55 protein-coding genes, 1 tRNA gene and 1 pseudogene (2 of these 57 cut by a window edge) are annotated in these 57,017 nt (G+C 52.8%); 31 read left to right on the top strand and 26 right to left on the bottom strand.

Annotation, left to right across the window (positions count from 1 at the left end; translation table 11 throughout):
* From FDW98_RS21840 to FDW98_RS21855, 4 genes are all read left to right on the top strand, one after another.
* On the top strand, positions 1-1,253 hold the 3' portion of the coding sequence (locus FDW98_RS21840) for a putative transporter (RefSeq protein WP_096759004.1). The gene continues 409 nt to the left of window position 1, outside the view; only the last 1,253 of its 1,662 coding nucleotides appear in the window; its start codon lies beyond the left edge, outside the window; the stop codon is at positions 1,251-1,253.
* Positions 1,254-1,438: 185 nt separating this feature from the next.
* Positions 1,439-1,786 carry a YidH family protein gene (locus tag FDW98_RS21845; RefSeq protein WP_096759005.1) on the top strand — a complete coding sequence of 116 codons (348 nt, stop codon included), beginning with the start codon at positions 1,439-1,441 and terminating at the stop codon, positions 1,784-1,786.
* Complete coding sequence (locus tag FDW98_RS21850) at positions 1,776-2,138, top strand: DUF202 domain-containing protein (RefSeq protein ID WP_096759006.1); 363 nt, start codon at positions 1,776-1,778, stop codon at positions 2,136-2,138. The genes FDW98_RS21845 and FDW98_RS21850 overlap by 11 nt, the downstream gene beginning before the upstream one ends.
* Positions 2,135-2,665, top strand: coding sequence for a radical SAM protein (locus tag FDW98_RS21855; RefSeq protein WP_096759007.1), 531 nt, complete (start codon positions 2,135-2,137; stop codon positions 2,663-2,665). The genes FDW98_RS21850 and FDW98_RS21855 overlap by 4 nt, the downstream gene beginning before the upstream one ends.
* Positions 2,666-2,677: 12 nt before the next feature.
* Here the strand turns inward: FDW98_RS21855 and dsdA are convergent, their stop codons facing one another.
* Both dsdA and dsdX read right to left on the bottom strand, forming a co-directional pair.
* Positions 2,678-4,000 carry a D-serine ammonia-lyase gene (gene dsdA / locus FDW98_RS21860; protein WP_096759008.1) on the bottom strand — a complete coding sequence of 441 codons (1,323 nt, stop codon included), beginning with the start codon at positions 3,998-4,000 and terminating at the stop codon, positions 2,678-2,680.
* A 17-nt stretch (positions 4,001-4,017) separates the two neighbouring features.
* Positions 4,018-5,355 carry a D-serine transporter DsdX gene (dsdX, locus tag FDW98_RS21865; protein ID WP_096759009.1) on the bottom strand — a complete coding sequence of 446 codons (1,338 nt, stop codon included), beginning with the start codon at positions 5,353-5,355 and terminating at the stop codon, positions 4,018-4,020.
* Between the two features lie 241 nt (positions 5,356-5,596).
* Between dsdX and dsdC the strand changes: the two genes are divergently transcribed.
* Together dsdC and FDW98_RS21875 are read left to right on the top strand one after the other, a co-directional pair.
* Positions 5,597-6,523 carry a DNA-binding transcriptional regulator DsdC gene (gene dsdC, locus FDW98_RS21870; RefSeq protein ID WP_096759010.1) on the top strand — a complete coding sequence of 309 codons (927 nt, stop codon included), beginning with the start codon at positions 5,597-5,599 and terminating at the stop codon, positions 6,521-6,523.
* Between the two features lie 81 nt (positions 6,524-6,604).
* The gene (locus FDW98_RS21875; protein WP_096759011.1) at positions 6,605-7,687 is read left to right on the top strand and encodes a cellulase family glycosylhydrolase; all 1,083 of its coding nucleotides are present in this window, start codon (positions 6,605-6,607) and stop codon (positions 7,685-7,687) included.
* On the opposite strand, the gene emrD is transcribed toward FDW98_RS21875, so the two are convergent.
* The 3 genes from emrD to tisB form a co-directional block, all read right to left on the bottom strand.
* Positions 7,614-8,798 (bottom strand): multidrug efflux MFS transporter EmrD, encoded by a 1,185-nt coding sequence (gene emrD / locus FDW98_RS21880; protein ID WP_096759012.1) that lies wholly within the window; start codon positions 8,796-8,798, stop codon positions 7,614-7,616. The two genes, FDW98_RS21875 and emrD, sit on opposite strands and share 74 nt — an antisense overlap.
* A gap of 186 nt (positions 8,799-8,984) precedes the next feature.
* Positions 8,985-9,845 carry a DMT family transporter gene (locus FDW98_RS21885; RefSeq protein ID WP_096759013.1) on the bottom strand — a complete coding sequence of 287 codons (861 nt, stop codon included), beginning with the start codon at positions 9,843-9,845 and terminating at the stop codon, positions 8,985-8,987.
* 92 nt (positions 9,846-9,937) lie between these two features.
* A complete protein-coding gene (gene tisB, locus FDW98_RS21890) occupies positions 9,938-10,027 on the bottom strand; it encodes a type I toxin-antitoxin system toxin TisB (protein WP_137398955.1) in 90 nt (29 codons plus the stop codon).
* Between the two features lie 274 nt (positions 10,028-10,301).
* On the opposite strand from tisB, the gene ivbL reads away from it, so the two are divergent.
* The 3 genes from ivbL to ilvN all read left to right on the top strand — a co-directional run bounded on the left by ivbL (position 10,302) and on the right by ilvN (position 12,488).
* Complete coding sequence (gene ivbL, locus FDW98_RS21895) at positions 10,302-10,400, top strand: ilvB operon leader peptide IvbL (RefSeq protein ID WP_096759014.1); 99 nt, start codon at positions 10,302-10,304, stop codon at positions 10,398-10,400.
* A 105-nt stretch (positions 10,401-10,505) separates the two neighbouring features.
* Positions 10,506-12,194 (top strand): acetolactate synthase large subunit, encoded by a 1,689-nt coding sequence (gene ilvB, locus FDW98_RS21900; RefSeq protein ID WP_096759015.1) that lies wholly within the window; start codon positions 10,506-10,508, stop codon positions 12,192-12,194.
* 3 nt (positions 12,195-12,197) lie between these two features.
* Positions 12,198-12,488: an acetolactate synthase small subunit gene (gene ilvN, locus FDW98_RS21905; protein ID WP_096759016.1), complete on the top strand. Its 291-nt coding sequence runs from the start codon at positions 12,198-12,200 to the stop codon at positions 12,486-12,488.
* Between the two features lie 48 nt (positions 12,489-12,536).
* Here ilvN and FDW98_RS23865 read toward each other — a convergent pair.
* Positions 12,537-12,620: pseudogene (locus FDW98_RS23865) on the bottom strand (hypothetical protein); the annotation flags it as partial.
* Between the two features lie 22 nt (positions 12,621-12,642).
* Between FDW98_RS23865 and uhpA the strand changes: the two are divergent.
* The 6 genes from uhpA (at position 12,643) to nepI (ending at position 19,523) form a co-directional block, all read left to right on the top strand.
* Positions 12,643-13,236, top strand: coding sequence for a transcriptional regulator UhpA (uhpA, locus tag FDW98_RS21910; protein WP_096759017.1), 594 nt, complete (start codon positions 12,643-12,645; stop codon positions 13,234-13,236).
* Positions 13,233-14,735 (top strand): signal transduction histidine-protein kinase/phosphatase UhpB, encoded by a 1,503-nt coding sequence (uhpB, locus tag FDW98_RS21915; RefSeq protein ID WP_096759018.1) that lies wholly within the window; start codon positions 13,233-13,235, stop codon positions 14,733-14,735. The genes uhpA and uhpB overlap by 4 nt, the downstream gene beginning before the upstream one ends.
* Positions 14,736-14,744: 9 nt before the next feature.
* Entirely contained in the window at positions 14,745-16,073 is a 1,329-nt protein-coding gene (locus FDW98_RS21920; RefSeq protein ID WP_096759019.1) for an MFS transporter, read from the top strand.
* Positions 16,074-16,215: 142 nt separating this feature from the next.
* Positions 16,216-17,607 carry a hexose-6-phosphate:phosphate antiporter gene (uhpT, locus tag FDW98_RS21925; protein WP_096759020.1) on the top strand — a complete coding sequence of 464 codons (1,392 nt, stop codon included), beginning with the start codon at positions 16,216-16,218 and terminating at the stop codon, positions 17,605-17,607.
* Between the two features lie 145 nt (positions 17,608-17,752).
* Entirely contained in the window at positions 17,753-18,205 is a 453-nt protein-coding gene (locus tag FDW98_RS21930) for a DUF1198 domain-containing protein (protein WP_096759021.1), read from the top strand.
* A 130-nt stretch (positions 18,206-18,335) separates the two neighbouring features.
* Positions 18,336-19,523, top strand: a complete 1,188-nt coding sequence (gene nepI, locus FDW98_RS21935) for a purine ribonucleoside efflux pump NepI (protein WP_096759022.1) — start codon at positions 18,336-18,338, stop codon at positions 19,521-19,523.
* 41 nt (positions 19,524-19,564) lie between these two features.
* Here the strand turns inward: nepI and FDW98_RS21940 are convergent, their stop codons facing one another.
* The 8 genes from FDW98_RS21940 to FDW98_RS21975 all read right to left on the bottom strand — a co-directional run bounded on the left by FDW98_RS21940 (position 19,565) and on the right by FDW98_RS21975 (position 29,032).
* Positions 19,565-20,881 carry an MFS transporter gene (locus tag FDW98_RS21940; protein WP_096759023.1) on the bottom strand — a complete coding sequence of 439 codons (1,317 nt, stop codon included), beginning with the start codon at positions 20,879-20,881 and terminating at the stop codon, positions 19,565-19,567.
* 51 nt (positions 20,882-20,932) lie between these two features.
* Positions 20,933-21,790, bottom strand: coding sequence for an arabinose operon transcriptional regulator AraC (araC, locus tag FDW98_RS21945; RefSeq protein WP_096759024.1), 858 nt, complete (start codon positions 21,788-21,790; stop codon positions 20,933-20,935).
* 17 nt (positions 21,791-21,807) lie between these two features.
* Positions 21,808-23,847, bottom strand: a complete 2,040-nt coding sequence (locus tag FDW98_RS21950) for a beta-galactosidase (RefSeq protein ID WP_096759025.1) — start codon at positions 23,845-23,847, stop codon at positions 21,808-21,810.
* A gap of 225 nt (positions 23,848-24,072) precedes the next feature.
* Positions 24,073-25,449 (bottom strand): carbohydrate porin, encoded by a 1,377-nt coding sequence (locus FDW98_RS21955; RefSeq protein ID WP_096759026.1) that lies wholly within the window; start codon positions 25,447-25,449, stop codon positions 24,073-24,075.
* Positions 25,450-25,655: 206 nt separating this feature from the next.
* The gene (locus tag FDW98_RS21960) at positions 25,656-25,958 is read right to left on the bottom strand and encodes a PTS lactose/cellobiose transporter subunit IIA (protein WP_008786514.1); all 303 of its coding nucleotides are present in this window, start codon (positions 25,956-25,958) and stop codon (positions 25,656-25,658) included.
* Positions 25,959-25,970: 12 nt separating this feature from the next.
* Positions 25,971-27,353 carry a glycoside hydrolase family 1 protein gene (locus tag FDW98_RS21965; protein WP_096759027.1) on the bottom strand — a complete coding sequence of 461 codons (1,383 nt, stop codon included), beginning with the start codon at positions 27,351-27,353 and terminating at the stop codon, positions 25,971-25,973.
* A 20-nt stretch (positions 27,354-27,373) separates the two neighbouring features.
* On the bottom strand, positions 27,374-28,705 hold the full coding sequence (locus FDW98_RS21970; protein ID WP_096759028.1) for a PTS sugar transporter subunit IIC: 1,332 nt from the start codon (positions 28,703-28,705) through the stop codon (positions 27,374-27,376).
* 12 nt (positions 28,706-28,717) lie between these two features.
* Positions 28,718-29,032: a PTS sugar transporter subunit IIB gene (locus FDW98_RS21975; RefSeq protein WP_096759495.1), complete on the bottom strand. Its 315-nt coding sequence runs from the start codon at positions 29,030-29,032 to the stop codon at positions 28,718-28,720.
* A gap of 292 nt (positions 29,033-29,324) precedes the next feature.
* Between FDW98_RS21975 and FDW98_RS21980 the strand changes: the two genes are divergently transcribed.
* A complete protein-coding gene (locus tag FDW98_RS21980; protein WP_096759029.1) occupies positions 29,325-30,272 on the top strand; it encodes a LacI family DNA-binding transcriptional regulator in 948 nt (315 codons plus the stop codon).
* A 36-nt stretch (positions 30,273-30,308) separates the two neighbouring features.
* Here the strand turns inward: FDW98_RS21980 and FDW98_RS21985 are convergent, their stop codons facing one another.
* Entirely contained in the window at positions 30,309-30,602 is a 294-nt protein-coding gene (locus FDW98_RS21985) for a YicS family protein (protein ID WP_096759030.1), read from the bottom strand.
* Between the two features lie 252 nt (positions 30,603-30,854).
* Between FDW98_RS21985 and dagR the strand changes: the two genes are divergently transcribed.
* The 9 genes from dagR to nlpA all read left to right on the top strand — a co-directional run bounded on the left by dagR (position 30,855) and on the right by nlpA (position 40,217).
* Entirely contained in the window at positions 30,855-33,653 is a 2,799-nt protein-coding gene (gene dagR, locus FDW98_RS21990; protein WP_096759031.1) for a transcriptional regulator DagR, read from the top strand.
* Between the two features lie 120 nt (positions 33,654-33,773).
* A complete protein-coding gene (locus tag FDW98_RS21995; protein WP_096759032.1) occupies positions 33,774-34,199 on the top strand; it encodes a PTS sugar transporter subunit IIA in 426 nt (141 codons plus the stop codon).
* A gap of 13 nt (positions 34,200-34,212) precedes the next feature.
* The gene (locus FDW98_RS22000; protein WP_096759033.1) at positions 34,213-34,698 is read left to right on the top strand and encodes a PTS system mannose/fructose/N-acetylgalactosamine-transporter subunit IIB; all 486 of its coding nucleotides are present in this window, start codon (positions 34,213-34,215) and stop codon (positions 34,696-34,698) included.
* A 23-nt stretch (positions 34,699-34,721) separates the two neighbouring features.
* Positions 34,722-35,471 (top strand): PTS sugar transporter subunit IIC, encoded by a 750-nt coding sequence (locus tag FDW98_RS22005; RefSeq protein WP_003023960.1) that lies wholly within the window; start codon positions 34,722-34,724, stop codon positions 35,469-35,471.
* Complete coding sequence (locus tag FDW98_RS22010; protein WP_170975230.1) at positions 35,468-36,328, top strand: PTS system mannose/fructose/sorbose family transporter subunit IID; 861 nt, start codon at positions 35,468-35,470, stop codon at positions 36,326-36,328. Before FDW98_RS22005 ends, FDW98_RS22010 begins: the two co-directional genes overlap by 4 nt.
* Positions 36,329-36,331: 3 nt before the next feature.
* Positions 36,332-37,441 carry a D-glucosaminate-6-phosphate ammonia lyase gene (gene dgaE, locus FDW98_RS22015; RefSeq protein ID WP_096759035.1) on the top strand — a complete coding sequence of 370 codons (1,110 nt, stop codon included), beginning with the start codon at positions 36,332-36,334 and terminating at the stop codon, positions 37,439-37,441.
* Positions 37,428-38,171: a 2-dehydro-3-deoxy-phosphogluconate aldolase gene (locus tag FDW98_RS22020; RefSeq protein ID WP_096759036.1), complete on the top strand. Its 744-nt coding sequence runs from the start codon at positions 37,428-37,430 to the stop codon at positions 38,169-38,171. Before dgaE ends, FDW98_RS22020 begins: the two co-directional genes overlap by 14 nt.
* 212 nt (positions 38,172-38,383) lie before the next feature.
* Entirely contained in the window at positions 38,384-39,274 is an 891-nt protein-coding gene (locus FDW98_RS22025) for an Rpn family recombination-promoting nuclease/putative transposase (protein ID WP_096759037.1), read from the top strand.
* Positions 39,275-39,398: 124 nt separating this feature from the next.
* Positions 39,399-40,217, top strand: coding sequence for a lipoprotein NlpA (gene nlpA / locus FDW98_RS22030; RefSeq protein ID WP_096759038.1), 819 nt, complete (start codon positions 39,399-39,401; stop codon positions 40,215-40,217).
* 28 nt (positions 40,218-40,245) lie between these two features.
* Here the strand turns inward: nlpA and FDW98_RS22035 are convergent, their stop codons facing one another.
* Complete coding sequence (locus FDW98_RS22035) at positions 40,246-41,148, bottom strand: carboxylate/amino acid/amine transporter (protein ID WP_096759039.1); 903 nt, start codon at positions 41,146-41,148, stop codon at positions 40,246-40,248.
* A 26-nt stretch (positions 41,149-41,174) separates the two neighbouring features.
* Positions 41,175-42,119, bottom strand: a complete 945-nt coding sequence (locus FDW98_RS22040; RefSeq protein WP_137398956.1) for a LysR substrate-binding domain-containing protein — start codon at positions 42,117-42,119, stop codon at positions 41,175-41,177.
* A 147-nt stretch (positions 42,120-42,266) separates the two neighbouring features.
* On the opposite strand from FDW98_RS22040, the gene FDW98_RS22045 reads away from it, so the two are divergent.
* Entirely contained in the window at positions 42,267-43,043 is a 777-nt protein-coding gene (locus FDW98_RS22045) for an SDR family NAD(P)-dependent oxidoreductase (RefSeq protein WP_096759040.1), read from the top strand.
* Positions 43,044-43,082: 39 nt separating this feature from the next.
* On the opposite strand, the gene FDW98_RS22050 is transcribed toward FDW98_RS22045, so the two are convergent.
* Both FDW98_RS22050 and FDW98_RS22055 read right to left on the bottom strand, forming a co-directional pair.
* Positions 43,083-43,388, bottom strand: coding sequence for a putative quinol monooxygenase (locus FDW98_RS22050; RefSeq protein WP_096759041.1), 306 nt, complete (start codon positions 43,386-43,388; stop codon positions 43,083-43,085).
* Between the two features lies 1 nt (position 43,389).
* Positions 43,390-44,397, bottom strand: coding sequence for a zinc-binding alcohol dehydrogenase family protein (locus FDW98_RS22055; RefSeq protein WP_096759042.1), 1,008 nt, complete (start codon positions 44,395-44,397; stop codon positions 43,390-43,392).
* Between the two features lie 236 nt (positions 44,398-44,633).
* On the opposite strand from FDW98_RS22055, the gene FDW98_RS22060 reads away from it, so the two are divergent.
* Both FDW98_RS22060 and FDW98_RS22065 read left to right on the top strand, forming a co-directional pair.
* A complete protein-coding gene (locus FDW98_RS22060; protein ID WP_096759043.1) occupies positions 44,634-45,551 on the top strand; it encodes a LysR family transcriptional regulator in 918 nt (305 codons plus the stop codon).
* A gap of 337 nt (positions 45,552-45,888) precedes the next feature.
* Positions 45,889-46,728, top strand: coding sequence for a helix-turn-helix domain-containing protein (locus FDW98_RS22065; protein ID WP_096759044.1), 840 nt, complete (start codon positions 45,889-45,891; stop codon positions 46,726-46,728).
* Positions 46,729-46,804: 76 nt separating this feature from the next.
* Here the strand turns inward: FDW98_RS22065 and FDW98_RS22070 are convergent, their stop codons facing one another.
* From FDW98_RS22070 to FDW98_RS22085, 4 genes are read right to left on the bottom strand one after another with little or no spacing between them, the layout of a single operon-like run.
* A complete protein-coding gene (locus FDW98_RS22070; protein WP_226794592.1) occupies positions 46,805-47,773 on the bottom strand; it encodes a fimbrial protein in 969 nt (322 codons plus the stop codon).
* The gene (locus tag FDW98_RS22075) at positions 47,731-50,193 is read right to left on the bottom strand and encodes a fimbria/pilus outer membrane usher protein (protein ID WP_096759046.1); all 2,463 of its coding nucleotides are present in this window, start codon (positions 50,191-50,193) and stop codon (positions 47,731-47,733) included. The genes FDW98_RS22070 and FDW98_RS22075 overlap by 43 nt, the downstream gene beginning before the upstream one ends.
* A gap of 23 nt (positions 50,194-50,216) precedes the next feature.
* Positions 50,217-50,921, bottom strand: coding sequence for a molecular chaperone (locus tag FDW98_RS22080; RefSeq protein WP_096759047.1), 705 nt, complete (start codon positions 50,919-50,921; stop codon positions 50,217-50,219).
* 52 nt (positions 50,922-50,973) lie between these two features.
* Positions 50,974-51,537 carry a fimbrial protein gene (locus FDW98_RS22085; RefSeq protein ID WP_096759048.1) on the bottom strand — a complete coding sequence of 188 codons (564 nt, stop codon included), beginning with the start codon at positions 51,535-51,537 and terminating at the stop codon, positions 50,974-50,976.
* 467 nt (positions 51,538-52,004) lie between these two features.
* Here FDW98_RS22085 and FDW98_RS22090 point away from each other — a divergent pair, with 467 nt between their 5' ends.
* Positions 52,005-52,655 (top strand): LuxR C-terminal-related transcriptional regulator, encoded by a 651-nt coding sequence (locus tag FDW98_RS22090; protein WP_096759049.1) that lies wholly within the window; start codon positions 52,005-52,007, stop codon positions 52,653-52,655.
* Positions 52,656-52,720: 65 nt separating this feature from the next.
* On the opposite strand, the gene FDW98_RS22095 is transcribed toward FDW98_RS22090, so the two are convergent.
* The 3 genes from FDW98_RS22095 to FDW98_RS22105 form a co-directional block, all read right to left on the bottom strand.
* A complete protein-coding gene (locus FDW98_RS22095; protein WP_096759050.1) occupies positions 52,721-54,217 on the bottom strand; it encodes a C69 family dipeptidase in 1,497 nt (498 codons plus the stop codon).
* 327 nt (positions 54,218-54,544) lie between these two features.
* Positions 54,545-54,820 (bottom strand): Arm DNA-binding domain-containing protein, encoded by a 276-nt coding sequence (locus FDW98_RS23870; RefSeq protein WP_096759051.1) that lies wholly within the window; start codon positions 54,818-54,820, stop codon positions 54,545-54,547.
* Between the two features lie 162 nt (positions 54,821-54,982).
* Positions 54,983-55,077: transfer RNA gene (locus FDW98_RS22105), tRNA-Sec, on the bottom strand.
* Positions 55,078-55,367: 290 nt separating this feature from the next.
* Here FDW98_RS22105 and FDW98_RS22110 point away from each other — a divergent pair.
* Positions 55,368-56,750 carry a glycoside-pentoside-hexuronide family transporter gene (locus FDW98_RS22110; RefSeq protein WP_096759052.1) on the top strand — a complete coding sequence of 461 codons (1,383 nt, stop codon included), beginning with the start codon at positions 55,368-55,370 and terminating at the stop codon, positions 56,748-56,750.
* A 10-nt stretch (positions 56,751-56,760) separates the two neighbouring features.
* Positions 56,761-57,017, top strand: the 5' portion of a protein-coding gene (gene yicI / locus FDW98_RS22115) for an alpha-xylosidase (protein ID WP_096759053.1). The gene runs 2,062 nt beyond the window's last position; the window shows 257 of its 2,319 coding nt (coding positions 1-257); its start codon is at positions 56,761-56,763; the stop codon falls past the right edge of the window.

Genomic DNA, 57,017 nt, shown 5'->3' on the forward strand with positions numbered 1-57,017 from the left:
GTGCCGGGCAGCAAATCCTGCGCGATCTGGGTACGCCCATGGATGTCGTGGACCAGATGGGGATGAGCTACGCCATGGCTTATCCTTTTGGTATTTGCGGTATCTTGCTCACAATGTGGTTAATGCGCCTTATCTTCCGCGTTAACGTCGAGGCAGAAGCACAGCAGCACGAATCAACGCGGACCAACGGTCAGGCGCTGATTCAGACCATGAATATCCGCGTTGAAAACCCGAACCTGAATAATATGGCGATTCAGGACGTCCCTATTCTGAACAGCGATAAAATTATCTGCTCGCGCCTGAAGCGGGATGAGACATTGATGGTGCCGTCGCCGGGAACCATTATCCAGATGGGCGACCTGCTCCACCTGGTCGGGCAGCCCGATGATCTGCACAACGCGCAGGTGGTGATTGGTCAGGAAGTCGATACCTCGCTGTCGACGCGAGGCACGGATTTGCGCGTCGAGCGTGTGGTGGTGACCAACGAACAGGTGCTGGGTAAACGGATCCGCGATCTGCATTTCAAAGAGCGCTATGACGTTGTTATCTCGCGCCTGAACCGCGCAGGCGTTGAGCTGGTCGCCAGCAGCGACGCCAGCCTGCAGTTTGGTGATATCCTCAATCTGGTGGGGCGGCCCTCGTCCATCGATGCCGTCGCTAATGTAGTCGGCAACGCGCAGCAAAAACTGCAGCAGGTACAGATGCTGCCAGTGTTTATCGGTATCGGACTTGGGGTTTTACTGGGTTCTATTCCGCTGTTTATTCCTGGCTTCCCGGTGGCGTTAAAGCTGGGCCTGGCCGGTGGGCCGCTGATTATGGCGCTGATACTTGGGCGTATTGGCAGCATCGGCAAGCTGTACTGGTTTATGCCGCCGAGCGCTAACCTGGCGTTGCGCGAACTGGGGATTGTGCTCTTTCTCGCGGTGGTTGGCCTGAAATCGGGTGGTGATTTTGTCGATACATTAACCCAGGGCGATGGCTTAAGCTGGGTGGGTTACGGTATTTTCATTACCGCCGTTCCGCTGATCACCGTTGGTGTGCTGGCGCGGCTGCTCACCAAAATGAACTACCTCACGCTGTGCGGAATGCTGGCCGGTTCGATGACCGATCCACCTGCATTGGCTTTTGCCAACAACCTGCACGCTACCAGCGGTGCGGCGGCGCTTTCCTATGCCACGGTCTACCCACTGGTGATGTTCCTGCGCATTATCACCCCCCAACTGCTGGCGGTGATCTTCTGGGGGATGGGCTAACACTGACTTATCCGGCCTGCCTGGTCTGTAGGCCGGATAAGACGCAATTCTCCATCCGGCACCATAAGGTGCGTCTCTCTTTTCTTTTGTCTCATCACATTACGTCCTCGTTCGTTTGAGAATCAGGTTCATACTCCTTAACTGTTCCGGTATAACGACCAGACAACAACATTGAAGGAGCCATAATGAAGATTTCCCGCCTCGGAGAAGCGCCGGATTACCGCTTCTCGCTGGCAAATGAGCGTACGTTTTTGGCGTGGATCCGCACCGCGCTGGGGTTTCTGGCCGCCGGTGTGGGTCTTGATCAACTGGCACCGGATTTCGCCACGCCGGTCATTCGCGAACTGCTGGCGCTGCTGCTGTGCCTGTTTGCCGGCGGTCTGGCGATTTATGGCTACCTGCGCTGGTTGCGGAATGAAAAGGCCATGCGCCTGAAAGAGGACCTGCCATACACGCATAGCCTGTTGATAATCAGTCTGATTTTGATGATTGTTGCGGTCATTGTGATGGGCCTGGTGCTGTATGCCGGATAGCCGTAAATCGCGACGTATCGCCGATCCGGGGCTGCAACCTGAACGTACCTCGCTGGCCTGGTTTCGCACCCTTCTGGGTTACGGCGCGTTAATAGCGCTGGCGCTGAAACATAACTGGCATCAGGCCGGCTTTCTGTTTTGGGTGTCAATTGGGGTACTGGCAATTGTGGCGATAATTCTTTGGCGCTATACCCGGAGCCGTAACCTGATGGACGTCACGGATAGTGATTTTTCTGAATCTCGCGCGGTGCGTGACAAATTTATGATCTCCCTCGCGGTGTTATCTCTCGCAATACTGTTTGCTGTAACACACGTTCGCCAACTTATCGTATATCTCGGGAATTTTGTATGACGGAGTGTGAGCACATGGATGTTAGTGAGGGAATGATTAAGGTGGTGGTAGATCGGCTGAAATGCAATCAACCTATTGATTTATATCGCAACATACAAAAGTCAGGCGTTCGTTCGGTGCAGTTTGTTCCCTTGGTTGAACGCGATGAAAAAGGGTGTCTGACCGCGGGTTCCGTTACAGCGGAAGACTGGGGACATTTTTTAAATACGGTATTTGATATCTGGGTTCGTGAGGATATTACGCGAATATCTATTCCGCTTTTTGATGAAACGTTGAATCGGTGGTGTGGTCGAACGGGACAAACTAATCGACAGACGATTTCACAGATGAGCGCGCGCTGTCAGTCATGTTCCCTGTTGCAATTCTATCGTGGCGATTGCCCTGCATTTTGTGATGATAGCGGCAAGGGTGGACTGTGTGCAGGCTATCAAGCTTTCTTTGACCACACGGCTCCGCATATGCGCGTTATGCGCGACCTGCTGAAGCAGCATCGCTCACCGATGGAACTGATGGCGATGCTGCGTTAAGGTCAACGGCGTTTAGCGCCCTTTCGCCAGGTACTGTGCCATTTCGGCTTCCGGCACCATGCCGCCGCCGGTGGCCCACACCAGGTGCGTGGCGTTATTAAGTTGCTCAGCACTGAAACCGTGCATTTGTTGATAGTCAGTTGACGCGCAAACGCGCTGCGGACCGGCCATCCCCGCCAGTGCCGACGGCTCAAGGCGAATCCCTTCCTCCTGCGCCAGCCAGCCCAGCATGTCGTACATGGTCTGGTCATCAAGGGTGTACAAGCCGTCGAGTAGACGCTCCATCGCACGCCCCACAAAACCAGAAGCCCGACCCACCGCCAGGCCATCGGCTGCAGTCAGATTATCAATGCCAATCTCCTGTACAGAGATTTCATCGTGCAGCCCGGTGTAAACCCCGAGCAGCATGCACGGTGAATGGGTCGGCTCCGCAAAGAAGCAGTGTACGTTATCGCCGAACGCCAACTTCAGGCCAAATGCCACGCCGCCAGGGCCGCCGCCGACGCCACATGGCAGATAAACAAACAACGGATGGTCGGCATCTACCACGCGACCCTGCTGCGTGAACTGCGCCTTCAAACGCTGCCCGGCAACCGCATAGCCTAAGAACAGCGTGCGGGAATTTTCGTCGTCGATAAAGAAGCAGTTCGGGTCAGACTCCGCCGCCTTGCGGCCCTGTTCAACTGCCACGCCGTAATCTTCTTCATACTCCACTACCGTCACGCCGTGGCTGCGCAGTTTGGCTTTTTTCCAGGCGCGGGCGTCAGCAGACATATGCACCGTCACCTTAAAGCCAATGCGGGCGCTCATGATGCCGATTGACATCCCGAGGTTACCGGTCGAGCCTACCGCGATGCTGTACTGGCTGAAGAACTGCTTGAACTCAGGTGAAAGCAGCACGCTGTAATCATCATCGGTGGTCAGCAGACCGGCTTCCAGCGCCAGTTTTTCGGCGTGAGTCAGTACTTCATAAATACCGCCACGGGCTTTAATCGAGCCGGAAATCGGCAGGTGGCTGTCCTTCTTCAACAGAATTTCGCCACTGATATTCTGGCCAAACTCTTTTTCCAGCCGTTTCTTCATGGCGGGAATGGCGGCCAGCTCAGATTCGATAATACCGCCGGTGGCCGCAGTTTCCGGGAAAGCTTTTGCCAGGTACGGCGCAAAGCGCGCCAGACGGGCGTGAGCATCCTGAACGTCGTCTTCCGTCAGGCCAACATAGGGTAAACCTTCCGCAAGAGAGGTGGTGCCCGGGTTAAACCAGGTCGTTTCTTTCAGTGCGACCAGATCCTCCACTAACGGATACTGGGCGATGAGTTTTTGCATGTTTTCCATAGGACGTCTCTTTGCGCTTAGATGATAAAGGAAAGCAGGAATGTGCACGCGAGTGCAATCACCGACGCGATAAATGTCGCGGTCGTATAGTATTTAAACGTCTCATTCAGGGTAGCGCCGCAGTACTGCTTCACCAGCCAGAAGAGGGAATCGGTGACGATTGTGCAGCCAATCGCGCCGGAACCGATGGCAATGGCAATGATCTCCGGGCTGACGTTGGGATAGAGCGGCAGCATGGGTGCCACAATTGCCGTTGCGCCCATCATCGCCACCGTGGCAGAACCCACCGCAGCGTGCAGGATCAGCGCCACCAGCCAGGCCAGCAGAATCGGGTGCATATGCATGTTTGAAAGAATCAGCGCCAGCGTATCCGCCAGTCCGCTGCTCTTCAGAATGGCGTTGAACGCGCCGCCCGCACCGATAATCAGCAGGATGTTGGCAATGGATCCAAAGCCATTTTCAGTATGGGTCAACAGTGCGCCCATGCCGATATGCTGGCGTAGACCGAGAATGTAATAGGCCACAAACACGGCGATAAACATGGCGGTGATCGGGTTGCCGATAAACTCCAGCAGCGTATACACCGCGCTGCCTTTCGCCATATTCAGTTCAGCGACGGTTTTCATCAGCATCAGGCCAATCGGCAGCAGCACGGTAAACAGCGTGGCTCCCAGCGACGGCAGCGTGTTTTCGTCGCGTACCTTCAGGTCGGAAAACTCAGCCGGTACCGGTTTAAACGGCAGACGATTGCCGAGGAATTTCAGGTACAGAGGCCCGCCGATCAGCGACGCCATCAGACCCACCAGTAAACCGTAAACGATCACTGTACCAATATCGGCACCCAACTTGTTCGCCACGAACAGGGCCGCCGGATGTGGTGGGACGACGCAATGCACCGCCATCAGTGCTGTACACAACGGGATCGCCAGCTTCAGCAGCGAGGTATTGGTTTTTTTGGCGATAGAAAACGCCAGCGGAATCAACAGCACCACGCCGACTTCAACAAACAGCGTGATCCCGCAAATCAGACCGACCAGCACCATAATGACGTCAGCGGAAAGCCAGCGGCAGCGCTGTAGCGTCAGGCCGATGCGTTCTGCCGCGCCGGACACTTCCATCATTTTTCCGAGAATAGTCCCCAGACCGATAACCGCGGCGAGGAAGCCCAGCGTACCGCCGATACCACTCTCAATGGCATTAACCATATCCAGTGGACCCATACCCATCATCGTTCCCACAAAGAAGCTGGCTAACAGCAGCGCCAGAAACGGGTGGAATTTGAACTTCACGATGGTCAAAACGATCAACACGATGCTTATCAACAACGTGCTCACAACCCAGATTTGAGAGTGCATATCTCACCTTGCCCTGTGATTAACCTGACTTTATAGCCTGGGTCTATTGGACAAAAATAAGGCACTCGCTGACAAACGATAAAAATCCTCTTTCACATGAGTCAGATTGAATCAAATGGGTGATTTACCTCTAATAATGGCCTAATAATGCGATATGGTTCACCCTGATTCATCTTTGCGCTGATTTTTACAGCGGTTTTTTTTACACTTCGGGGAAAGATTCAGGATGAAAGAGGTGAGTATGGATCCCGTACGCGAGGTCAGAAATCGGCTGCTCAATGGCTGGCAACTGTCAAAGCTTTATACCTTTGAAGTGGCGGCCAGGCATCAGTCGTTTGCGCTGGCAGCAGACGAACTGTCGTTAAGTCCCAGCGCCGTCAGTCACCGTATTAATCAACTGGAAGAGGAACTGGGCATCCAGCTGTTTGTCCGTTCACATCGAAAAGTCGAACTCACGCACGAAGGCAAGCGGGTGTTCTGGGCGCTGAAATCTTCTCTGGATACGCTTAATCAGGAAATTCTCGATATCAAAAACCAGGAGCTGTCCGGGACGCTTACCGTCTACTCGCGGCCCTCCATCGCCCAGTGCTGGCTGGTTCCCGCGCTCGGCGACTTTACCCGTCGCTATCCGTCGATTTCACTGACCATGCTGACCGGGAATGACAACGTCAATATGCAGCGTGCCGGTATTGACCTGGCCATCTATTTTGATGATGCGCCGTCTGCGCAGCTCACGCATCATTTCCTGATGGACGAAGCGATCTTGCCGGTGTGCAGCCCGGATTATGCCCGTCGCCATGATCTTACCGACGCGCGAGTGAACCTGTCGCACTGCACGTTGCTGCATGACAGGCAGGCGTGGAGTAATGATTCAGGGACCGATGAGTGGCACAGCTGGGCGCAGCATTTTGCAGTGAATTTGCCGACATCATCGGGCATTGGCTTCGATCGTTCCGATTTAGCGGTGATTGCCGCCATGAACCACATCGGCGTGGCGATGGGGCGCAAGCGGTTAGTACAAAAACGCCTCGATAGTGGAGAACTGGTCGCTCCCTTTGGCGATATGGCGCTGAAATGCCATCAGCACTATTACATCACCACGCTACCTGGCCGGCAGTGGCCGAAAATCGAGGCGTTTATTGGCTGGCTGCAGGAGCAGGTAAAATAATCGAGGTGAGCCTCGAATATTTTTACGCTTTCTCTCTACACCCGGCGTCAGAAATCATGCTAAATACGTGAATCACACCTGATGATTTACCTGAGGATCACCGTGTTAAAGCCGCTTGCTTCTCTGTTGCTGCTCGCCAGCGTCACTGTCTATGCGGCACAACCTCCGCTGACGGCAGCACACTACGCCCAACAACTGGGTGTGGGGATGGACGTGGATTGGGCGCGCACCGAACGGGGCATCCGCGAGTTTGACCCGCTGGTGGTAAGAGATTTCCAGGCGAAGGGGCTCGCCCATGTGCGTATTCGCGTGGCCGGAGAACCCACTGAGGCCCGGCTTATTCATCTGCGAAAGCTGGTGGAAGCCTGCGAACACTATGGCGTGATCCCGATTATTGCTTATCAGGCGGACGAGTATAAAAAAGATCCCAGCATCAGCAATGAAAAAGAGGTGATTAACTGGTGGGTGGCCGTCGCGCATTACTTTGGTCAAGGCTCGCCGTTACTGGGTTTTGACCTGATCTACGAACCTGCTGATAAGCTCAATCACAATCAGGCGTCGCTCAATCGGGTGTATGACAAAACGATTCGTATGATTCACGCTATCGATCCCCAGCGTATGATTTTTGTCGCACCCCGTCTGCGCGCCGCGCCGGAAGAATTGTCGAGTCTGAAGCTGCCGCCGCAAAGTCAGAGCAGCGTGCTGGCCGAGTGGCATGTCTTCCCGTGGGGGCCGCTAAAAAACAACGGTAAGTATCCGTGGACGTCGGGTACAGCGGCAGAAAAGACGGCGATTCGCGCCCGCATTAACAGCGCTCTTCACTGGCAGCAGAAGACCGGTCATGTCAGTTGGGTCGGGGGATGGGCGCCGGGAGAGACGATCAAAAATGTACCTTCGGCCTCGCAGATGGCGTTTGCCCGCTTTATGGCCTGTGAGCTGAAAAAAGCAAAAATTCCCTATGCTATCAATGCAGATACGCAGTTTTATGATGGTGAGGAAGGGGCCTGGCGTCCGGCGCTGGAACCGTTGCTGAATACGATGATTGCGCCTGAATGTGAAAAGCCCGGCGAGAAACCGGGCCATCACACGCTTAAACCGCCTGCTCCTGGTGAGACACGCGTGACGCCAGCGGCAACCAGCACACCAGAATCAGCACCCCCATAAGGGTCATCAGCAGACCCAGGCTGGCTTGTCCGGTCTGAGGCATCATCGCGGAAAGCCACGCCAGCACGCCGGAACCAATATTTTGTAAACCACCTACCAGCGCCCCGGCGGTACCAGCCAGGAACGGGAAGGGTTCCATCGCGCCGCTGGTGGCGAGCGGGAACAGCATCCCGGCACCAAAGAAGAACAGCGCGGCGGGGATCAGTAATGTCCAGACGTTCATCACGTCAAGCAGGCCCGGGATCCACATCATCAAACCAGCCACCAGGCAGCAGATAACCGACTGCCACATCAACGTTGAGAAGCGCTTGTTCGGGCGACCAGCGAACCACGCACCGAAAAACGCCGCCGGGATCGGCAGAATAAACAGAATACTGACCGCCATGCTGCTCAAGCCTAATCCTGCGCCCAGCAATACCCCGGAGCAGGCTTCGAAGACGGCAACGCCCGCCAGTCCGCCGATGAGCATCAGTACGTAACAGGTGAATGCGCCGTTGCCAAACAGGGTTTTGTAGCTGGCGATAAGCCGTGGGCGCGGCGCACCCGCAGGGCGCGTTTCCGGCATCCAGCGCGCCATGCTAAACGTTACGCCTGCGCACAGAATCAACAGGAAAATATAGCAGGCACGCCAGTTCCACATCGTGTCCAGCACGCCGCCAATCAGCGGCGCTAACAGCGGGCTGACAAGAATACCCATGTTTAACAAACTGTTAGCATGACGTAGCTGGGTGCCTTCATACAGATCGCGCGGTAAGGTTCGCGCCATTACGCCGCCGACGCCCGTTCCCATTCCCTGAATGGCGCTGGCGATAATCAGTACCGTCAGGCTATGGGTAGTAATGGCAACCAGCGTAGCCAGCATAAAAATAGACATTCCGGTGAGGATCACCGGACGGCGCCCCACTCGGTCGGAAAGGGGACCGTAAACCAGCTGCGACAAGCCGTAGGTCAGCAGGTAAGCCGCCATTACACTTTGCACCGCCCCTTCGCGAACGTTGAGTTCACGCGCCATATCGGCAATGGCGGGGATATAAATGGTTTGAGCCATCTGGCCTACCGCCACCAGGAGTACCAACATCAACAACAAATTGACGCTTCTATGCCTTTTCATTTCGCTGATTACTTTTAAAAAAGAGAAAAAAGAAGAATAAGGTGCTGAACATTCCGCTAAATGCGCGTGGAATCTACCACATTAAAAAAAGAAGACCATATTGATCACTACAAAGGCGGGAAGGGAAGCGGAAGGAAATGTAAACAAATAGCGGCAATAAATGTTGCCGGAATGCACACCTTACGATCAGGATAACCGTAATAATATTGCCCCGGCGGCAATCCCGGCAGCAGCAAAAATGCGTATACCGGCGACTTTTTCTTTAAGCAGCAGCCAGGCGAGCAGAGCACCAAATAAGATGGAGGTTTCCCGCAGCGCGGCGACCACCGCCAGCGGGGCCTGCGTCATCGCCCACAGCGCCAGACCGTAAGATCCCATGGTGCCGATACCGCCCAAAATGCCTTTCTTCCATTGCTGCGCCAGATAGCGTGATGCCTCCCGGCGTCGGGCGATCATCGCCCAGGTGAGCAGACAGGATCCGTTGAGAAAGAAGGTCCACAGCGTATAGCCCAACGCGGTCTCTGAGAGTCGTACCCCGGTGCCATCCACCAGCGTATAGCCAGCAATAAAGCAGGCGTTAATTAACGCCAAAACAATTCCCTGCTGTGAGCTGCTGCGCCCGTTAAACGCCATGCCGAGGATCGTCATACAGATGGTGGCGATACCCACCCAGGCGAGCATTGACAGACTATCGCCGAGAAACAGAACGCTGATGATCGCGACCAGCAGCGGGGCAGTACCGCGCATTAAGGGATAGGTCTGGCTCATGTCCGAGACCTGATAGGTCTTGGCGACCAGCACGGTATACACCACCTGTAACGCGGTTGAGACCGCTAAGTACGGCAGGCTGGCAACTGAGGGGTGAGGTGCAAAAGGCAGTAAAATCAAGGCCATGAATGCAGCCGATCCGCTGACGCTAATGGCGGAGTACAACTTGTCGTTTCCTGCTTTTACGATAGCATTCCAGCTGGCATGGAGCAGTGCGGCGAACAGCAAAATGCAGAAAACAGAAAGCGTCATAGCGGTCTTCGTCCCTGATAGCGTCATAAAAACGTAACATATTGTCGAGCTACGCGCACCTGGGTAACGGTGAAAGGGGAGTGGTTACCCACTCCCCTTTAGTGCGACTTGAATCTGAGTTATTTAATGTACTTCAGAACAGCATCAAGCAGTTGCAGTGCAGCAACAATGAGTTTCAGGATAAGAATGGTGATATTCACGAGGCTCATACGCTCTCCTTTTGGTACAAGGAGCACGGTGCTGGCGTACCTCGCCGCTGCCTGTTGCCAGCACCTTTGTTGACATAACACAGCGTGCCTGGCGGCAACCAACCGCACAATGCTGATGAAAACCTCGCTCCGGCGGGGTTTTTTGTTTTTGCACAACATACAATGAAACGTGATCGTTGACGCATTTTTACGCAGATGAAAATTTTTCCATTGTCACGCTGAAAAACCTGTGTTTGTATAAATCCTGTTAACCAACAAACAGACAAGGCCCCTAATGAACCCTTCCATGCTGACAGCGACCCTACTAAAAACTGCGCCATCTCGCGCAGTGGTCGTCGTGCGTGTGGTGGTGGTCGTCGGCAATGCGCCGTAGGGTCCGGAACACACGATTCCAAAACCCCGCCGGCGCAAACCGGGCGGGGTTTTTCGTTTAAGAGACCCACCCGGATACGCAGGCCCAGAATAAAAGGACTGGAGCATGGCAAGTTCGGGCATAACATCCAAGCGTACGCGCTTTACGGGCGCAGAATTCATCGTTCATTTCCTGGAGCGCCAGGGCATTACGGTGGTCACCGGTATTCCGGGCGGCTCGATTCTCCCCGTCTACGACGCTTTAAGCCAAAGTACGCAAATCCGTCATATCCTGGCGCGTCACGAACAGGGCGCGGGGTTTATCGCCCAGGGCATGGCGCGAACCGATGGCAAACCTGCCGTGTGTATGGCCTGTAGCGGGCCGGGGGCCACCAATCTGGTGACGGCTATTGCCGATGCGCGACTGGATTCCATCCCGCTGGTGTGTATCACCGGTCAGGTTCCGGCCTCGATGATCGGCACCGACGCCTTCCAGGAAGTCGACACCTACGGCATTGCGATTCCCATCACCAAGCACAACTATCTGGTCCGCCATATTAATGAATTACCCCAGGTTATGAGCGATGCCTTCCGCATTGCGCAGTCAGGCCGTCCGGGCCCGGTGTGGATAGACATTCCTAAAGATATCCAAACCGCCGTGTTTGAGATTGAATCGTTGCCTGCACCGGCTGAAAAAGCACCCGCGCCAGCCTTTAGCACGGAGAGCATCCGCGATGCCGCTGCGATGATTAACGCGGCCAAACGCCCGGTGCTGTATCTTGGCGGCGGAGTCATTAACGCCCCTGAGCGGGTGCGTGAGCTGGCAGAAAAAGCGACGTTGCCCACCACCATGACCTTAATGGCGCTCGGCATGCTGCCAAAAGCGCATCCACTGTCGTTAGGTATGCTGGGTATGCACGGCGCGCGCAGCACCAACTTTATTCTGCAAGAAGCGGATTTATTGATCGTTCTGGGAGCCCGTTTTGATGACCGGGCGATCGGTAAAACTGAGCAGTTCTGCCCGAATGCAAAAATCATCCACGTGGATATCGACCGCGCGGAGCTGGGTAAAATCAAACAAGCGCATGTGGCGATTCAGGCGGATGTAGATGAGGTGCTGGCACAGTTAATCCCGCTGATTGAAGCGCAACCGCGTGAAGCCTGGCATCAGCAGGTGTCCGACCTGCAGCAAGAATTTCCGTGCACCATCCCACAGGAAAAAAATCCGCTCAGCCATTATGGGCTGATTAACGCGGTTGCTGCCTGTGTGGACGACAGCGCGATCATCACCACCGACGTCGGTCAGCATCAGATGTGGGCGGCGCAGGCTTACCCGCTGAACCGTCCGCGCCAGTGGCTGACTTCCGGCGGCCTTGGCACCATGGGGTTTGGCCTGCCTGCGGCAATTGGCGCGGCGCTGGCGAACCCGGATAAAAAAGTGCTGTGCTTCTCCGGCGACGGCAGCCTGATGATGAATATTCAGGAAATGGCCACCGCCAGTGAGAATCAGTTGGATATTAAAATCATCCTGATGAATAACGAAGCGCTGGGGCTGGTGTATCAGCAACAAAGCCTGTTCTACAAACAGGGCGTGTTTGCTGCCACCTATCCGGGGATGATTAACTTTATGCAGATTGCCGCCGGTTTCGGTCTCGAAACCTGCGATTTAAACCACGAAGCCGACCCGCAGGCGGCATTGCAGGCGATTATCGATCGTCCGGGACCGGCGCTGATCCACGTGCGTATCGATGCGGAAGAAAAAGTGTATCCGATGGTGCCGCCGGGCGCGGCAAATACAGAGATGGTGGGGGAATAAGCTATGCAACAGCAGACTCATGATAACGTAATACTTGAACTCACCGTGCGTAACCACCCCGGCGTAATGACTCACGTTTGTGGCCTGTTCGCCCGTCGCGCGTTTAACGTGGAAGGCATTCTCTGTCTACCGATTCAGGGCAGCGACCAGAGTCGCATCTGGCTACTGGTCAACGATGACCAACGTCTGGAACAGATGATCAGCCAGATTGATAAACTGGAAGATGTGGTGAAAGTCGCGCGCAACCAGTCCGACCCGTCGATGTTTAACAAGATAAGCGTGTTCTTCGAGTAATCCGTTCAAGGCTTGAACGATGAAGTGTATATCGTTAAGGTAAGCGCCTTTGCCGGAGGGCGGCGTAAACGCCTTATCCGGCCTACCATGGCTCCTGCCCGTAGGCCTGATAAGCGTAGCGTCATCAGGCATCCCACACGCCAGGACAACATTCATGACAACCATTGCACTGATAGACGATCACCTTATCGTCCGCTCCGGCTTTGCGCAGCTGCTGGGGCTTGAACCCGATTTGCAGGTTGTGGCTGAGTTTGGTTCAGGCGCTGAGGCGTTGGCGGGATTGCCTGGCCGCGGCGTGCAGGTGTGCATTTGCGATATTTCGATGCCGGATATCTCCGGGCTGGAGCTGTTAAGCCAGCTCCCCAAAGGGATGGCGACGATTATGCTCTCCGTGCACGACAGCCCGGCGCTGGTGGAACAGGCGCTAAACGCCGGGGCGCGCGGCTTCCTCTCCAAACGCTGTAGCCCCGATGAGCTGATTGCAGCAGTACACACTGTAGCAACAGGCGGCTGCTATCTCACGCCGGATATCGCTGTCAAACTGGCGGCAGGGCGTCAGGATCCGTTGACCAAGCGAGAGCGTCAGGTGGCGGAAAAACTGGCGCAGGGCATGGCGGTGAAAGAGATTGCCGCCGAGTTGGGCCTGTCGCCAAAAACGGTGCATGTGCACCGCGCTAATCTGATGGAAAAACTGAACGTCAGTAACGACGTTGAGCTGGCTCGACGGATGTTTGACGGCTGGCAATGAACACCTTTTTCTCTCGCTTAATCACCGTTGTCGCCTGCTTCTTTATCTTCTCCGCCGCCTGGTTCTGCCTGTGGAGCATTAGCTTGCATCTGGTGGAACGCCCTGAGCTGGCGGTACTGCTGTTCCCGTTTGGCCTGCGGCTGGGGTTGATGCTGCAATGTCCACGTGGCTACTGGCCTGTGCTGCTGGGCGCGGAATGGCTGCTGATTTTCTGGCTGGCGCAGGAAGTGGCGCTGGCGCACTTCCCCCTGTTGATGACCGGTAGCCTGCTGACGCTGCTGCCTGTGACGTTGATCTGGCGCTATCGCCATCAGCGCGACTGGCGTGCCTTGTTGTTGCAGGGGGCGGCGCTGATTGCCGCGGCGCTGTTACAGTCGCTGCCGTGGCTGGGGCAGGGCGAAGTCGCGTGGACTGCGCTGCTGCTGACCCTGACCGGTGGACTGACGCTGGCCCCTATCTGTCTGGTGTTCTGGCACTACCTGACCAGCACTACCTGGCTACCGCTCGGTCCGGCGGTGGTCTCCCAGCCGGTGAACTGGCGTGGGCGGCACCTGGTGTGGTACCTGCTGCTGTTCAGCGTCAGCCTGTGGCTGCAGTTAGGTTTGCCGGACGAGCTGTCGCGCTTTACACCGTTTTGCCTGGCGCTGCCGATCATCGCACTGGCCTGGCATTACGGCTGGCAGGGCGCGCTGATTGCCACGCTGATGAACGCCATCGCGCTGATTGCCAGCCAGACCTGGCACGATCATCCCGTTGATTTACTGCTCTCGCTGCTGGCGCAAAGCCTGACCGGGCTGCTGCTCGGTGCGGGGATTCAGCGTCTGCGAGAACTCAACCAGTCGCTGCAAAACGAGCTGGCGCGTAATCATCGGCTGGCAGAACGCTTGCTGGAAACCGAAGAGAGCGTGCGCCGCGATGTGGCGCGCGAACTGCATGACGATATCGGCCAGACCATCACCGCCATTCGCACCCAGGCGGGCATTGTCCAGCGGCTGGCCCCGGAGAATACGGGCGTGAAGCAAAGCGGGGCGCATATCGAGCAGCTTTCGTTGGGCGTCTACGATTCGGTGCGTCGCCTGCTTGGGCGGTTACGCCCACGCCAGCTCGACGATCTGACGCTGGAACAGGCTATTCGCTCGCTGCTACGTGAAATGGAGCTGGAAAGTTGCGGCATCGTCAGCCATCTCGACTGGCACATTGACGAGTCGGCACTCAGTGAAAGCCAGCGGGTGACGCTGTTTCGCGTCTGTCAGGAAGGGCTGAACAACATTGTGAAACACGCCAACGCCAGCGCGGTGACGCTTCAGGCCTGGCAACAGGACGAGCGGTTAATGTTGGTGATTGAAGATGATGGCTGCGGTCTGCCGCCGGGCTCGAATCAACAAGGATTTGGCCTGACCGGCATGCGTGAGCGCATTACGGCCCTTGGCGGTTCGCTCTCGATTTCCTGCACGCACGGCACGCGCGTCAGCGTGTCGTTGCCTCAGCGCTACGTGTAAGGAGCATTGATGCTGACGTTTTTTAAAGCCCCGGCGAATGCGCCGCTTATCACTGATAAACACGAGGTCGACGCCCGTTACCGCTACTGGCGGCGTCATATCCTGCTGACCATCTGGCTTGGCTATGCGCTGTTTTATTTCACGCGTAAAAGCTTCAACGCCGCGGTGCCCGATATCCTTGCCAGCGGCGTACTCACCCGCAACGATATTGGCCTGCTGGCAACGCTGTTTTACATCACCTATGGCTTGTCGAAGTTTGTCTCCGGTATCGTCAGCGACCGCTCCAACGCCCGCTATTTTATGGGCATTGGGCTGATTGCCACCGGGGTGGTAAACATCCTGTTTGGCTTTTCCACTTCGCTGTGGGCGTTTGCCGTACTGTGGGCGCTGAATGCCTTCTTCCAGGGCTGGGGGTCGCCAGTGTGCGCCCGTCTGTTGACGGCCTGGTACTCGCGTACTGAACGCGGCGGCTGGTGGGCGCTGTGGAACACCGCGCATAATGTTGGTGGGGCGTTAATTCCGATGGTGATGGCCGCCGCTGCGCTGCACTACGGCTGGCGTGCCGGGATGATGATTGCCGGGACGATGGCGATTGTGGTTGGCATTTTCCTCTGCTGGCGACTGCGTGACCGCCCGCAGGCTATCGGCTTACCGCCGGTTGGCGACTGGCGGCACGACGAGCTGGAAATCGCCCAACAGCAGGAAGGGGCAGGGCTGACCCGCAAAGAGATCCTCACTAAATACGTGCTGCTGAACCCGTATATTTGGCTGCTGTCGCTGTGCTATGTGCTGGTGTACGTGGTGCGTGCGGCGATCAACGACTGGGGCAATCTGTACATGTCGGAGACGCTGGGCGTTGATTTGGTCACTGCCAATACGGCGGTCACCATGTTCGAACTGGGCGGATTTATCGGTGCGCTGGTGGCGGGTTGGGGATCGGACAAACTGTTTAACGGCAACCGTGGGCCGATGAACCTGATTTTTGCCGCCGGGATTTTGCTCTCCGTCGGCTCACTATGGCTGATGCCGTTTGCCAGCTATGTGATGCAGGCGGCGTGCTTCTTCACCACCGGATTCTTTGTCTTTGGCCCGCAGATGTTGATCGGCATGGCGGCGGCGGAGTGCTCGCACAAAGAGGCGGCGGGCGCGGCAACCGGGTTTGTTGGGCTGTTCGCTTATCTCGGCGCATCGCTCTCCGGCTGGCCGCTGGCAAAGGTGATGGAAGTCTGGCACTGGACCGGGTTCTTCGTGGTGATCGCCATTGCCGCGGGGATTTCCGCACTATTGTTGCTGCCGTTTTTAAACGCTCAGGCGCCGCGCAACGTCAGCGAAGCGTGATGCACCTCACCTTTTTGCCCTGAGTGGGGCAAAACTAAGAAATTTTCCCGGTTCCGCCTGGACGCTGTCTCAGGCGTCTCTGCCGACTGATTTTTACAATGCCTGCTATTCGCAGGTATAAAAATTAGCTCGGGAGTGTCCTATGCTGGCCTTTCTAAACCAGGTGCGCAAGCCGACCCTGGATTTGCCGCTCGATGTGCGGCGCAAAATGTGGTTCAAGCCGTTCATGCAGTCTTACCTGGTGGTTTTCATCGGCTACCTGACCATGTACCTGATCCGCAAAAACTTCAACATCGCGCAGAACGACATGATCACCACCTACGGGCTGAGCATGACGCAGCTGGGGATGATTGGCCTGGGCTTCTCCATCACCTATGGCGTGGGTAAAACGCTGGTCTCCTACTACGCTGACGGCAAAAACACCAAGCAGTTCCTGCCGCTGATGTTGATCCTCTCGGCCATCTGTATGCTCGGCTTTAGCGCCAGCATGGGGCCGGGCACAACCAGCTTGTACCTGATGATCGCCTTCTACGCGCTGAGCGGTTTCTTCCAGAGTACCGGCGGCTCGTGCAGCTATTCGACCATCACCAAATGGACGCCGCGCCGTAAACGTGGTTCCTACCTCGGTATGTGGAACATCTCCCATAACCTCGGCGGTGCGGGTGCGGCAGGCGTGGCGCTGTTCGGTGCTAACGTGCTGTTCGACGGCCACGTTATTGGGATGTTTATCTTCCCGTCGATTATCGCGCTGATCGTGGGCTTTATCGGCCTGCGCTTTGGTAGCGACTCTCCGGAATCTTATGGTCTCGGTAAAGCAGAAGAACTGTTTGGCGAAGAGATCAGCGAAGAGGACAAAGAGACCGAAGAAAACGAAATGACCAAATGGCAGATCTTTGTTGAGTACGTGCTGAAAAACAAAGTGATCTGGCTGCTGTGCTTCTCCAACATCTTCCTGTACGTGGTGCGTATCGGTATCGACCAGTGGTCTACCGTGTATGCCTTCCAGGAGCTGAAACTCTCTAAAGAGGTGGCAATTCAGGGGTTCACCCTGTTTGAAGTGGGCGCGTTGGTCGGCACCCTGCTGTGGGGCTGGCTGTCGGATCTGGCAAACGGTCGTCGCGCACTGGTAGCCTGTGTCGCGCTGGCATTAATTATCGCCACGCTCGGCGTTTATCAGCACGCCAGCAACCAGTACGTTTACCTGGCTTCCCTGTTTGCCCTCGGCTTCCTGGTGTTTGGTCCGCAGCTGTTGATCGGTGTGGCGGCTGTCGGTTTCGTGCCGAAAAAAGCGATCGGCGCGGCCGATGGGATTAAAGGCACATTCGCCTATCTGATCGGCGACAGCTTCGCTAAGCTGGGTCTGGGGATGATTGCCGATGGGACGCCAGTCTTCGGCCTGACCGGCTGGGCGGGCACCTTCGCCGCGCTGGACACCGCCGCTATCGCTTGTATCTGCCTGATGGCTATCGTGGCCGTCTTCGAAGAACGTAAAATCCGTCGCGAGAAAAAAATTCAGCAGTTAAACATCGCTTAAGTGTGTAGTGGTAACGTTTTGCCCGCCTTTATGGCGGGCTTTTTTATGCCTTATGCGCCGTCCGGAATAGCGTTGACACGTTCGGCCGTCGACAGAGATGAAATTGCCGCTATGATGGGCGTCCTGTCGGGTAAGGGATGTGCGCATGATTTGGATAATGCTGGCCACGTTGGTGGTTGTTTTTATTGTCGGTTTTCGGGTGCTGACGTCCGGGGCGCGGCGTGCGGTTCGCCGGTTGAGCGAGCGTCTGGGTATTGATGTGATGGCGGTAGAATCGATGACCGATCAGATGGGAAAAGTGCAGGGTGAGGCGTTTTTACAGTACCTCCACCGACCTGACGAATCGCATCTGCAAAATGCCGCACAGGTGCTGTTGATCTGGCAAGTCGTCATTGTCGACGGTAGTGAGCAGAATCTGCTGCAGTGGCATCGTTTACTGCAAAAAGCCCGGTTGGCCGCGCCAATTACCGACGCCCAGGTGCGTCTGGCGCTCGGTTTTTTGCGTGAAATGGAGCCAGACCTGCAGGAGATAAATGCATTTCAAATGCGCTACAACGCCTTTTTCCTGCCTGAAGATGGTGTGCACTGGCTACACTGATATCAGATTTGTGATGATGGCTATTTGTCATCGCCGTCCGGCGGTGAAGGTTGTTAAAACGTTAAATACGTCACATTTTTAATGTTACACTGCGTAACTTTTCTACAATAATCCTACGCAGGTTATAAAATTGAGTGACGTTATTGAACAAAAATTCCGCGCAGAGGTGAATGCCCGACCTAACTGGTCGGCGGTATTTGCCGTGGCGTTCTGTGTTGCCTGCCTGATAACCGTTGAGTTCTTGCCGGTCAGTTTGCTGACGCCGATGGCGCAGGACCTGGGCATTTCAGAAGGTGTTGCCGGGCAGTCGGTCACCGTGACGGCCTTTGTCGCCATGTTTGCCAGCTTGTTTGTCACGCAAATCATTCAGGCGACCGATCGTCGCTATGTGGTGATCCTGTTCTCAGTGCTGCTGACGCTCTCCTGCCTGCTGGTCTCGTTCGCCAACTCTTTTGCGCTGCTACTGGTGGGCCGTGCCTGTTTGGGGCTGGCGCTGGGCGGATTCTGGGCGATGTCGGCGTCGCTGACTATGCGTCTGGTTCCCGCGCGTACGGTGCCGAAGGCGCTGTCGGTTATCTTCGGCGCGGTCTCTATTGCGCTGGTGATTGCTGCGCCGTTAGGGAGTTTTTTAGGCGGTATTATCGGCTGGCGTAACGTGTTTAATGCTGCGGCGGTAATGGGAGTGCTGTGCACCATTTGGGTGGTGAGATCGCTGCCTTCTCTACCCGGTGAGCCGTCGCACCAGAAACAAAATATGTTCAGCCTGCTCCAGCGTCCGGGCGTGATGGCCGGCATGATCGCCATCTTTATGTCCTTTGCCGGACAGTTTGCCTTCTTTACCTATATTCGCCCGGTGTATATGAATCTGGCGGGATTTGATGTGGATGGCCTGACGTTGGTGCTGCTGAGCTTTGGTATTGCCAGTTTTGTGGGTACGTCGCTCTCGTCGATGATTTTGAAGCGCTCGGTGAAACTGGCGTTAGCCGGTGCACCGCTGGTGCTGGCGCTCAGCGCGCTGATCCTGATTTTTTGGGGCAGTGACAAAGTGGTCGCCGCGGGTATTGCGATTGTTTGGGGGCTGGCGTTTGCGCTGGTGCCGGTGGGATGGTCGACGTGGATCACCCGCTCGCTGGCCGATCAGGCAGAAAAAGCCGGATCCGTCCAGGTCGCCGTGATCCAGCTTGCCAATACCTGTGGGGCTGCTGTGGGAGGCTATGCGCTTGATAACCTCGGACTGGTGTCACCGCTGGTGATTTCAGGGGCTTTGATGCTGCTGACCGGCTTGCTGGTGGCGACGAAAGTACGGATTTCATCATAATATTATCCCCCGACGGCGCTGTGCTCGCCGGGGGATAATGTTCAATCTACCTGCTTTATCATCATAATCAGTCCCCCGCCCACCAGCGCGATCACGGCCAGAATAGGCAGGATCGGTAGGTACTGGTTCCCCACCACGCTAAACAGAATCGCGCCTAGTACGGGGCCCAGAATTTGCGCACCGGTATTGGCAAAGTTCAGGATGCCGAGGTCTTTTGCCGAGTTTTCGGGATTAGGCAGCACCTCCAGATTCAATGCCTGATCGACCGAAAAGAAAATCCCTGAGCCAATGCCTGCGATGATTCCATACCAGATCATCGCGGCGGGCTGTCCGTAAATAAACGGGATCACGGTACCGGCGGCAATCAATATGGCGGCGAGAAACACCGGTTTTTTGCGGGTGCGCAGTTTGTCGGAAATCGGGCCGGAAATAGGGGCAAAGATTAATGCGGTTATCATCGTGGCGATCCCGGCCAGGGAGATATATTTCCCGGCGTCGGCGCTATTAAGCCCCATTCCGCTGGTCAGGAAAAAGAGCTGATAAACGCTAAAAGCGGTAATGGTGATGGCAATTAGCATCTTGCCAAACAGCGCCAGGTAAAAGTCACGCGCATTGCGAACCGGGAAAATAAAGTACTGAGCGAAGTTGCTGCGGTCTATTTTTTGTCGCGGCATGTCGAGGCTGGATGGCTCTTTGATAATGATCGCCGCAACCGGGCCGGAGAGCAGCATCGCCACCGCCAGAACGTAATAACCGGTATTGACCAGCTCCGGGTTGCTATCGCTAAGAAAGAACCCGCCAACCACCGGGCCACCGTACTGACCGATGATAAAGCCCGCCGCATAAATGGAGGAAATTAACCCCCGATGTTTTGGCGCGATGCGGTCGGCAATGACGGCAATCAGCGGTGCGACGACAAAGTTAATAAAGGTCTGTAATAAGCACCAGAGGAGGATAAAAATCCACAGCTGCTCTTTGGTTTCAATCATTCCCAGACCCACCATCACCAGGGCGGTCAGAACCGAGCCGGATAAAATCCATGGCGTCCGGCGGCCCCAGCGGGAGCGCGTGAGGTCAGACAGCGCACCGATAATAATGGTGGTAATCGTTGAGGTGACCGCGCCGAGTGTGCCAAGCAGAGCAAGAAAATTATTAACCTCTGAACCCCCGCCGATAATTCGGCTGAGCTTGGCCGGATTCAGAACGGAATTAAGTCCCATAAATGGGGCCAGCCACAGTAGTGCGCCGATTCCGACGGCGAGACCTAAAAGCACTGGCGGTTTCGGCTGAGTTTCGTTACTCACTGACGCAGACCACCCAGCCAAATTAATGGTTTTATCGATGATACTCTTGTCCATTGTAGTAAACCTTTTTATTTGGAATTAATTCTACCACTCGTAATGAATAGTTTAAGCGTCACTGGAATAACTGTTCTTATCAGGGGTGAGTTTTATATAATTATTTCTGTATCTACGCGGAGAGACTCCGCAGTGGCGGCGAAAAATTCTTGAGAAATAAAATGCATCGTTATATCCGCTTAATTGTGCAATATCAGAGATAGACAGTGCGGTATTTTGTAGCATGTTTTTGGCATGATATATCCGCTGTTCTTCTTTCCATTCATTAATAGTTTGCCCAGTCTCTTCGCGGAACAGATGAGACAGACGAGACGGCGACAAACAGACCTGCGCGGCGAGGTCGGCGATGCTCAAATCCTCGGTGATATGCCGGTTCAGATAGCGACACACCTCTTCTACTCTGGCATCGCGCGTGTTCTTGCGGGTATCTTCCTGCAGTCGATAACAATTCAGGATGATACGTTCAAGGACGTTCATCGATATTGCTTCTGACAGCGTATCGCCTTCAGAAAAGAAGGTAATCGCCTCGCTGAACAGCGTCTTCATTAATTCACCGTCGTGCTCACTCTTTAGCGTCAGTTTGCCTGGTTCACCTTCGCTACCTTGCCAGGTGAGCCAATTATGCCAGTAAGGACGGGGAATAAAGTAAATCCAAAAGTGATCCCAGCAATCGCTATTTTCATCTCGCCCATAATGATGCGGCACGCCGGGTGGAAAAATAAGTAAGTCATTTTTTTCGCAGGTAATGTATGTACCTTCTTTGGTTTTTACCCATGCTTTTCCCCTCACGGTAATATTAATAATATACCCTTCCATTCCGTCCGGACGGTCTATCGGGGTATCGAGAGGACCGCTGCGGATAACCGGTGTGAATCCAGCCACCAGATACGCATCAAAGGTAAAACACATACACCACCTCGCGAAAATTACCGTGATTTCACAAACAACCGCATGCCCCAGGCATCAATCTCAACGCGTTCTCCCTGATGATACCGTTTCCCGCTCAGCGGTTCCGTCACTTCGGCCTCAGTACGGATTGTTGCAGGCGTGGCGCAATAATTGAAAATAAATTGCACCGCCTCGCCCCGGCTGTTTACGGCGCGGCGAACAACCAGCGGCCACTGATACTCTGGCGTAGAGGAGACCAACGGCGTGTCTGATGAGAGCGCGCTAAACAGGTCAAATATCACCTTGCTGGAGGGCAAACAGCCAACATAGAGCGCTTGCCCTTTACCGTAATTCGACAGCGTGGCGGCGGCATATTTTCCCCAGACCGGGTGGTCATAACGCAGCAGAACGGCGGTCTTTTCAGTGTTCGGCGTCAGCAGCTCCATCCACAGTTCCGGGTGCTCATCCGGGGCGCAAACCAATGCTTCAGTTTCAGATCGCAGCCCCACGTTTTCTGGGATGACGAACTGGCTGTAGCTGACGCCGCAGCATTTATTCAGTATTGCAGGCTGGGTTTCAGCGCGCACTCTGACATTCTCATCACAAAATCCGGACTTAAAGCCAATCAGCACTTTGCCGCCGTTTTCAACAAACTGGTTGATACGCTCAAGCTGTTCATCGCTTGCACAGTAGAGCGCCGGGATAACCACGACCTTGTATTGACTGTTCTGCGGGTCGAGGGTGTTGATGATATCCACCGCGATATTATTGTCATAAAGCGCATCCCAGAACCGTCGCAGGATATCGTTGTAAACGTAATGACCGTGGTTGTTCAGCCCGGGTTGCGGGGTATCGGGTTTAAACCAGTTCATGGCTTCCATCGCATCATTGCTGACCAGAATCGCGACATCGTTTTCTACGCGCAGTTCGTTAAGAACGCCGGACAGCTGAGCCATCTCCTGACCGATAGTCATCGCTTCCTGGTAAGTTGGGCCTGGAGCGAAATCATGACTGATCAGCCCTTTCCAGTAGGTTTCATAGGAGTTGTGGATCGAATGCCAGTGCCAGTAAGAAACCATGCTGGCGCCGCTGGCGATATGGCTGAAGGCCTGCAAGCGTAATTGACCAGGCCACGGTGTCCATTTGGCAAAGCCCTGGGCCTGCGTCTCCATGACATAATAGTTGCGCCCATTTTTCAGGTTCCTCGCCACATCGCCGCTGAAGGCTATTTCCCGCCCGCTAAGATGATCCTGACCTGGATGATAAACGTCAACGCTGACAACGCTCATTGCCTGCGCGGCAGAAAAGTGATCGACCTGCGGCTGAAGCCCAAAAGAATAACCGCGCCATTCAAAATCGAAGTTTTGCGTGACAAACTGCTCTGGACGCGCGTATTCCCGCACGATATCGGCCTGCCAGGCCAGATATTCCGCGATCTTCTCTCGACGAAAGCGAGCAAAAGCGCAGCCGAGGCTGGCGTTGATGGTGCTGGCGACAGGGGGGAAATCTTCCCAACAATCAATGCGATTGCTCCAGTACTCAAGCCCAAAGGCATCATTCATCTGACGGATATCCGGGAACTGTTTTTTCAATGATGCTATAAACGCCGCCTGAATATCTTCGCCGGTATTGTCATAATGCTTGGTTTCATTATCGACCTGATAGCCAATAATCGCCGGATGGTGGTGAACATGATTAAGCAGGGCGCGAATAACCTTTTCGGCATGCTGAAGGAAATGCGGATTAACGATATCCATAATCTGCCGACGGCCATATTTTTCATGGCCAGCTGGCGTAGTGACCAGCGCATCCGGGTGTTTACGCGCCAGCCAGCCGGGGATGGCGTAGGTTGGCGTGCCGATAATAACGGAGATGCCCGCGCGGTGCATGGCGCCGAGCACGCGATCAATATGGTAGAAATTGAACGTATTTTCTTCAGGCTCCAGCGTGCTCCAGGTTGATTCCGCAATTCTGACAACATTAATGCCAGCGGCGACCATCATCTCGATATCTTTTTCCAGGCGCTCCTCACGAATGTACTCATCGTAATAGGCCACACCATAATAAAGACCTGTCATATAAGCTTTCTCCGTGATTTCGTTATTCGCCAATCCTGGTGACTGGAATAGGATTAATATATTCCGGCTATAGCGAAAAAAGCTTAATGATCCCGCTGTCTTTCCTGAACAAATCTGTTGTGCGTTGTAAAGTGTGATCGGCATTACAGGATGCCAACTTACGCGATGTCGCGCTGTTTTTTGCGTGACAATCTCGGGGGCGGGTACACCCCCGATGATTCCTTATCAGAACCACGCTTCCCACATCGCGCCGAGGTTGAAGTCGTCCAGGGTTTCGTCTTTCGTGCCGTTGACGCGCGCGGTGCGGTCGTTGTCCACTTTGCCGCCTGTCACGTAGAAGCGCAGCATGGGGCGGAATTCGGGTCCCATGGCGATCGACATGTTCTGCGACAGCGTCAGCTTCCAGCCGCTGTTATCCCCGCCGTTGTCGTAATCTACGCGCTGATAGCCCGCTTCCAGCCAGGTGGAGTGAACGTCGTTCCAGAAGTACATTGGGCGTACAATTGCGCCATAGTTCTTACGGTTATCACTTTTATCTGCACTGTTGTCGTAGTCATGGAACGCCAGCAGGTATTCCACCTGCGCCTGGCGGGTAAACTTATGGCTCCCCTCGAAGCTGGCGTAAACCGTGGTCAGGTCGTCGGTTTTGTTGTAGACGCTGTTGTCTGAGTTATCCGAATAACGGGCGATCACCTTGTTCACGCCGCTGTCGTTGGTGTGGCTCAGCACAAAAGCGCCCTGCCAGGCTTTCAGACGGTCATCGCTCTCGACGGCCTTGGAGTCAAAGCCATAGTTGGCGTAGATCTCCAGGTCCAGCGGGCCGACCTTCATATTGTGGATTTTTGACGTCACCGCGTAATTACCCTTATCACCGGTGCCGGAGCCGCCGGTACAGGTAATGCGTGAAGGGTTAGCTTCGTCTTCCATGACTTCCGGGCTACACGATTCGACGGCGGCGACGGTGGCGACATCAAACTGTACACCGCCAATGTCGAAGTTCTTCACCCCGGCGCCCTGGCCGTCGTGGTTCATCCAGAAGTAGTCGTTGATGCCCTGTTGTGGACGCTGATGGAAGTCACGACCGGCCCAGATGTAGGCGTTCGGATTGGATTCCAGCACGTTGGTCACGCCCGCGTAGGCTTTTTTGAGGTTAACTTCGTCGCCCCAGTGGTCAATCATCACGTTGATATCCCAGATTGCGCCGTTGTCGCTTTTGAACGCTTTGGAGAGCTGGAATTCGCCACCGTTGCCTTCGTTACCCAGACGACCAATCGCGGATGCACCGTTATAGGATCCGTCAACGCCAACGTATTTCTGATCGCCACTCTGGAAGTGCGCGCCGTAACGGGCGTAGCCGCTGAACTTCACGCCGAATGGTATCGCCATATCCGGCGACTGCGCCGCGCTTTGCGGTTCGTTAATCACATCGGTTTTCTTCGCCACGGCAGCGTCCATTTTCGCCTGGCGTTCCGCCAGCGCTTTATCGACGGCTTTGGCGACGATGGCGTCGATTTGTTCCTGCGTAAATTCCTGTGCGAGCACAGAAATTGGGCACAGCGCGGCCACGACCGCCATGGCTAATGGAAGTTTTTTTATGTTCATGGTTATCTCATTTGACACTTAACCCTTCAGGTTGCCATTGGCATTCTGAATAAGCGTGTGTATTCATTTATTTTAAGATAATAACCATCCCGTCTCGGTTGAATTTGCTATCACCAAAACAAGTTGATTTGTTTGTTTTTTAATAGGTACAGAAATAATTTATTTAGTCGTAATAAATACTCCGTTCAGAAAGTGTTATTTAGAAACTAACGTTGATACAGATGAATGATTTCTTCTGACAGTTCGCGGGCTAATAGCGACGTCATTAAGTGGTCCTGCGCATGCACCATAATTAATGTCATTGGTTGCCGGGCTTCCCCGGCGTCCTGTTCGATCAATTTGGTTTGCATGTGGTGAGCCTGACGGGCATAGCCGTCAGCCTCACGAAGCAGGCTTTTCGCTTCGTCAATGTTCCCGGCGCGCGCGGCGTGCAGCGCTTCGAAGCACAGGCTGCGTGACTGCCCGGCATTGACGATGATTTCCATTACTGCTTCTTCTAATGCAATCATGATGCTCTCTTTTTAATCGAATCCATTATTGGCGGCAGTTTTCGCAAACCACTCGCCGCTCTTTTTCACTGTACGTTTTTGCGTGGCTAAATCTAACTGGACAAAACCGTAGCGGTTTTTATATCCGTTAAGCCATGACCAATTATCAATAAAGGTCCACATATGGTAACCAAGGCAATGACAACCCTCGTTAATGCCTTTATGCAGCCATTTAAGATGTTCCGAGACAAACTCAATACGGTAATTGTCGTTAATCTGATCGTCCTGAATAAAACGCTGCTCGTTTTCTACACCCATGCCGTTTTCAGAAATAAAACAGCGCGGGTTGCCATAATTATCACGCAGATTCGTAATAATATCGTAAATGCCCGGCTCATAGATTTCCCAGCCACGGTACGGATTCATTTTACGTCCCGGCATTTCGTAATAATCAAACAGCGACTCTGGCATAAACGGCGCGTCAGGATTGACGGCGTTATCGCGGCATTTCACCCGGCGCGGTTGGTAGTAGTTAATGCCCAACAGGTCGATTTTACCCTCGGCGATGAGCTGGCTGTCGCCGGGCTGGCAGGCCGGTAGTTGATCGTACTGTTTCAACAGTTCCACCAGGTCCGCCGGATATTCGCCTTTTAATACCGGATCGAGGAAGCTGCGGTTAAACAGCAGATCCGCATGGTGTGCGGCTTTCACATCCGCCGGATTTTGCGAGCGCGGATAAGACGGCGTTAAATTCAGCACTACGCCGATTTCACCGTCATAGTTGCCAGCGCGATACGCACGGACCGCCGTCGAATGCGCTAGTACGGTGTGGTAAGCCACGGTTGCCGCACGTTTGAAATCCACCACGTTCGGGTAGTGGAAGTCATACAGATAGCCGCCTTCTACCGGGACAATCGGTTCGTTGAAGGTGAACCAGTGCTTCACCCGATTGCCGAACAAGGTAAAACACGTCCGGGCGTAGCGGCCAAAGGCTTCCACAACCTCACGATTTTCCCAACCGCCTTTCTCCTGCATGACCATTGGCATATCGAAGTGAAACAGGGTGATAAAGGGCGTGATACCCTGCGCCAGCAGCTCGTCGATGACGTTGTTATAGAAATCGACCGCTTCGGGATTGACCTCGCCGGTGCCGTCCGGGATCAGACGCGACCAGCTCAAGGATGTACGAAAGCTGTTGTGCTGTAGCTGTTTCAGCAGTGCGATGTCCTGTTTCCAGTGTTGATAAAAACCGGAGGTGTTTGCCGGGCCAACCCCCTGATGGAAACGACCTGGCTGACGGTCGAACCACACGTCCCATGTGGTCTGGCTTTTACCGCCGTTCAGGCTATCCCCTTCGGTTTGCAGCGCTGAGCAGGCACTGCCCCACCAGAAGTTTTCAGGAAAACGGTATCTCATTGTTCTGACTCCTTGATTTATTATGAGTTGCTACGGGCAGCGTTCGCTACGGAGACGGCATCCTGGGCTTTTTGCTCTTCGGATTTCATCAAAGAACGTTCGTACGCACGCAGGAAAGGCAGGTACATCAGCGCCGACATTGCCATGCAGATAAAGCACATCACCACCGGACTTAATGCCCAGTTCGCAGCCCAGGATGCCCCAATTGGCGCTGGTGTGGTCCACGGGGTTAACGACACGACCTGGGCTATCCAGCCGAGCTTGGTAGCGCTATAGGCCAGTACGGCGTTGATCATTGGAACGCAGACGAACGGGATGAACAGCATCGGGTTCATGATGATCGGCGCACCAAACAGAATAGGCTCATTAATATTAAAGAAACTAGGCACAATTCCCATTTTGCCGATGGTGCGCAGGTGGGCGACGCGGCTGCGCAGTAGCAGGAACGCCAGCGGTAAGGTTGAGCCCACGCCGCCAATCAACAGGTAGTGATCCCAGAAGCCTTGCAGATAAACGTGCGGCAGCGCCGCACCTGCCGCCAGTGCCGCCTGGTTAGCGGACAGGTTTGCCATCCAGAATGGGTTCATGATGCCGGTGACAATCAGTGCGCCGTGGATTCCCGCAAACCAGAAAATCTGGCACAGCAGGACGGAAAGCAGAATCGCCGGCAGCGAATCAGAGGCGGAAACCAGCGGTTCCAACAGGTGCATAATCGCCTGTGGAATGATCATCCCGGTTTGTGCTTCGATAAACAGGTTCAGTGGATGCAGGGTGGCAATCACCACCAGAACCGGTATCAGGATCTCAAATGAACGCGCGACGCCGGTCGGCACTTCTTTCGGCAGGCGGATTGTCACGTTATTCTGCTTCAGCCAGGCATACACGCGAGTGGAATAAATGGCGGTAATCAGGGCGGTAAAAATTCCCTGACCGGAAAGATACTGGGTCGAGATTTTTCCGTCAGCATAAGGCGCTGCAACCAGCAGAAACGCCATAAAAGCCAGCAGCCCGGACATGATCGGGTCGAGATTAAACTGGCGGCCAAGGCTGGCGCCAATGCCAACGGAGATGAAGAACGTCATAACACCCATGCTGAGGTTGAACGGCAGCATTAACTGTTCACGGTAGGTGGCAGAAAAGTCGAGCCAGCCACGGGCAAAGCTGTTGGTGGTTTCGGCAGAGAACGGAGGGAAAATAAACACCAGCATGAACGATCCGATGATCATAAACGGCAGCGCCGCCGTAAAACCGTCACGAATCGCAATCACATACTTTTGCTGCCCCAGTTTTCCGGCGAGCGGGGTGATGGATTGTTCAATGACGGCAACCATTGACTGATATAACGAACTCATATTGATACCTTTCTAGTGTGCCGCTTCAATCAGCGACAGGGCATAATCCAGCACTTTGTCACCGCGTTGCATACCGTAATCCATCATATCTATGGCTTTTACGGGTACACCCTGGGTGGCAGCCTTTTCTGAGAGCGTAGTAAGCATGTACTTTACCTGGGGGCCGAGCAGCACCACCTGATAATTTGGAAACTGTGTGTCAAATTCGGCAACACCGTATGCATCAATCTTCACGGGCAACCCGCGCGTTTCCGCTTCTTCAACCATTTTGCGAACCAGCATGCTGGTGGACATCCCTGCAGAGCAACACAACATAATCCTGAACATGGTGAACCATCCTTTAAATGTAAAAACATATTGCGAGTCTGATTTGATATCATACGGAAACCGGTTTCCATTCATCGCAAACAGAACTGTGACGGCCATCAAGATCTTATTGTTATAAGGCTAATTATTTGAATCTGGCTCACGAAATTCGGCAATTTAATCTCTTTTTGAGTCAAAATGGAAAATCGGTTTCCATGAAAAACGGAAACAGATATACTGCGAGTGGCGATTATTTAAGCCAGTGTTAAATACAGGAAGGAAAGGGCCAGGCGGGTCCTGTCAGGGGAGAATGATGTCTACTATCAACGATGTATCGCGTCTGGCCGGGGTGTCAAAGGCCACGGTGTCACGCGTGTTGAGCGGTTCACGTGGTGTCAAAGAGGCCAGCCGTCTTGCCGTGTTGAAAGCGGTGGATGAACTGAACTATCGCCCGAACGTGATTGCACAGTCGCTGCTGAGTCAGTCTACCGGCTGTATTGGGGTGATTTGCGCGCAGGATAACATTAACCAGACTACCGGCTATCTCTACGCGCTGGAAAAACACCTTAGCCAGCATCAAAAGCATCTGCTGCTGCGTTTTGCCAATAGCAAAGCGGAAGTGATGAACGCCCTGGATGAATTAAGCTGTGGGTTGTGCGATGACGTATTGATTATTGGCGCGCGGTTCCCGCTGAGCATTAGCCAGGAGAATGTCATTCTGGTGGATTGCCTGGACTCTGGCGATGACGTCAACAGCATTCAGTTTGATCACGCGTTTGCTACCGAAACAGCCTGTAACTACCTGATAAGCCAGAACCGACGCCAGATTGCACTGATCCACCCGGACGGTATGGGGTTCTCGGATCAGGTGCTGCTGGGCTACAAGCATGCGCTGGAAAAAAACTTCCTGCCGTTTAACCGCAATCTGGTGTTTATGGAGGCCACGTCGTCCTCCGTGGCATTACAGGAGCTGCTCAATAACGCGTCAACGCTCAATTTTAACGCGCTGTTGGTGGCCGACGAGCAGCAGGCTCAGCGAGTTATCCCGCAGCTGCTGGCGTTTAATAAATCGGTGCCGGGAGACATAATGGTCTTTAGCCTGGCCGGGTCGCTGCATCTGCCGGGCATTCCAACTATCCCGGCCATTGAGTATTCAATGGATGCGATGGCGGCACGCATTGTCAGTTGGCTGAACGAGAAAACCCAGAACGTGCTGGGTTCATACGTGCTGCGTGGCGACCTCATTATTCCTCAGCGTTAACCGTCTTAATCAGGCGTGAAGCCATGCGCTTCACGCCTAGATATCCGGGCATTCCACTTTGCCCAGCGCATCCCAGTAGTTATTCTGATTACTCCTTTGTATTGCCAAAATGGCCTCGCGAATGTGCTGCTGATTACGCGTATCAGACATAATCGTTTTTTCCCATACTTCATCCGACGGCGACCCTTGTGGGGTACAAATTTTGCGTAAGTCCTTTAATACGGTGTTTTTTTCGTGAACTGCCTGTAGAGAACCGTAAGCCGAGTCGGCCTGCGCCAGACCCGGCAGCGTGAAAAGGACGGCAAAGAGCAGCAACGCTGTTCGTTTCATTTATCATTCTCCAGAGTGAATTGTTGCCCGATCCGGCTTATATCCTCTTCCATACCTGATAAGCATAGCGCCATCAGGCATGCCAGATTTAAAGATAAGTATAGACAGCATATGGCTCTCTAAGCGTTCTGCATGAGTCGGAAAACCGGTTTCAGTTGTAAGTTGTAGACCGATTCTTCCCATCCCTCACTTTCTTGCACAGCAGAATAGTGTATGTTCTGAACAATCATTAATTTCTTAAGCGGTAAAGAGATGAGGCGGATTGAGGTAATACTGGGGGAGCTGGAACGGCTGACGCGTGGGCTTAATCTTGCCAATTTGGCGCAGGAAACGGCATTCACCGCGGAGGCTATAGGCTTTAACCTTGGACTGGCGCGTAATTCTGTCAGTAAAGACCTTAATCAGCTATGGAACGATGGCCTGGCGATTAAAAGTCGGGGCCGTCCGGTGTTCTTCCTGCATCGTCAGGCAATTGAAATGTTGCTGGATCGCACGCTGGATGAGTCCGAACGCGAAGTGCGTTCGGTCGCCGATCTCATCGCTCATCAGGAGAGTCTGGTCTCTGACGATCCCTTTATCGGGCTTATCGGCTACGATCGCAGCCTGCGTGATGCGGTGGAAAAAGGTCGAGCGGCGGTACTCTATCCTCATGGTCTGCATGTCATGCTGACTGGTCCCTCTGGCGTCGGCAAAACCTTTTTTGCTGAGCTGATGCATCGCTTTGCCTGCGAACGTGTGACGGGAATGCCGCCACCGCTGGTTTATTTTAACTGTGCAGAATACGCGCATAACCCGGAACTGCTTTCCTCACATCTGTTTGGTCATCGCCAGGGGGCATTTACCGGAGCAAACGAGAATAAACCCGGTCTGGTCGAACAGGCTGATGGTGGTTATCTGTTACTCGATGAGGTCCATCGACTGCCGTATGAAGGGCAGGAAAAGCTGTTCTCCATTCTCGATAAGGGTGAATACCGGCCTCTGGGTTCGAGCGCTGCGGCGCGCTCAATTTCGGTTCGCCTGATCTGTGCGACGACTGAACCCGTCAGTTCGGCGCTGCTACGCACCTTTCAGCGGCGTATTCAGGTCTGTATCGATTTGCCCGGTATTCGCCAGCGTTCAATCGAAGAGCAGGTTGAATTAATTGTTGGTTTCTTACAGCGTGAGAGCCGTAAAATTGAACGCACGGTAAGCATCGACAAAACGCTGCTGCTCTGGCTGCTGAACAAACCGCTGGAAGGCAATATTGGCCAGCTCAAGAGCGATATTCAGTTTCTGTGCGCCCAGGCGTGGGCATCAGGGATGACGGAGCGCAGCGACACGCTACAGCTGGACAAACGGCTCGCAGAGATGCCGTTTAACGCCACGCCGGAACAACGTCAGTTGGTTGATGTGCTGTTTGGCGGTACAGAGCGTCTGAGCGTGGATGCGCGCACGCTCCCGGCACTAAAAAACTCGCTGGCAACCGGGGCGGAAATTGAAGACAGCGATCTCTTTTACAGCTTCCTGACTCGTGAATACGTCAATCTGCGTAACAGCAACGTGCCGCCCGCCGAAACGCTGGCGATACTTAAAAACAAGCTCAGCTCCATATTTGATTACGGTCTTTACAGTCGCGATAACGTAGCGCATCCCCCGCGCTATGGTGACCAGATTGAAGAACGGGTGACGTTACTCATCGGCTGTGTTGAACAGGTGCTGGGCTTTACGCTGCCGGAAAACCTGGTGAACCCGCTGCGCAAGCACCTTCTGGCGCTGATTGGTTATGTGCAGCGCGGACTTATCCCGCAGCTTTACTCCTCCAGCCTGATCCTTGATCGCTGCAAAGATGAATACGACAACGCCACGCTGTTGTGCCGAAAAATCAATGAACTGCTGCATATTCAGTGCCCGGCGACGGAAGTTGTCTGGCTGTGTTTGTTCCTGAAAGAGTGTCGCCATTACCGACAGCGCATCGACGCCAGCCCCGACTGCGGTGTGGTTTTAATTGCCCACGGTGCCACCACCGCCACGAGTCAGGCGCAGTACGTGAACCGTGTGCTGGAGCGTGAATTGTTCAGCGCTATCGATATGCCGTTTGAGCAATCAGTGCATGACACGCTGGAAGCGCTGACCCGGATGATTCGGACCCGGCAATATCGGCGATTAATCCTGATGGTGGATATCGGCTCACTGATTCATTTTGGTAGCACCATCAGCAAGTTATTTCAGATAGATGTTCTATTGATGCCGAATATCACCCTGACCAGTCTGCTGGAATTGGGTCTGGATTTAAGCTATGAAACCAGTGACTTAACGCAGCTGGCGGCGTTAATGCAGAGTAAAGATATCCCCTGTCAGCTCTGCACGCCGCAGCAGGAGAACGGTGGCAAAGTGCTGGTCATCTCCTGCATTACCGGCATGGGCACGGCGGAAAAAATCAAAAAGGTGCTGGAGGAGAGCTTTGGCGAACTGATGTCGCAGGATACGCGGATGGTGATCCTCGATTACAACGAAGTGCGCAGTCTGGAGCGCGTCCAGCAGGCGATAAACGCCAGCGAACGGCTGGCGGGGATAGTCGGCACTTTTCAGCCGGGGCTACCGGATATTCCGTTTATTTCGCTGGAAGAGCTGTTCTCCGAGCAGGGGCCAGAACTGGTGCTGAGCCTGCTGACGCCCGATCTCTCCAGCAGCGAACGTCGTCTGGAGATGGAACGCAGCGCCATGCGCTTTATCAGCGCGCTGACCATGGAGAGCATCATCAACCATATTTCGGTGCTCAATCCTCAGCGTATTCTGAAGGAAATGGAAGGCGTGCTTAACCACCTGATGGCTGCACTTTTGCTGAAACCGAGCCGTCAGGTGACACTGCGCTTCCTGATCCACTGCTGTTGTATGGTCGAGCGTATCGTGATTAACCGCAAACCGTTACAGATGGCGCTTGAAAACAAGCCGGACCTGGACGCCCACGCGTTTAGTGTCATTAAATCCGCTTTCCAGCCGATCGAAGAGGCCTACGCCATTCGTTTATCAGACGCGGAATATTTTTATATCTACGAACTGTTATATAGCTGATCCCATACCTGGCGGGGCCTTACGTCCCGTCAGTCCTTTCTTCCCCTCATCGTGACACAAATTCTGGCACATCCCTTGCTCTGGTTAACTATATCTATGTAATCGAGCCAGGAGGCCATTTTGACTACCACTGAATCCTTGCCCCAAATCCTGCTGCTGACCCATGGCGGCTGGGGGCAACAGCTTTGCAACAGCCTGCGCATGGTGACGGGCGAAATTAAAGGCGTCACGGAAATCGCGCTGATGCCCGTCGATACGCTCGGTGAGTTTTATCAGCGCGTCGAAGCCGTGGTGAAAATCATGCCGGAAGGTTCACTTATCCTGACGGACTTCATTGGTGGGACTACCTCTAACGTGGCGGCGCGGCTGAGTGCCGATTACCCGGTGGCGGTGGTTTCCGGGCTGAATGCCTCTTTGCTATTGGAGGCGCTGGACAGGCGTGAGCATGGTCTTCTGACCACCTGCGTGGCTGAACTTGTTGATGCCGGGCGGAGCAGTTGTCTGGACGTTGCCGCCCATGTTCGTCAATTACAACAATCAAAATAGGGAAGAAAACATCATGGCAAACATCGTCTTATGTCGAATTGATAGCCGTCTGATTCATGGGCAGGTGGTAACGAAATGGGTTGGACAATCCCAGGCAAACCGAATTGCGGTAGTCAGTGATGAACTGGACGCCGATCCGTTTATGAAAAATATCTACCTGATGGCCGCACCGCCGAACATCAAAGTGGATTGCTACGGTAATCAGAGTTTTGCTGCCGCATGGAAAGAAAACCAGCTTGGTGACGGCAAAGTATTGGTGCTGTTTCCTTCTCTGACGGCGATTCAGGAAGCGGTCCAACTGGGTTTTGATGTGACCACCATTCAGGTCGGTGGGCTGGGCGGCGGGCCAAACCGCAAAGCGGTATTCCAGAACATTACGCTGGACGAAAAAGACGTCGGCATTTTGGGTGACCTGAAAAACCGCGGGATTCAAGTGTTCTTCCAGACCATCCCGGAAGATAAGCCGCAGTCGCTGGACGATATCCTGAAAAAATTCTAACCCTTTGATAATGGGATAACACTATGGATACTTTAGTCTTCGCAAGCCTGATGGGGTTGTATTACTGGTTTGCCCGTTTACGTTTAGGCTACACCTTCTCCGCCATGCTGCTTCAGCCCGTTGTCATTGCTGTTTTCGTGGGCTTGCTTTTAGGCAACATGGAAACCGCGATGATCATTGGCGCCGGCATGCAGTTGGTTTATCTCGGTGTCACCTCCACGCCGGGCGGTAACGTCCCGTCAGACCCCGCGCTGGCCGCCTGTATCTCGATTCCTATCGCCGTGAAAGCGGGAATGGACCCGAATCTGGCCATTGCGCTGGCGATCCCGTTTGGCGTGATCGGCGTGTTCCTCGACCAGTTGCGCCGTACGCTGAACGCGGCGTGGGTGCATATGGCGGATAAGCATGCGGAAACGGCGAACATGGCAGGCATTATGCGCTGCGCGTTTCTTTATCCGGCGTTACTCGGCCTGGTACTGCGCTTCCCGGTGGTCTTTGCCGCCAACTATTTTGGTCAGGACGTGGTGGAAAGCTTCCTCAAGCTGATGCCGCACTGGCTGACCCACTCCTTTGAAATTATGGGCGGCATTCTGCCTGCGCTGGGCTTCGCCATCACCATTATGGTGATCGGTAAAAAAAGCCTGCTGCCGTGGTTTATCGGTGGATTCTTTGCCGTGCTGTACCTGAAGGTGGACATCATGGCGATGGCAATCTTTGGTACCTGCGTGGCCTTCCTGATTAAAGGTCTGGCGAAAAATGAAGGAGCAGCATAATGAGCAGCGACGTAATGCAGCATGAACTGGTCGAGCGCGCACGAGAAAGCGGCACGCTGACCAAAGCCGACATCACCAAAGCCTGGTTTATTTACTGGCTGGGTGCGGAAGTATCCAGCTCCTATGAACGTTTGCAAAGTCTGATTTACTGCGCCTCGATGACGCCGATCATCAAAAAGCTCTACCCGCAAAAAGAGGAGCAGGTGGAAGCGCTAAAACGCCATCTGAACTTTTTCAACTCGGAACAGACGTTTGGGGCGGTGATTCAGGGGATCTCCATTGCGATGGAGGAGCAAAAAACGCGCGGCGAACCGATCAGCGACGCCTCTATCACCGGGATTAAAACGGGTTTGATGGGGCCGCTGGCCGGGATGGGGGACTCCATCATTTGGGCCGCCGTAATGCCGCTGTTAATCGCTATTTTCATTCCATTCGCTGCCAATGGCAGCGCGATGGGCGGTATTATCCCCTTAATTCTCTATCCAGCCATTACGCTGGCGGTAAGTTACGGCATGATTCACAAAGGCTACACGCTGGGACGCGACTCGATAATCGGCCTGCTGCAAGGGGGGCGAATTAAAGAGCTCATCTACGGCGCGAACGTGCTGGGCCTGATCATGATGGGTGCGCTGTCTGCAAGCTACGTCAAAATCACCACGCCGTTAAAAATCAGCGCCCTGAAAGGCTCTGAGGTCGTGGTGCAGCAGATCCTCGACTCCATCGCACCGGGCCTGTTGCCGCTGGCGGCGGTATTCGCAGTTTACTTCTACCTGGTGAAGAAAGGGCCGCGTTACACCACCATTCTGCTGTCGATTGTGGCGCTCAGCGTGGTCTGTTCGCTGCTGGGAGTACTGTAAGCCATGACGCAAAATATCTATCAACAACTGGGGCTAAAACAGGTGATTAACGCCTGCGGAAAAATGACGATTCTGGGTGTCTCCAGCGTTGCGCCCCAGGTTATGCAGGCAACGGCGCAAGCGGCTTCAGCCTTTGTTGAAATTGACCGACTGGTGGATCGTACCGGCGAGCTGGTCTCCCGCTTTACCGGCGCTGAGGACAGCTATGTCACTTCCTGCGCCTCGGCGGGTATCGCCATTGCCGTGGCCGCCGCCATCACCCGCGGTGACCAGGCGCGGGTCACGCTGATGCCGGACAGCACCGGTATGGCCAACGAAGTGGTAATGCTGCGCGGGCATAACGTGGATTACGGTGCGCCAATCACCAGTGCGATTCGCTTAGGCGGCGGACGGGTGGTGGAAGTTGGCTCAAGTAATCTGGCAGCCCGCTGGCAACTGGAAAGCGCGATTACCGACAATACCGCCGCGCTGCTGTATGTGAAATCGCACCACTGCGTGCAGAAAGGTATGTTAAGCATTGCGGATTTTGTGCAGGTCGCGCAGGTTCACAACCTGCCGCTGATTGTCGATGCCGCCGCCGAAGAGGATTTACACGCCTGGGTGGCGAGCGGGGCGGATATGATTATCTACAGCGGGGCAAAAGCTTTTAACGCGCCAACCTCCGGGTTTATCACCGGCAAGACACCGTGGATTGCCGCCTGTAAAGCGCAGCACCACGGTATTGCCAGAGCGATGAAAATCGGCAAGGAGAATATGGTCGGGCTGATTTATGCGCTGGAAAACTACCATCAGGCGCAAACTGTAGTCACCGCAGATCAGCTACAGCCCGTGGCGGCAGCGATTTCTGCCATTCGTGGACTGGAGGCTGATATTGAGCAGGATGAAGCCGGACGTGCTATCTGGCGTATTCGTGTCCGGGTGAATGTACAGGCGTTAGGTATTGACGCCCGTGAAGTCGAATCCCAACTACGCGGTGGTGATATCGCCATTTACGCTCGCCGTTACAATCTCCACCAGGGCGTCTTTAGCCTTGATCCGCGCACGGTCGCAGAAGGGGAAATGGCGCTGATCGTTGCACGACTGAAGGAGATTGCAGACCATGCAGCAGATTAATTTTTATCGTCAACGTGTGGCGATTAACGTGCTGGCAAAAGATATTGCCAATGCCAGGGAAATCTACGACGCCGCCGAGGGCCATGCGGTAATCGGCGTGCTCTCCGCGCAGTTTGCCTCAGTAGAAGACGGCATTCAGGAGGTTAAACGCTGGATGGCGCAGGTGCCATCTATTTCCGTAGGATTGGGGGCGGGTGACCCGGCGCAGTATTACAAAGCGGCGATGATCGCATCCGCGGTTCATCCGGCACACGTCAATCAGACCTTTACCGGCTGTGGGTTTGCGGCGGGTGCCCTGGCGGCTACGGGGGGGGAGCAGACCCACATTAACGCGTTGGTTAGCCCGACAGGTACGCCGGGTGAGGTGCTTATTTCCACCGGGGTTAGCAGCAGCAAAGGGACCCCTGCCCGAGTGTCCTGCGATGCGGCAGTGCGCATGATGCAGGATTCAGGGGCGCATGCGGCGAAGTTTTTCCCGATGGGCGGCGAGACGTCGTTACCGGAGCTGTACGTGCTGGCGACCGCCGCCGCGCGCAATGGGATGACGCTGATTGAACCGACCGGCGGAATCGATCTTGATAATTTCGGCATCATATTGCAAACCTGCCTGGAAGCAGGTGTACCACGCGTGATGCCACACGTTTACAGCTCAATTATCGATCCGCAAACCGGCAATACCCGGCCAGAAGATATCCGCAGATTAATGGAGATCGTAAAAGGCCTGGTGTGATAGTGCCTCCTGCATATAACCCCCGACATACAGGCCCGGTAAGCGTTATCGCCACCGGGCATTTTTGCGAACATTATTCCCTGAAAATGTATGCATTGCCGTTGAGAGTTTTTATCCTATAAAGCGCCTCGCAGGCTTAAAAGTTGCCTGATGTGGATAATGCGATAGGCGAGTAAGGTCCCGTCATCTTGTACTGCGGGTGATGGATCGCCATGAAAAAAAATATGACCTCTACGCCGCATGATGCGGTGTTTAAAAGGTTTTTAGGCCATCTGGAAACGGCGCGGGATTTCCTGGATATCTGGCTTCCGGAATCGCTACGCGACCTTTGCAACCTGAACACACTGAAGCTTGAATCCGGTAGTTTTGTGGAGGAAGACCTGCGGGCCAGTTATTCCGATGTACTGTGGTCACTGCAAACAACGAAGGGAAAGGGCTATATCTATGCGCTGATTGAGCATCAAAGCTCTCCGGATGCCCATATGGCATTTCGGCTGATGCGCTATGCCATTGCCGCGATGCAGCGTCATCTCGACGCTGGGCATAAAGCGTTACCCCTGGTGGTGCCGATACTTTTTTACCATGGTGTGGAAAGTCCATATCCCTTTTCGCTGAGTTGGCTGGATGAATTTGCAGAGCCAGAGATAGCGCGACAGCTTTATGATGCACCGTTTCCGTTGGTGGACATCACCGTGGTGTCTGATGATGAAATTATGCAGCATCGGCGGATGGCTTTGCTGGAGCTTGTTCAGAAGCACATCCGCGAGCGTGATCTGATGCTATTGGTGGATAAGCTGGCGGTCCTGCTTGTTAAGGAACACGCTAATGACAGCCAAATAGAAACGCTGTTTAATTACTTGCTACAGTCTGGCAGTGCGACCCGATTTGAGGCGTTTATTCGTAAGCTGGCCGGGCGCGTTCCCCTACACAAGGAGAGATTAATGACCATTGCTGAATGTTTACGTGAGTCGGGGAGAAAAGAAGGAAAACTGGATGAAGCGTTGCGGATTGCACATGCCATGCTTGAAAAGGGTATCGATCGCGACCTGGTGCTACTGATTACCGGGCTTTCCATTGATGAGCTGATGGAACACTCCGACTAATCTCCTTTATTTCCGTTATGCCTTTTTCTTCTTGCTGATGCTTTTTCGTTTTTTAAACCGCAGCGGCCTTCCCGCTATAGTCATTTCATTACTCAATGGGCGGTTAATTCAAAAGGATAAAAACGTGAAGCTGAAGAAACCCTATTTCGGGGCCGGGGCTGCGGTATTGCTTGCAGGATTACTGCTGGCAGGTTGTGACCAGCAAAGCAGTGATGGAAAACACATTAAAGTCGGCGTGATTAACGGCGCAGAGCAGGATGTGGCAGAGGTCGCGAAGAAAGTGGCCAAAGAGAAGTACGGACTCGATGTTGAGCTGGTGGGTTTTAGTGGTTCGTTACTGCCCAACGATGCAACTAATCATGGTGAGCTGGATGCCAACGTCTTCCAGCATCGTCCGTTCCTTGAACAGGATAATAAAGCGCATAATTACAAACTGGTGGCGGTGGGCAATACCTTTGTCTTCCCGATGGCCGGTTATTCGAAAAAAATCAAAAGCGCGGCAGAGCTAAAAGACGGCGCGACGATTGCGATACCTAACGATCCCACTAACCTCGGACGCGCGCTGTTGCTGCTGCAAAAAGAAAAATTAATTACGCTAAAAGACGGTACCGGTCTGCTGCCGACAGCGCTGGATATCACTGATAATCCGCGTCATCTGACAATCATGGAGCTGGAAGGCGCACAGCTGCCGCGCGTGTTGGACGATCAGAAAGTGGACGTGGCGATCATCAGTACCACCTATATTCAACAAACTGGGCTTTCTCCGGTACATGACAGCGTATTTATCGAAGATAAAAACTCGCCGTATGTGAATATTCTGGTGGCGCGAGAAGACAATAAAGATGCCGGGAACGTAAAAGAATTCCTGCAATCCTATCAGTCTCCGGAAGTCGCTAAGGCAGCGGAGAAAATCTTTAATGGTGGCGCGGTACCGGGCTGGTAATAACCCTCTGTAGCCGCGCCGCTCGGTGTTATACCGCTCGGGCGCGGCGGCGGGAGTCCATTGATATCAGCACCACTGAAGAGAGGATCAGCAACGTGCCCAGCCAGTCTGGCAGGGTAAACGTAATCCCTAACAACAACAGCGACAACAGGGCGCTGCTTAACGGTTCTGCACAGCTCAAAATACTCGCTTTCGGTCCGCCAATCATCTGCGCGCCTTTCAGGTACAAGCTAAACGTCAGCGATGTGCCGATCACCACCAGATAGAAAAATGCCAGAATCAAACTGCCATTGACCACGAAGTCCGTTCCCTCTCCGGCATAGAACGGGAGCAGGATCAGGCCACCTATCAACATGCTCCAGCCAACAATCGGCAGCGTACCGTAACGGGCGATAAGCGTAGAGGGATAGGTGGTATAGAACGCGGCGGCAAAGGCGGAGGCAATCCCCCAGAACAGCGCGGCAGGGGAAATAGACAGCGAGGTTGGGTTGCCGTGAGTCACCAGCAAGAACGTGCCAATAAGCGAGGTCAGAATCGCGGTGAACACTAAAATACCCGGTCGTGCTTTACGTACCACGGAGAACCACGCCACGATAATGGTCGGTGACAAAAATTGCAGCACCGTTGCGGTGGCGGCGTTGGATTTTTCAATGGTCAGCAGAAAAGTCAGCTGTACAGTGAGCGCGCCGACCACGGAAAAGATCAGCAGGCTGATGGCGTCTTTGCGATTTTTGATGATGGAAAAGACTTTGTCGCCGTGCACAAACGAGAGCATCAGCAGAATGAGTCCGGCGAAAATCAGGCGCGTCATGGTCAAAAACTGCGATGACATCTGACTTTGCTCCATGATGTACTGCGCGCAAACGCCCGAACTTCCCCATAATACGGCGGCTATCAGGACGTTTATCATCCCTCTTCTGGTGGAACTCATTATTCCCTCGGCATGGTTGTATTGTCTTATTTGTGTGCAGGTATCATATCAGAGATGGTATGGATCTCTGCCTGCACATCCGCCATCAGCCAGTCATTAAAGATTTTCACCTCAGGGCGCATAGCCGCGTGCTGTGGTGTGACGATGTAGTATGACCATGTCAGAGGCCAGCGGACGTTGGGATGAAGTTGGACCAGTTGCCCGTCAGTAAGAAGTTGTTGCACCAGCGCGCGGCGCACAATGGCCACACCCTGACCACTGAGTGCTGCCAGAATCACGGTGGCGGTGGAGTTGATGTGCAGCCTGCTTTCGCGTGTAGCGGGAGCATGGGTAGCATTCAGGACATCGTCCCAGGAAGGAAAATTGGCACCGTGGTGGGGGGTATCATCATGGATCAGCTTCTGTGTGACCAACCATTCACCACAGGATATTTTTTCTATTGGCGCGAGGCGCGGGCTGCAGACCAGAACGGCTTCTTCATCCATCAGCCAGGTTTTGTTGACTCCTGGCCAGTCGCCTTTTCCGCAGCGCACGCCCAAATCCGCTTCGCCGTGGGCGACATCCATCAATTTTTCCGTCACGTTCAGACGTAGTTCGATATTTTCATGCGCCTGCGAGAAACGGTTGAGACGACTCATCAGCCAGTTCATCACCAGTACCTGAGAGGCGGTGATGATTACCACTGAGCGTGCCCGACGACCGCGCAGTTTATTCAGCCCGGATTCGAGGTTATCCAGTCCTTGGGTAATGTCGCGTAATGCGTCCTGCGCTTCACTGACCAGCGTGAGGCGCTCTTTACCTGAACGGGTTCGGTGTAACAGCGGATGGCCCACCCAATCTTCCAGTGCGCGTACCAACTGCCCGACAGCGGCGGGCGTTACGCCCAACTCCTGTGCAGCGCCGGTAAAGCTGCCATGGCGGGCGGTGGCCTCAAAGGCGTGTAGCCATTTTAGTCGATTGAGTAAACGCATCTGGTTTTGTCCCTTCTCATTTGCAGTTCTCAGTATACGCCTGCGAGATAGATTTTCTTTCTGGTGTCGCTATTTCTTCTCATTCGTCATCACCTCTGCCGGGTGGCATCTTTAGCGCATCAAGGTATTTTTGAAACGAGGTTAACGATGAGTGCATTATTTGCCGGACAAAAACTGTTAGTGGTGGGCGGGACCAGTGGGATGGGATTTGAAACTGCGAAACTGATCCTGAAAGAGGGCGGGCGTGTGGTGCTGGTCGGTAATCGTGCCGATAAAGCTGAGCAGGCGCGTCAGGCGTTGGCGGCAATGGGTGATGTCGCGGTCATTATTGCGGATCTGATGTCAGAAGCCGGAATGCACCAGGTGATGGAAACGGTGAATACTGCACACCGCGACATCAGCCTGCTGGTCAATGCGGCCGGGGTTTTCTTCCCGAAACCGTTTATTGAACATGAAGTTGCAGATTATGAGCTGTACATGAGCCTCAACCGTGCGATGTTCTTCATTACCCGGGACGTGGTACGCAATATGGTGACGGCAAAAATTAATGGTGCCATCGTGAATATTGGTTCGATGTGGGCACAACAAGCGATAGCGGCGACGCCCTCTTCGGCTTACTCGATGGCAAAAGCGGGTCTGCATGCCTTAACTAAAAATCTGGCCATTGAACTGGGGGGTAGCGGTATTCGCGTTAATGCCGTTTCTCCAGCGGTGGTACACACACCTATCTATGAAGGGTTTATCCCGAAAGAGGACGTGCAGGGTGTGATGAGCAGCTTTGATAGCTTCCACCCGATAGGTCGGGTTGGTACGCCGGGTGATGTTGCAGACGTCGTTGCCTTCCTGCTGTCTGAGAAGGCTGGTTGGGTGACCGGGGCTGTCTGGGATGTGGATGGTGGTGTGATGGCGGGGCGCAATGCCTGACTAAATATCCCCCGCGTGGCGGGGGATTACGTAGAGAGATTAAGGCGCAATTGGTGTCAGATAATCCAGACGCAGCGGCTCGGCCAGCAGATCGTTCATTTGCAGGATAAACGTCTGGAAATGTGGCAGGGCAATATGTTCGTCCAGGCCAGCCTGACCACGCCAGGATTCGCGTACGTAAAATACATCCGGCGTATCGCGCAATTGAAACAACGCATACTCAATATTGCCTGGTTCCCGACGCGTGGGCAGCAGTAAGGCCTGCAGTGCCTGTTTCAGGGCGTCGGTTTTCCCATGTTTGGCTTTCAGTACCGCAATAATAGAAATCACTTCAGCGTCAGACATATTAAAACCCCTCCAGAACGATTTTTCCTACCGAGCGACCGGTTTCAATTTGTGCATGGGCTTTTTGTAAGTTCACTGCAGAAATAGTGCCAAAATGCTCGCCCAGAGTGGTACGGATTGTCTGACTGTCGATCAGTTGCGCCACGCGGGTCAGCAGCTGGTGCTGGGCAATGATGTCATGAGTCTCGAACATTGACCGGGTGAACATAAATTCCCAGTGCAGTGAAATGCTTTTGGCTTTCAGCGGGCGAGCATCAAGGAATTCCGGGTCGTCAATTAGGGCCAGTTTACCCTGCGGGGCCAGGGCGCCAATAATCTGCTGATAATGCTGTTCGGTATTGTTCAGACTGGCAACGTGTGTGACCTCTTTAACTCCAATTCTTGCCAGCTCTTCGGTCAGCGGTTTGCTGTGATCAATCACATGATGCGCACCTGATTCACGCACCCATTTCTGGCTTTCCGGGCGCGATGCCGTGCCGATAACGGTCATTTTGGTCAGTTTACTCGCCAGTTGAGTCAGGATAGAACCGACGCCCCCCGCTGCACCGACGATCAACAATACATCGCCTTCGTTGCCATTTTCCTCTACACCCAGGCGGTCGAACAGCATTTCCCATGCGGTGATGGCGGTCAGTGGCAGGGCGGCGGCAGAGGCGTTATCCAGCGATTGCGGCTTCAGCGCGACAATGCGTTCATCAACCAGCTGAAATTCGCTGTTACTGCCCGCCCGACCCAGCGCGCCGGCATACCAGACTTCGTCGCCCGGTGTGAATAACGTCACGGACTCGCCGACGGATTTCACCACGCCCACCGCATCCCAGCCCAGTACACGTGGGGTGTCAGCGTTGAACCCCTCGCGAACTTTGGTATCAACAGGGTTAACGGAAACCGCTTTCACCTCAACCAGCAGGTCATGCCCTTTGGCAACTGGTGTGGGCAGGTCAATCTCTTGTAAAAATGCGATGTTACTGCCGTCGGTTGCGGCGCGGGTAATGGCGATGGCTTTCATAATCTCTCCGGTTACAGGAATCTTTTATACCCGTCATACTTCAAGCTGAATGTGCGTTGGCTGCGCTCGCTCACCCCGTCACATAGTTTTCTATGCTCCTGGAGATTCACTCCCTTGCCGCCTTCATGCAACTCGAATTATTTAGGGTATATCAATTGATATAATTCGATGGTAAACCGGCATCAGAACGGGAAAAATAGCCTCAAGGCGACAGGACTTATACTCGGGAAGTGAAAATGTTCAGGCTTGAAGATCTCACGTTGTTTGTCCGCGCCGCGGCGCTTAACAGTTTTAGTGATGCAGCACGCGAAGCTGGCGTCCAGCCAGCCCAGGTCAGTTCCGCGATTAAGCGTCTGGAATCCACGCTGACTACCCGTTTGTTTGCGCGCTCTACGCGCAGCCTGCGGCTGACGCCGGAGGGCGAGGTCTGGTTGCCTTATGCCCGTCAGATGCTGGACGTGATGCATGCCGGGTTACAGAAAATTCAGACGCCAGAGGATGAGATTTCCGGCACGCTGCAAATTGCGGTGCCGTCCGATCTCGGGCGTAACCTGCTGCTGCCTGTTTTTCAGTCATTTCGTCGTTGCCACCCCGCCCTGCGCCTGCGGGTCTTTTTCTCCGATCAAGTGACTGATGTGTTTAAAGATCCCGTCGATGTCGCGTTTCGTTATGGTAATACCGAGGATGCGTCTTACATCGCACTGCCCGTGGCTCCTGGTAATCGACGCGTGCTGGTGGCCTCTCCTGAATGGGTTATGCAGCACGGTGAGCCGCAAAAACCAGATGATTTAGCGCCGTTAAATGCCATGACTTTCGTCTTACGCGGACGGCTCCATGACCGCTGGACGTTTACGCGCAACGGTGAGGTCAGCAGTGTGCAGGTCAACAGCACGTTTATGAGCGACGATGCCGAAGTGATCCGTCGTCTGGCGATTGCCGGCGAAGGGATTGCGTATAAGTCGTGGCTGGACGTGAGTGAAGATGTGCATGACGGTCGGTTGCAGTTGCTGATGCCTGATTATCAAGGGGAAAAAGTCCCGCTAAATATGATTTGCCCGCACCGAAAACAGCTTTCAACGGCGGTACGACTGCTGCATGATGTCGTGAAGGCGCGGTGTGAAACGCTGATGGCACTCCCCGCTGGGCGCGATTAACCGCCTATGCTTTTCCTGTGGTAATACGGTTTAATCATCGTTAATCTATTTTTAAATTAAACTCATCGGAACTCCGATCAGTTTAATTGCAGCTGTTTTATTAATCATTATTAGCGAAATTAATAGCGTATTTTTAATAACCACAAATTTGATTATATTAAAATGTGGTATTTTCGTATGGTTTTAGACGAAGTATGTATACTTATTTAAATCTGTTTGACTAACATGTCATACATTGCTATATAACATAAAATACCCTTCTCTAATATCGGGTTATTTCTTCATCCCGTTTTTAAAGGGATGCACGGATGCTTTTTAAAATGAGGATAGAGAAGGCATGTTAAAAGCAATGACGATTAATGACGTCTTGTTTTATATCGAAGAAAACTGCGCAACGGGTGTTGATATAGACGACCTTACCCGATTTTCCGGGTATAGCCGAAGACATATTCAGGGAATGATAAAACAGCGAATCAATATGCCCGTGGGTCTCTATATTCGCAAACGTAGGATCACCAAAGCCGCCTCTTTTTTGCGTCTGACGGCAATGGATATCATCGATATTTCTGTACTGCTGGGATTCGACTCGCAGCAAACTTTTGCCCGTGAGTTCAAAAAGCTAACGGGGTATACACCAAGAGAGTATCGTAAAAGTGTGAGCTGGGATCTCTCGCCGCTGCTGTCGTATGCGCATCGCAGTGATATTATCGTCGGTAAACCACAGTTACGAACATTACCGGATGATTTTGTTACCGGTTTTCAGTATCGTTATGATTCGCCTGTCCCGCCAACCGATAACTCACACCGCCACCGTCTTAACCTGATTTTCGATCAGCTTTCCAGTTTAAAGCAAAATATATGGGCACTCACTGATTTTTCTCCCAATCCAAATTCAACGACGCGACTGAAGATAAAAACTATCATTGGCAGCAAGAATCATCATCCGGTGGGCGCTTATAACCGCTATGATTGCCCTTCTGGAAAATATGCCTGCTTTTCTTTCAGGTTCAGGAAAGAAACGTTTCCATTGTATTCAAGATATATTTATTTAAAACTAATGTCGGAGTATCAGTTAAAAAGAAAACCCGGCTGTGATATTGAGATTTTTCATTATAATCCGCAAGATATTATTAGTGGGACAATCACCTGTGAGCATTATATACCCTTAGAGAAATGACGATAAAAAATGGTTGACGAAAAAAGCTCCACTTTCGTGGAGCAAATCCCACCCAGCGCGCTTACATTATTAATGACTATTCATAGTCGGCATTGAAATACAATACAGCGCGAACCCTCCCGGGACTTATGTCGGTACTCATTTGATAATATTGTGCATAAAACGGAATTGAGAGCTTTTCCTTAGCCTGGTATGTGAACGTAGAGTTAAAGTCGATGGGACTTTTTTGTTGGTCTAAAACCTGAATACCGATTCCTGTCGCGCCTTTATGTTCGATATTGGGTAATACGCCAATGTTGTTATCCTGGCTGTTATGGCGTGTGCTCCAACGTAGGGTAACCTGCGCTGGCGTGGAGAAATCGCTGTTACATATCAAGTCGACAGAAAACTGTTTTTGACCTGTTGTGCTGCGGAGACCGTTAAAGCGTTCCAGCGCTACGTTAGGCAATTTTACGTTGATCGTGCGGTTGCCCTTCACCGTGCAGGAATGGTTGAGCAGCGTGATGTATTTTGCTGGCAGGACGATATCCACCACCGACTGCGACTGTGCTTCGCTTCTGATCTGCAGATTCAGCGAGCCTGACGACGCGGCTGCCGGAAGGCGGCTGTCCAGCTTAAGTAGTTCAATATTGATCTTGCTGTTTTTAAATTCGTCCGGCGCTGCCTTGAATGTCGATGGCCACTGGATGGTGCGCCCGGTTGCTGTTTCCAGCGAGATTTTCAGACCGATGCCGCTCACGTTACTGCGCAGGATGCCGGGTGATATCACTACCGATTGATCGCCTATCACCTGGGCGGTAAACGGTTGGCTTGTCGTGCACTCCGACCCTTGATCATTGGGCACCGAAATCGTACGCGTCTGGATCACGCCTCCGGACTGAACGGTACGTTTTACCGTGACGGTTTCCGGGGGTACGATCACCTTTTGCGTAGTGAGGGTACATGCGGCGCTGGCCGTCTGATGAATGCCCAACGCAATACCCAGAATAAAAGCAGTCCGTATTAGCGACATATGGCCTCCTGGCTTTTTAATACGACCGTACATTTCCCGTTTTCCAGAGTAACAAACACCGCTGGTGATGTGGTTTCATCGATGTAAAGCGCGCCGCCTTGTCCGACATAGCCAACATGGTTATTGTCGCGGTCACGGATAATGGCACCGAACGGCATTTTCTGCTGGCCCGAAAGGCGGGGATAAATAATCGTCTGTCGTCGCAATGTTGTTTCAAAGGTGACGGGTACGACGTTGCCCTCGTAAGGCGCAACTTTTCCCTGGGTTTTGCTGAATGTCAGGCCGTCAGCGGAGCCTTTTGGGTCGATTATCACGTCATTAACGCGCCACGGGCGTAGCCACGGCATGATGGCATAGCCATTTTTATCGAAGCGGGTTCCGGGTACCCCCGCCAGATGTGCGCCATCGGCATCCGGTGCGTAGACCAGTGCGACAGTATCTGAACTCTCCGGTGAGAAGGTGATTCCCCCCGCGTGGCCGACCAACATCCCGCTCATCCCGCCGCTGACCTGATGCCACGAATTACTTTGGCTCCATGTCCCATTCATTGAGGTGTAGGGGGTGCGGATCATTCCGTTGGCACCCCATTCTGCATCGCCCCCGCGGGCGTAGCCGGTATTGGCTCCCCAGACGATATTATTTTCATCGTCGGAGGAGGTGGTGAAACCGAGGCGTGTGTTGCTGGCTTTGCCGTTATTCGCATAGCTGTCAGAGGAAATCTGTGTGAATCCGGCGTTGTCTCGTGGCAGGAAATAGCTAAATGAGAGCATGAGCTGGTCGTCTTTGGTGACGGACCCGTGTTCATCTTCGTTCCAGAAACGCTGCGCCGATACGCTCCAGGTCAGGTTGCCCCATGAATTTGAGTAGCCTACGGAATACTGACGGTAATTGTCCTGCTGATCCCAGTACTTCCTCAGAGAGCCAGACAAATAAAATGCCCCCCAGGTGTCCGATAACGGCTGATTGATGCTGGCGCTGTATGACTGCTTCTCGCGTAATGACTGATATTGGTTGTCAGATGTTGCGGCATCCAGTGCATCGAGGGCGTCGCGTTGACCATAAAAATGGTGTGAGCTGTATTTGGCTTCCAGCCAGAGCGCGGTTTCTGACCACACAAGCGTGCGATTCCAGGTCAGGCGATACTGCTGACCTTGATGGCGATCGTCATCGAGATTCAGGCGTGATTGCGTAGCATCAATGGCGAATGCGCCGAGTACGCTGTTGAGGCCGCTACCGATCAAAGCCGACTGATAGCGTTCAAACCCGGACGCTCCACTATACAACGTGAGCGTGTTATTCAGGCCATGCTGCCAGTAAACCTGAGCGGCAAGCGGGTCGTTATCATAGTTATCTTCATCAATGGTGCCTATGGCCACGCTATAACGTGAAACGCCAGGTTTAAGTAGCTGCGGGACAGTGGAATAAGGCACGGTAAAGCGACGGATACGTCCGTCAGACTCCTGAATCGTCACCAGCAGCTCGCCTCCGGTATTAGCGGGAAGCACCGACTCAATCGAGAATGGCCCGGCTGGAACGGAGGACTGGTGAAGAGTTTGTCCGTCCTGAGAGATGGTTACCCGGGCATTGGTTTCTGCGACCCCGCGAATAACGGGAGCCCAGTTCAGCGTACTGTCCGGGCGCATTAAATCTTCAGAAGCCAGGCCCATACCGAGAATGGCAATGCTGTCGAACATCTGGCTGTCGGTATAAAACTTCCCGGCGCTGAACATGGATCCCCAGCCGGGGAGTGGCCGTTTTAACGTCGTGCGGTTATTGGCGTAATGGCTACCTGTTTTGTTGTCCCAGTTCTGGCTACCAAAATGCTCAAGCAACCATCCGCCAGCGGAACTCCGGATATCCATCCCCAGCCAGGCACTGTCCGTGCTGGCGCGATTGTGCCCCCGCTGCTGGGCGCTGTAATAATCTGCGTTGTAGCCGAAATTAATCGCCGGGATCCCCGGTTGCCATAATTCGGGTTGGACATAATTGCTTTCGATATTATTGACATAGGCCTGTGGGACGGTGATGCGTAGCTCAAGCTGGCTGGTATTGAGTTGCTCGGTGGCTTTCCCGCTGCGGTCCCATTCGGCGATGCTAGTACAGTGTGAAGGCTGTGCGGCCAATGTTTCATTCATTTTATTTGGGTCAATTCCCATCTCTTTGAGAAAAGCCCCGGAGTAACAGCTGACTAACTCCCCGCTGAGACTATATTTAAATAACAGCTCATGACGTCCGCGCCAGTTATCATTGATATATATATCGACAATATATTGACCCGGTAGTAATCCAGAAGTGTTAAAGGAACGCAAATCGTTAAGTGAAGCATTGCCCATCAGGATGGCATTATCAAACTCATAACGGGTATTGCTGTCTGCATGAAGCCCAACTGAAAATAATACGCCATGTAAAATCACTAAATAGGGTAAGGTAAGGATCCTTTTACTTAAATCCATTTTTATTCCTTTATGTTCCTTTTTTAATTAATGGCCGTTTTGAATTCCACAACACCGCCGTAATCACTGATCGCGTGTAAAATGACCGCTGTACCGGGTCTGACATTCTGTTTTGAGGTGACGGTGATGCTGCTTTTGGGTGACACCATAACGCCTTCTTTCAGCAGTCCATTACCTGACGCGGTTACTACATCCGCAACCGTAATGAAAAAGGGTGTCGGGTTGACCAGCGTTATGTCACCGTTGTTAGCGAGAATGTTCATCTTGCTTTCGGCATTCTGCCGTTCACCTAAGCCCGCCGGGCGCCAGAAAAACTTAAAGCGTGAACGAATGGCTAAGTTAAGCATCGATGAATTCTCTGTGACTTTACTTTTATCTACGGAGGGAATATCCAGAATGTTTAACCACCACAGTGTTTCTCTATCGGTGGCGATAATATGTTTGTCGCCTGTTTTTTTTATTCTTAGCGACTGCCCATTACCCGCATCAACGCGGGTAATGGGTGGTGAGATGATAAATGGGGTGACAATTTCTTCGGGAAGTTTTTCTGCGTCACCTTCATCGAGCCATACCTGTGCCAGTGTCGGTGTATTACCCGTATTGGTCATATGAATGGTGATTTCTGCCGCACCCTCAGAATAAATAAACCGGGTGCCATTAACGACTATATTATTTGCGCGTGCTGTATAAATGAAAAACAGAGCCAGTAAATAAACAAAGATTTTCATAGAACCTCTATCAAAATAAATGCCATAGCGCTAGCACTATGGCATTGTGTATTTAAAAATAATTAATGCTATACTTTATCAGTGCTGTAACAGGCCCCGGTGTTACAAATTTATCGTCGGTCAAAATATAACCCACGCTAAACTTATATGTGAATTTTGGATCATCCCCTTTGACATACCTTTCAGGGTCAAATCGATTTTCTTCATTATTAAGATTAATGCGAGTGCCATCACTGTCTTTTAATAATAGCGCTACATTTTTTGGGCCAGTTATGCTAGTGTTTGTAAGATATCCCTCTTTAGATACATTATTTACTTTACCCCATGCTAATTTTGGGGCGAAATTACCGAAAATAATATTGCAATTTTTAACCCGAATTGTTAACTCTTTTTTTTGTACATAATCATTTTTATTAATACCTGTAACCTGGACAGGATTTAGTCTCACTGTTTGATCCTGATCTTCGGTAAAAATTTGACAGGAGTTGGAATAAACATAACCACTGAAATTAATGGTTCCATTATTGTGGTTGGAGTTCCATGAGCTACCGATTGCCATGGCTGAAGACATAGAGACTGTACATGTAATTAACGTCACAATAGATAATTTATTCATAATTCGTTCCTTATTTAGATATCCCGATCCCTTGGTCGTTTTAGCGCAGATAGTGATTGCGCTCGATCAGGCTTACACCTGTATTAATTATGTAAGATAACCTGTCGTTGTATATCGTAAATTGAACGTATTTTGCTCATTAATTGATGTTAAGCATAGCAAATAAAGATGAGATATCATAAATTGTTATTATTATTCATCTTGAATCATGGTAAATGAATACTTGGAATGGTAATAAATTATTTAATAAATACAGTTAGTTGATGTGTTTTTGACGGTGTTAATTCATCTATGCTAGATGATGATAATCAAGGGTTCGAAAAAACCGAATGATCATATTGCACAATTAGCTAAATTTTCATAACGCAATCAGATTATCTTTAATCTTAAGTCATTACGCGACGTTGATTTTGTATACCATAATGCCAGGGAAGTATTTTCACTCATCATTTGAATGAAGGCCATCTATGCTTAACATGGACAGTAAGATCATACTGATTAGCAACCAGTCAATACAGACACAGCTCTTGTTGGATTATTTCAATAAGAAAGGCGGCATTCTTGTTGATTTTATTAATATTAATCGACCGGATATGTCGTCCATTTGTGATGGAAGCATTATTCTCTATGATATTCAGGCATCCAGTCAAAAAATTAAAAAAGTATGGTCAAGATTGCTCAATGATAATCAATGTCACGTACGGATCTACATTATCAATTACCTGAGATCGCTGTCGCTGTATGACTGCATGTCATGGCCGAATTTCGAGTCCGTCATCCCCAGCAATTGCACCATCGAGCATTTGCTTAATGTGATTAAAGAAGGTTATCAAACTCCCTGCTCAGAACCAACGCACACTCCGCTGCAAGAAAATATCGGTTGCACGCAACCCGATAACGATGCTTGGCTGCTAACGGAGAGGGAATATGAAATCCTGACTGAAGTGTCGAAAGGGGCATCTAATATGGAGATTGCTTATGCCTTTTTTATCAGTGAAAACACAGTGAGAACGCATATCTATAATATCTTCAAAAAGATCGCCGTGAGTAATCGAACCCAGGCTGCCTGTTGGGCAAACACCCATCTCAGAACCCCGATGCTGGATGAACTCCCCTGATCCTGATTGATGTTGGCGCAAAGCCGTCGTATCTGCTTTGCGCCAGATGATTATCGTGCGGTGACTCAGTCTTTTTTGGCTGCGTTAGCAAAGAAAATATCAGACTGAATATCTTTAGTGCGGATAGTGAACAGCTGATTTGTCAGGTCTTCCGTCAGCTTCTCGGCGTCGGCCATGATGCGCAGATTGAAGTCATTCAGCATTTTATCTGCGGCAGGCTTATCGGTTTTCGCCATCTTCAGATATTCGGCCTCGACCTCTTTTTGCTCTTTCGCCACTTTATCTTCCCACGCTTTGTAGGCTTTTTTGACGATTGGCGCAAGCTTCGGATAGTCGGTCATGGTCAGCGTCTGTAATTTACGGTACTTCCAGTAAATGGACTGGTCGTCCGCTTTGTCGGTTCCCATCGTATAGTTGGCCGGATACGCTTTCAGGCCGCTATAGTACGGAACAAAGGCGGTGAGATCGGCCATACCCAGGCCAATGTAGGTGGTTTCGCCAATTTCTTTTGGCAGCCACGGACGGACCTGCATCACGTGCGCCTCGTAGGTGCGGAACACGCTGACCGGACGCCACGGCTCTTTGCCGTTCAGACCGTTGGTGTACGGGTCGTGTTTAGTGCCTTCATAGTGGCTGCGCAGCACAGACTTCACGTCGTCCAGCGTCATCTTCTTCTCTGGCTTCAGGAATACCGGGAACTCACGGCCCGCGGCCATATCCTGATTGACGGCAGGATTAAATGTTTTCTGGATGGTCCACACGCGGGGGTCGTTATAGGTGCGGTCACGCTCGTCATCACGGGTATAGGCTTTGGAGAAGTTGAATTTGCCGTCTTTGGCCTGATCGTACAGACCTTTTTCGCTGGCGAATTCAATCAGGTTTTTCGATGCCATCATATCCGGATTTTTAGGATCGTAATCCTGTAAACGTCCCTGATTACCGGTGGCAAAGTATTGATTATTTGGCAGCCGCTGCGCCATCCACTGGTGACCGCTACCGGTTTCCAGATACCAAATTTCTTTATCATCCACGACGGCAACGCCGAAACCTTCACCTGCGCCGACGGTTTCAACAATATGCCCCAGCAGGGCCACCGCTTCACGTGCGGTTTTGCTCTGTGACAGCAGAATATCCGGGATATCGTCTTCGGTGATCCCTTTATCCTCAACATACGGGTCGACGGCCAACGCTTTTGGTGATGCAAAAATAGACTCTGTCCCGCTTACGCCAACACCCAGCTCGTTAAAACCGGTGGCCCCGTGTAGCTGGGTTTTCCAGTTAGGTACGGTGGTATAACGCAGAGAGTTTTTCGGCAGCGGCCAGGTAAAATCATTCGCACCATTATGTGCTTTGGTGCTGTACACCCCGGTCTGGTTCTGTTTCGCTGGATGAATCAAAAAATGCTGTGCTTTCAGCGCGTCGCTGTCTGCACTACGGGCCACCAACATCGAGCCGTCCGCCGAGGCTTCATTGCCGACCAGCAGGGTCGTACACGCAAAACCGGATGAGACAACCGCCAGGTTTACTGAAAGTGCAATCAGGCACTTTTTAAAACTAAACATTATGTATCCCTCATAAGTACGCCATAAGTACACCGGAAACACACCGTTTCCTTAATGCGATCACGCCTGTACTGTCAGGCATGGCTCGCCAGAGAGATAAACGCCCCTGCCCACGTTATCTCCGCATATCCATCCGTCGATTAAAGTCTTCTGGACGCTCTAACCCGTCCATTTCGCTTGATTTTTACGCAGTGGATATCGAGGTATTCAGGATGCTTCCTGATTCGGGGAGAAGAATAGCAATGGCTTATTACTGGATTCAGTGACCCATGTCGCGTAAGTCAATGATGATAAATGTGAATACTGGATTTAAATGAAATTACGATATTATCTTTTGCGGCAATACAGTGAGGGAACATTCGACGTCGCAAAAATCCACGCGCCTTTATACTCCTCCATAACCAGGCTCAGGCCTCGCCCGCTCTGGCGATAAAACCCCGGTAATGTACTGTTGATATCGTCTTTACCCGTATAACGATACTTTAAACGCCAGTAGTGTGAGTTGTTGGTGGTTACTTCAAGGTAGAGGCCTCCACCATCAGATAGCTTGTACGGCTTCTCTTTGGGCTTGGCTGCGTCGATTCTTCTGACTGTTAGCTTCATTGGGGGCATCTCAAAATGGGGCTATAAATCATGCCCCCCAGTATGCTCCCAGAATGCACTTGATTCTGGTAGAGGCAGTTGACCTCGGGAGAACATAATCAGCAGTAATTGCGGGTATTATAGGAGATTTACTTGAGACAGTAGAGTTCAGGAGAGGCAAATTGGCGGAAGATCACAGGAGTCGAACCTGCCCGGGACCGCTGGCGGCCCCAACTGGATTTGAAGTCCAGCCACCTCACCGGAGATGACGATCTTCCGCGCCTCGATTGCTACATGGAGGCGGGGCGCATTATAGCTACTTCCAAACGTTTCCACACCCCCTCACTCACTTTTTTAACTTCCGTTTCGCTATACCATGATCGGTTTCATATAAATCCCTACAAAATCCATAAGTTACAGTGATGTTTATTTTTTGACGCTACCCCGATCACAGAAAACAAGAATCGTAATTTGATAACGAGATATCGGAATACCCGCACTCACAGGGATGGTTTACAAGAACTGTAACCGGTATCAGTGCGTGTGAAAGTGCAAACAAGGATGCGTAATGAAAAGTGAGATTCTGTCTGTTAAAGAGAAGATTGGCTATGGTATGGGTGACGCCGCCAGCCACATCATCTTCGATAACGTAATGTTCTATATGATGTTTTTCTATACCGATATTTTTGGTATCCCTGCCGGATTTGTCGGCACCATGTTCTTGCTGGCCCGTGCGCTGGATGCCATCTCTGACCCCTGCATGGGGTTGCTGGCCGACCGTACCCGCTCGCGCTGGGGGAAATTCCGCCCGTGGGTGCTGTTTGGCGCATTGCCGTTTGGTCTGGTTTGTGTGCTTGCCTACAGCACGCCGGACCTCAGCCTGCACGGCAAAATGATTTATGCCGCAATCACCTACACGCTGCTGACCCTGCTCTACACCGTGGTGAATATTCCCTACTGCGCGCTGGGCGGTGTTATCACCAATGACCCAACGCAGCGCATCTCCTTGCAGTCATGGCGCTTTGTGCTGGCAACGGCGGGCGGCATGCTCTCCACCGTCCTGATGATGCCGCTGGTGAATCTGATTGGCGGTGAAAATAAAGCGCTGGGTTTTCAGGGCGGGATTGCCGTGCTCTCGGTCGTGGCGTTTCTGATGCTGGCATTCTGCTTCTTCACCACCAAAGAACGTGTGGAGGCAGCACCGAGCAGCACCTCAATGCGTGAAGACCTACGTGACATCTGGCACAACGATCAGTGGCGCATCGTTGGCCTGCTGACCATCCTCAACATCCTGGCCGTCTGCGTTCGCGGCGGGGCGATGATGTATTACGTCACCTGGATTCTGGGCACGCCGGAAGTGTTTGTCGCCTTCCTCACCACCTATTGCGTCGGCAACCTGATCGGCTCTGCGCTGGCAAAACCGCTAACCGACTGGAAATGCAAAGTCAGCGTCTTCTGGTGGACGAACGCCCTGCTGGCGGTCGTCAGTCTGGCGATGTTCTTTGTGCCGATGCACGCCAATATCACCATGTTCGTCTTTATCTTCGTGATTGGCGTCCTGCATCAGCTTGTGACGCCAATCCAGTGGGTAATGATGTCCGACACCGTTGATTACGGTGAGTGGTGCAATGGTAAACGTCTGACGGGCATCAGCTTTGCGGGCACACTGTTCGTGCTCAAACTGGGCCTGGCTCTCGGTGGGGCGATGATCGGCTGGATGCTGGCGGGCGGCGGTTACGATGCTGCAGCGAAAACGCAAAACAGCGCCACCATTAGCATCATCATCGGCCTGTTCACCATTGTCCCGGCTATTTGCTACCTGCTGAGTGCCGTGATTGCCAAACGCTTTTACACCCTAAAAACCTCTTATCTGACTGAAATCATGCGCCAGCTGGCGCAGGGTGCGCGCCGTAATCAGCAGGATTTCACGACTAAAGAATTACAGAACTAAGGAACCAATTATGAAAATTAGCGATGGAAACTGGCTAATTCAGCCTGGCCTGAATGTGACTAACCCAATCCAGGTGTTCGAGGTTGAACGACAGGGCAACGAGATGGTGGTCTATGTTGCGCCGCGCGACGTGCGTGAGCGAACCTGGCAGTTGGACACCCCGATGTTTACGCTGCGCTTCTTCTCGCCGCAGGAAGGCGTGGTGGGCGTGCGTATGGAGCACTTTCAGGGAGCGCTGGATAACGGCCCGCATTATCCGCTGAACGT

The organism is Citrobacter sp. wls711, assembly GCF_005281055.1.
In the GTDB taxonomy this organism is placed as follows: Bacteria; Pseudomonadota; Gammaproteobacteria; order Enterobacterales; family Enterobacteriaceae; genus Citrobacter; species Citrobacter gillenii.

Bases quoted from the DNA above. Each gene is read 5' to 3' on its own strand.
- uhpB (WP_096759018.1), top strand. From the start codon at position 13,233: ATGAACACCTTTTTCTCTCGCTTAATCACCGTTGTCGCCTGCTTCTTT.
- FDW98_RS21980 (WP_096759029.1), top strand. From the start codon at position 29,325: ATGTCTACTATCAACGATGTATCGCGTCTGGCCGGGGTGTCAAAGGCC.
- FDW98_RS22075 (WP_096759046.1), bottom strand. From the start codon at position 50,193: ATGGATTTAAGTAAAAGGATCCTTACCTTACCCTATTTAGTGATTTTA.
- FDW98_RS21975 (WP_096759495.1), bottom strand. From the start codon at position 29,032: ATGTTCAGGATTATGTTGTGTTGCTCTGCAGGGATGTCCACCAGCATG.
- FDW98_RS22085 (WP_096759048.1), bottom strand. From the start codon at position 51,537: ATGAATAAATTATCTATTGTGACGTTAATTACATGTACAGTCTCTATG.
- uhpT (WP_096759020.1), top strand. From the start codon at position 16,216: ATGCTGGCCTTTCTAAACCAGGTGCGCAAGCCGACCCTGGATTTGCCG.
- FDW98_RS22070 (WP_226794592.1), bottom strand. From the start codon at position 47,773: ATGTACGGTCGTATTAAAAAGCCAGGAGGCCATATGTCGCTAATACGG.
- FDW98_RS21940 (WP_096759023.1), bottom strand. From the start codon at position 20,881: ATGGACAAGAGTATCATCGATAAAACCATTAATTTGGCTGGGTGGTCT.
- ivbL (WP_096759014.1), top strand. From the start codon at position 10,302: ATGAACCCTTCCATGCTGACAGCGACCCTACTAAAAACTGCGCCATCT.
- FDW98_RS21845 (WP_096759005.1), top strand. From the start codon at position 1,439: ATGAAGATTTCCCGCCTCGGAGAAGCGCCGGATTACCGCTTCTCGCTG.
- dsdA (WP_096759008.1), bottom strand. From the start codon at position 4,000: ATGGAAAACATGCAAAAACTCATCGCCCAGTATCCGTTAGTGGAGGAT.
- FDW98_RS22040 (WP_137398956.1), bottom strand. From the start codon at position 42,119: ATGCGTTTACTCAATCGACTAAAATGGCTACACGCCTTTGAGGCCACC.
- dsdX (WP_096759009.1), bottom strand. From the start codon at position 5,355: ATGCACTCTCAAATCTGGGTTGTGAGCACGTTGTTGATAAGCATCGTG.
- dagR (WP_096759031.1), top strand. From the start codon at position 30,855: ATGAGGCGGATTGAGGTAATACTGGGGGAGCTGGAACGGCTGACGCGT.
- FDW98_RS21960 (WP_008786514.1), bottom strand. From the start codon at position 25,958: ATGATTGCATTAGAAGAAGCAGTAATGGAAATCATCGTCAATGCCGGG.
- FDW98_RS22095 (WP_096759050.1), bottom strand. From the start codon at position 54,217: ATGTTTAGTTTTAAAAAGTGCCTGATTGCACTTTCAGTAAACCTGGCG.
- FDW98_RS22035 (WP_096759039.1), bottom strand. From the start codon at position 41,148: ATGAGTTCCACCAGAAGAGGGATGATAAACGTCCTGATAGCCGCCGTA.
- FDW98_RS22065 (WP_096759044.1), top strand. From the start codon at position 45,889: ATGTTAAAAGCAATGACGATTAATGACGTCTTGTTTTATATCGAAGAA.
- FDW98_RS21965 (WP_096759027.1), bottom strand. From the start codon at position 27,353: ATGAGATACCGTTTTCCTGAAAACTTCTGGTGGGGCAGTGCCTGCTCA.
- FDW98_RS21850 (WP_096759006.1), top strand. From the start codon at position 1,776: ATGCCGGATAGCCGTAAATCGCGACGTATCGCCGATCCGGGGCTGCAA.
- FDW98_RS22020 (WP_096759036.1), top strand. From the start codon at position 37,428: ATGCAGCAGATTAATTTTTATCGTCAACGTGTGGCGATTAACGTGCTG.
- FDW98_RS22005 (WP_003023960.1), top strand. From the start codon at position 34,722: ATGGATACTTTAGTCTTCGCAAGCCTGATGGGGTTGTATTACTGGTTT.
- FDW98_RS22050 (WP_096759041.1), bottom strand. From the start codon at position 43,388: ATGTCTGACGCTGAAGTGATTTCTATTATTGCGGTACTGAAAGCCAAA.
- FDW98_RS21855 (WP_096759007.1), top strand. From the start codon at position 2,135: ATGACGGAGTGTGAGCACATGGATGTTAGTGAGGGAATGATTAAGGTG.
- FDW98_RS21920 (WP_096759019.1), top strand. From the start codon at position 14,745: ATGCTGACGTTTTTTAAAGCCCCGGCGAATGCGCCGCTTATCACTGAT.
- FDW98_RS22055 (WP_096759042.1), bottom strand. From the start codon at position 44,397: ATGAAAGCCATCGCCATTACCCGCGCCGCAACCGACGGCAGTAACATC.
- FDW98_RS23870 (WP_096759051.1), bottom strand. From the start codon at position 54,820: ATGAAGCTAACAGTCAGAAGAATCGACGCAGCCAAGCCCAAAGAGAAG.
- FDW98_RS21985 (WP_096759030.1), bottom strand. From the start codon at position 30,602: ATGAAACGAACAGCGTTGCTGCTCTTTGCCGTCCTTTTCACGCTGCCG.
- dsdC (WP_096759010.1), top strand. From the start codon at position 5,597: ATGGATCCCGTACGCGAGGTCAGAAATCGGCTGCTCAATGGCTGGCAA.
- tisB (WP_137398955.1), bottom strand. From the start codon at position 10,027: ATGAGCCTCGTGAATATCACCATTCTTATCCTGAAACTCATTGTTGCT.
- araC (WP_096759024.1), bottom strand. From the start codon at position 21,790: ATGTGTTTTACCTTTGATGCGTATCTGGTGGCTGGATTCACACCGGTT.
- FDW98_RS22080 (WP_096759047.1), bottom strand. From the start codon at position 50,921: ATGAAAATCTTTGTTTATTTACTGGCTCTGTTTTTCATTTATACAGCA.
- FDW98_RS21970 (WP_096759028.1), bottom strand. From the start codon at position 28,705: ATGAGTTCGTTATATCAGTCAATGGTTGCCGTCATTGAACAATCCATC.
- FDW98_RS21885 (WP_096759013.1), bottom strand. From the start codon at position 9,845: ATGACGCTATCAGGGACGAAGACCGCTATGACGCTTTCTGTTTTCTGC.
- FDW98_RS21930 (WP_096759021.1), top strand. From the start codon at position 17,753: ATGATTTGGATAATGCTGGCCACGTTGGTGGTTGTTTTTATTGTCGGT.
- FDW98_RS22110 (WP_096759052.1), top strand. From the start codon at position 55,368: ATGAAAAGTGAGATTCTGTCTGTTAAAGAGAAGATTGGCTATGGTATG.
- FDW98_RS22060 (WP_096759043.1), top strand. From the start codon at position 44,634: ATGTTCAGGCTTGAAGATCTCACGTTGTTTGTCCGCGCCGCGGCGCTT.
- dgaE (WP_096759035.1), top strand. From the start codon at position 36,332: ATGACGCAAAATATCTATCAACAACTGGGGCTAAAACAGGTGATTAAC.
- FDW98_RS21955 (WP_096759026.1), bottom strand. From the start codon at position 25,449: ATGAACATAAAAAAACTTCCATTAGCCATGGCGGTCGTGGCCGCGCTG.
- ilvB (WP_096759015.1), top strand. From the start codon at position 10,506: ATGGCAAGTTCGGGCATAACATCCAAGCGTACGCGCTTTACGGGCGCA.
- uhpA (WP_096759017.1), top strand. From the start codon at position 12,643: ATGACAACCATTGCACTGATAGACGATCACCTTATCGTCCGCTCCGGC.
- ilvN (WP_096759016.1), top strand. From the start codon at position 12,198: ATGCAACAGCAGACTCATGATAACGTAATACTTGAACTCACCGTGCGT.
- FDW98_RS22025 (WP_096759037.1), top strand. From the start codon at position 38,384: ATGAAAAAAAATATGACCTCTACGCCGCATGATGCGGTGTTTAAAAGG.
- FDW98_RS21875 (WP_096759011.1), top strand. From the start codon at position 6,605: ATGATTTACCTGAGGATCACCGTGTTAAAGCCGCTTGCTTCTCTGTTG.
- emrD (WP_096759012.1), bottom strand. From the start codon at position 8,798: ATGAAAAGGCATAGAAGCGTCAATTTGTTGTTGATGTTGGTACTCCTG.
- FDW98_RS22045 (WP_096759040.1), top strand. From the start codon at position 42,267: ATGAGTGCATTATTTGCCGGACAAAAACTGTTAGTGGTGGGCGGGACC.
- FDW98_RS22090 (WP_096759049.1), top strand. From the start codon at position 52,005: ATGCTTAACATGGACAGTAAGATCATACTGATTAGCAACCAGTCAATA.
- FDW98_RS21950 (WP_096759025.1), bottom strand. From the start codon at position 23,847: ATGACAGGTCTTTATTATGGTGTGGCCTATTACGATGAGTACATTCGT.
- FDW98_RS22000 (WP_096759033.1), top strand. From the start codon at position 34,213: ATGGCAAACATCGTCTTATGTCGAATTGATAGCCGTCTGATTCATGGG.